Origin of the sequence: Rhodanobacter sp. A1T4 (genome assembly GCF_014207185.1) — a bacterium.
GTDB lineage: Bacteria > Pseudomonadota > Gammaproteobacteria > Xanthomonadales > Rhodanobacteraceae > Rhodanobacter.
Window position 1 is genome coordinate 230,687 of sequence record NZ_JACHCP010000008.1, and the last position, 47,441, is coordinate 278,127.

Below are 47,441 nucleotides of genomic sequence, written 5' to 3' on the forward strand. Positions count from 1 at the left end.
TTGAACGAAATATAGCTCTGGTCGGGCAAGACTATCTTTATCAAAAAGGAAGAGGATCTTGCGCGGAAGTGCTGAAATTATTGCGGGGAGCGAAATGATGAAGACCGATACGTAGCTTGTTTATTTAAATTTACGCGCATGAACCGGGCCGATTGCGATTCTCGCGGACGAGCATGCGCACTTGAATAGGGAGCCTGGCTCGTGACGATTGCAGCGAATTTCCCTTATCCACGGGCGAATCCCATCAAAGACTGGGCTCCCGACTCATGGCAGCGGCGCGTCGCTTTGCAACAGCCGCAGTACGAAGATATGAACGAGCTTTCTCGGGTAACCACCAAGCTGAGTCAGCTTCCGCCGCTGGTGACCTCAAATGAAGTGCTAGCCTTAAAGCATGCGTTGGCCGAAGCGCAGGAAGGACGAAGTTTTCTGCTACAGGGTGGCGATTGCGCGGAAGCATTTGCCGATTGCGTCAGCCCGATCATTTCCAACCGGTTAAAGTTACTGCTGCAAATGAGTCTGGTGCTGGTGCACGGGCTCAAGATGCCCGTGTTGCGGGTAGGGCGTTTTGCCGGGCAATATGCCAAGCCGCGTTCGACCGATAGCGAGACACGCGACGGCGTGACGCTACCGAGCTTCCGCGGCGATATGGTCAACGGATTGGCTTTTACGCCCGAGGCGCGCCTCGCTGATCCACGACGATTGACGCAGGCGCATGCGCATTCGGCCCTGACCATGAACTTTGTGCGTGCTCTGGTCGATGGCGGCTTTGCTGATTTACGTCATCCGGAATACTGGGAGCTAGCCTGGGTCGAACATGCGCCGCTGGCGGCCGAGTATCGCCATATGGTCGTGAATATCGGCGACTCGCTGCGCTTCATGGAAACGCTGGCGGGACCCATTGATGGTTGTGCACGCGTGGATTTCTTCACGTCCCACGAGGCTTTGCTATTGCACTACGAGCAGACCATGACCCGCCAGGTGCCGCGTCACCACGGCTGGTTCAATCTGTCCACGCACTTTCCTTGGATCGGCATGCGTACGGCGGCCCTAGACGGTGCTCATACCGAATATTTTCGCGGCATACGCAACCCGATCGCTGTGAAGGTTGGACCTTCGATGGAGCCTGACGCGCTGCTGCGGCTGATTGACGTACTCAATCCGGGCGACGAACCAGGACGTCTGACCCTTATTCATCGCATGGGCTATGCGCAAATTGCCAGCGGGTTGCCACCTCTGCTGCGCGCCGTGCAGAGTGCAGGAAGGCGCGTTCTTTGGGTGGCCGATCCGATGCACGGCAACACCGAAAGCACGTCGAATGGCTACAAAACGCGTCGCTTCGACAATATTCGTGGCGAGCTGGAACAAGCGTTCGACATCCATGCCGCGGAAGGAACCCGATTGGGCGGTGTGCACCTGGAGCTTACTGGCGAAGCAGTCACCGAATGCATCGGCGGTGCGCGCGATCTCAATGAAACCGACCTTGCCCGAGCATATAAATCGATGGTCGATCCGCGGCTCAACTACGAGCAATCATTGGAACTCGCGATGTTGATCGTACGCAAGTCGGGCCATTTGGATGCAGGAAACCTGTCGATGTCGCAGGCAAGTCATTTTATGGAATCACGTTCACCGATGACGACGGCATGATGGTCGGAGCGGTAAGCGCCGACGTCGCCATAGTCAGCGAAGAGCTACGCTAGATGGAAACGGAATGCATAGAAACGGCATATGTCGAGCGGCTAGAGCCTGGAGTAACGACGGCATTATTGCCAAGGTGGATCACCTTGTTGTTGGCGACTGCCTGCGGAATGATCGTCGCCAGCCTCTATTATGTTCAACCGTTGATTGGCCCCATTAGCGCGGCCTTGGGTCTGTCCCCGCAGTCGGCGGGACTAATCGTCACGATGACCCAAGTGGGTTATGGGGTGAGCCTGATTCTTGTCGTGCCGCTGGCTGACATCGTTGAAAATCGACGCCTGATCGTCATGGCTTTGATCGCCAGCACGTTTGCCTTGTTCGTTGCCGGCATCTCGCAGCACGCACCGATCTTTATGTTGGCAATGTTCTTTATCGGGTTGAGCGCTGTCGCGGCGCAGATCGTCATGCCTTACGCCTCACATCTTGTCGCGCCGGCCGCGCGTGGTCACGCGCTCGGAAAAGTGGTGAGCGGCCTTATGCTGGGGATTATGCTGTCGCGTCCCGCGGCGAGCTTCCTGACCCATCTCGGCTCATGGCGCACAGTGTTCTACCTGGCAGCTATCGGCATGGCGGTTCTGGCTGGTGTGCTGATCCTTTTGCTGCCAGCACGGCGCCCCGAGCCCGGCCTGACGTACGGTGCATTGCTCAGGTCGATGCTACGGCTTTTTATCCAGACGCCGCTGTTGCGACGACGCGCTTTCTATCACGCGTGCCTGTTCGGCGCCTTCAGCTTATTCTGGACGACCGTTCCACTATTGTTGGCTGGGCCGGAATTTGGATTGTCGCAAGCTGGCATTGCGTGGTTTGCATTGGCAGGTGTTGCCGGTGCGATTGCAGCGCCGATTGCGGGAAAGTTTGCCGACAAGGGGCTGAGTCGACTGCTTACAGGTTTCGCGATCTTGCTTGTGGCGCTCTCATTCTTGATGACGTATGGAAAGGGCGATTTTTCGACCCGGCTAGCAATGTTCGTGGTGGCCGCCATCGTGCTCGATTTTGGGGTATCGATGAATTTTGTGGTTGGCCAGCGGGCAATCTTCGCTTTGGCCCCAGAATACCGAGGCCGGCTCAATGGCATATATATCGCCATTTTTTTTATGGGTGGCGCCACGGGCTCTGCCGTCGGCGCGTGGACTTTCACGAAGTCTGGTTGGCTGTTTACTTCATGGATCGGATTTGCGCTGCCAGTGCTGGCGTTACTTTATTACTTCACTGAACATCGGGTGCTCATCAGACCCCAGGTGTCGGACTCGACCAGCCGAAAGCAGTAGGTAACCTGTTCTTCGGTAAATCGTGACTTCTTCATCGCTCCTCCTTTGAGCCTTCTGGGTCTGGAATGAAGCGACCGTAACTCTACTTTTTAGTGGTGTCGAAAAAGCGAGTCAAAGTTAATCTCTAGTAGATGAAGAACTCCTACCTAGGTAGCCGATGTCCGCCGGCCGATGGGTATCAGCGAAGCGACGCTCTACGTTAGGAAGAAGAAGTACGCGAATATGGGTGCAGCTGAACTGCAGCAGCTGCAAGAGAGAATAGCCGTCTCAAACGATTGGTCGAAGACCTGACCTTGGGCAAGCAGATCCTGTATGAGGTGATTCAAAAAAATGTGAGGCCAGCCCACAAGCGCGTCGCGTGCTCACCTGAAACCGCTCATAGATCCATCGAGCGACATTTTGAAGGCGGACTGGCCAATACGCGTCCCGCAAATGAGTAGCACTCGTCCGTTCCCTGTGACAGAGTGTTGAACACCGAGCAATGGCAGTTGCTGCGGCGGATAGAGCAACGTAGCAAACCGTCCACGCCCCTCCATCGGCATGATGAGCGTGCTTGATCGTAGCCAACCTGGGTGGATAATCCCCATGCAGCTTGCTGCTGGGTATCAAGATTGCCATGAAACAAAGCCTGCGCCGAAAGCGGCAGGGAATATGACCCGAAGATATTTCCAACACTAAGCGCACGGGACGTCCATAATTGGACACTTTGTGGGCTCGACCGGGTACGACTGCATGAGTCGTATCAAATGCTTCCAAGCGTCGACTCGGAGATGCGATAAAGAGACAGGCCTTTGCCGAGGGGACATCTACTCATACGGACGTCCTTCAACGATCGATTCCCGACCGATATACGTCACACAAGTTAATGTAAAACCCGCTGCTTTGAATATACGCCGGTAATCTTCTTCGGTCCGCTCTCGTCCTGTAAGCATAACCAGCATATTTATATCCATCCAACGCGCGGGATCCGCTTGGCCAGACGGTTTCAATACGGACTCAATAACCAAAAGTCGTCCGTGGCGAACAATTGCTTTGCGACAGTTACTCAAAATTCGCACTGACTCATCGTCGTCCCAGTCGTGCAGAATGCGTTTATATATATACGCATCCCCACCTTTGGGAACTGATACGAACATATCGGAGCATACTACTTCAATCCTAGATGGTAGATCTTCTGACTTAACCCTCTCCACAACAGAAGGTAAGTCGCATAACACTCCCTTTGACCGCGTGTTATTTTCCAAGATGCCACGCAGAAACGCCCCCGACCCGCCGCCCACGTCCACTATCTTCTCGAAGATGGAGAAATCGTAGGTGTCGAGGGCCGACTGCAAGCTAATCTTGCTGCCACCTTCCATGGCGATATGGAAGATCGCAGCTGCAGATGGGTTTTTCTCAAGGTAGTCGAACAAGCCCTCGCCATAGATCTTGTCGAAGGCGGGCTTCCCAGTTTTGACCGTCTCTAGCAGGTTGCCCCAAGGTTCCCAGAAAAAAGATTGCCCATAGAGCAAAGCCATACCTCGTATAGATTGTGAATGGTCGGACCGTAGATAGTCGCCACGTTCAGTAAGAGAATAATGCCCACTGCTATTCTCGAATAACAAGTCTAACGAGGAGAGAAAGCTCAACAGCCTACCCAGTGCATCCGCGTTAACTTCACAATCTATGGCTAGTTCATTTGCACTCTTTTCACCATTTGATAAAAAATCAAATATTCCAAGGCAAGACGCAACATAAATAGCCTGGCTAGCCATAAATCCCCATATCATCTGAATCAACTCAGGAAGTGGGGATGTCTTCGATCCTACATCTGGCGACATCACATTTATTCCAGCAACTTATGAAAGTTAAGAATCGTCATTCCGCACGTGTTTAATCGAACAACGAAACTTTACAAATTGTAAAACTGAAACATTTTTCAATACTTCTTATTCGTGAAAAGATACTCCACAATGATATGACCACCACGTGCAACGAAGTCAGCTAGTGCCAACTAGTCGCTGATCTCCAGACCGGCAAAACGCTGGAGGGTGGCGCGATCCAACAGCGAATACTCTATGACGTCATCGGACATACAATACTAACGGCCCAATCATCAACTCAATCGAATACGCGTCTCGGATCACTCAGTCGATCAGGCTTAGCACTGTGTTCTTCTCTGTCAAACAGGCTGATCATCAGTTGGCCTCCGGCATACGCAGAACACTCACGTTATAAAGACGCTCGATTTAGAGATGCCTATAGGCTTCCAGTAAGAAATTGCTATCACGTGACGTGCGTTTATGAGTACTAATACTTAAATAACGATCGTTACGTTAGACTAGATGACGATCGTTACTTAGTCAACGGGCGACTAGGATTTATGATTGAGGTCGAAGGTCTATGCTAAACGCCAGCGAATACTAGCAATCGAGTGGCGGGGTTATCTGACACCGAGCCTGCCTGAAAATACCCCATCGCGCTGGCGACCGAGCGATGCTCGGTCATTTGCCTGATCGTCGGCTACGACACGAAACCGGTTGAGGCAGTAGAGGAGGAGAACAGTAAGCTCAAGCAACTGGTTGCGGACCTGAGTCTAGTTCTACGGTACCTGAGACGGCGGGCCATTTCCCGGTTTCGAGCTTTGTTTACTGCAGTGCATTCACCAGAAGAGGGATGTGAGCATGTCGAAGTTGAATAGGGCAATCAACGTGGCGCTGACCACATTGGCACTATCGGGCGCAGCGAACGGGCAGACTAAGAAGGAGGTGCGTTCCATCGACGATCTCCCGCAGTTTTCCTATCCGATAAAAGGCACGGTCGCGGACGTGCTTTCATCGCCGCCGGCTTCGTTCGAAGCCACCGTGTCACAGATGCGCGTCGACATCGATCGCGTGCTCAATGATTACGATATCCACGACAGCGCCACGCTGCGTGGTTTGCTGCAGGCAAAGCTTGGCGCACAGATCGCCTCGGGTAAGGAAGACAAGGCGGCATTGGCGACGATTGAGCAACTGCGATCACACCAAGACAAAGAAGAAGCTCGCCTTATCGCGGGCCTGGCGCCATGTGAGCCATTTGCGTAGGAATTCTGCCGTGGGCGCCGAGGTTTTACTGCCGAGAACACACAGCTGGTAGGGAAGTTGGCGGGAACGTCCACGAGACGGCGCCTTGGGTGCATCACCAATTTCGCATAATGTATATTATGTCCAATTGCGAAATGGGCACGCAAAACCGGCATGCACGATCTAGAGTTTACGGCTTTGCGCAACAGCGTCCGGGGTGACCGTTCCCTGCTTGTTCCCGAAGTGTGAGATGACATAGTTCGCCAAAGCCGCTACCTCCGTATCGGAGTAAGCATGGCCGAATGCCGGCATGAAGACATCGTGCCCATCGAGACGCATCCTGGAACCATGCAATATGACCTGGGTGACATTGCCACCGCTGATGTCATTCACCCCACGCGTACCCAGCAACGAGGCGTACGGTGTCTCCTGGCCTTGGCCGTTCCATTGGTGGCAGCTTGCGCAGGCGCTTTCGAAGAGTTTTAGTCCCGCGCTGTTTGCATCTGTGCTGTCTCCGCCTGGGGCTGTGTCGCTGGAGGCCAGCGCAGGTGCCGCTTTCACATCGATCGTGATCGGGTCCTTCCCTTCCCGTGCGGGAACGTTGCGCAGATAGGTCACCAGGGCAGCCGTGTCTTCGGGCTTCAGGTACTGAAGGCTGTTATCAACAGCCTCGCCCATCGGTCCGGAGGCGGATCCACGCCCATCCGCGTGTCCAGTGGATAGATAGCTAGCGATCTCGGCGTCAGTCCACGCGCCTATACCGTGTGTCGCATCCGATGTGATGTTGTAGGCATGCCAGCCCTGCAATAGCTCACCAGACAGTTCTTTGCCGTGCTCCAGACCGAAGCCCACGTTTCGTGGCGTGTGGCATTCCGCACAATGCCCCAGCGCGCCTGCAAGATAGGCACCGCTATTCCATTGCGGTGATTTCGCCGCATCGGCGACGAAGCGCTGGCTTTTGAAGAACGCTGCATTCCAGAAGCCCATGGCCCAGCGCTGGTTGAAGGGAAAACCGAGATCATTGGGTTTGTCCGACTGCGAAATCTTCGGCAGGCTGAAGAGGTAGGCCTTTATGGCGAGGACATCGCTGCGGCTCAGCTGCGTGTACGAGGTATAGGGGAACGCCGGGTACAGCCGTTTGCCATCCTTGCGCACGCCTTCGCGTACCGCGTGAACGAAATCATCATCGCTCCAGCTGCCGATGCCGGTTTGCGTGTCGGCTGTGATGTTTGACGAATAAATTGTGCCGAACGGCAGGCGGAACGCGACACCACCGGCAAACGGCTTGCCCGAATCAGGAACGGTGTGACAGGCGGTGCAGTCGGCAGCCTTGGCGAGATATTCGCCGCGCACTAGCACGTCGGCGGTGGCAGGAGCGCCGGCGATTGCCGGCGCCGTGCCGTCGGAGCTGTCAGTGCGATTCAGCGCAAAATACGCCACACTGCCGAGAACCAGCACGAGGACAACGATGATGAGGAAGCGTTTCACGCGTCGCTCCTCCCCTGGTCGGCGGCGGTTGCAGATACCACACGCTTGAGTGCGTTGGCATCCTGCACGAGAAGATTACGGTCCACCGGAAGTTTGTAGAGGCGCACGCCCGTTGCAGCGAAGATCGCGTTGGCCAGGGCGGGCGCCGCGATCGCGGTACCGACTTCGCCCAGGCCACCGGGCGCTTCGTTATTTTCGATGCGATGGACTTCGATCAATGGCGTTTCGTTGATCCGCAGGTTTCGATAGTCGTTGAAATTGCTCTGCTCGATGGCGCCATCCTTGATCGTGATCTCGCTGTAAAGCGCGGCACTGAGACCAAACAGAAGTCCCCCCTGGATCTGTGCCTCGATGGAGCTGGGATTGACCCCGATGCCACAGTCCAATGCGACCACGGCACGACGCAGACGTACTTCACCCTGCGGAGTGACCTCAGCCTCGACGATGGCACACACCCGGCTCCCAAACGGTTCACCTAACGCGATGCCGCGGGCAACTCGTGCAGGTAGTGGCTGAGCGCCCCACCCGATTTTCTCGGCGGCCAGGTTGAGTACGGCCAAGGTCCGCGGATTTTTCTGCAACAAGGCACGTCGATATTCCAGCGGATCCTTGCCGGCGTGATGTGCGAGCTCGTCCATGAAGCTTTCGACGACGAACAGGTTATGCGTTGATCCCACGCCCCGCCACCATCCGACGATCAGGCCAGGAGGCATGTCGTGGCGAATCCACTCGACCTTGAGGTTCGGGATTTCGTAAGGCACTTCCACGACGCATTCGACCGCATCGCTGTCGAGGCCATCCTTGCCCATGGCCATCGGCGCCCAACGCCCCAGCACGGTGCCGCCGCTGGTGCGATAGCCATACCAGGCTGGTCGGCCATTCGCGTCGAGTACGGCTGAGATGCGATCGTGGTACATCGGACGCACGCGATCGTGACGAATGTCCTCCTCACGCGTCCAGACGACCTTGAGCGGATACGACACCTGCTTGGCCAGGGCCAGTGCCTGCTCGACCGAATCCGTTTCCAGGCGTCGTCCGAAGCCACCGCCGAGATACTGGTTGTGCACGATGATCTTGTCTTTGGACAGGCCCGTGATCTTTGCCGCCGCGTCGAGAACGCGTGCAGGCACCTGGGTGCCCACCCAGATTTCGCACTTGTCGGAAGTCACGAAGATGGTGGCGTTGAGCGGCTCCATGGTGGCGTGGGCGAGCATGGGTAGTTGATAGACCGACTCGACCGTTTTCCCATCGGCTGGCCGGCTACCGACCTCGCGAGCAACGATCGACTTGCCATTGAGCGCACTCTCCGCGAGTGCGTCGCGAAGCTGCTGGGTGGTGAGGTTGGCGTTCTCGCCGCGGTCCCATTTGATCAGCAGTGCCTCGAGTCCCTGCTTTGCGGCCCAGAAATGGTCGCCGACCACGGCGACCGCATCGGCGATGCGGATCACGTCGACGACGCCTGGCATCGCACGGGCGGCCTTGTCGTCGACCGAAGCGAGCTTGCCGTCGAAGGTAGGGCACGCCTTGACGACGGCGATCTTCATGCCGGGCACACGCACGTCCAGGCCGAACTGGGTGGCACCCTTGATCTTGTCGGCGGAATCCACACGCCGCAGCGGTTTGCCGATCAGCTTGAAATCCTTGGGGTCAGTGAGCTGCACCTTGTCCGGCATCGGCAACTGGCCTGCCGCCGAGGCCACCGCGCCGAAGCCAACGCTGCGGCCGGATGGGATGTGGTGAACCATGCCCCGGTCCACCGTGCATGTCGACGGGTCGACATGCCACTGCGTCGCCGCGGCAGTCACCAGCAGTGTCCGTGCCACGGCACCGGCTTCGCGCAGCACCTGCCAGGTGCCGCGTGTGCTGGTGGAGCCGCCGGTAATCTGGCCACCCAGGAGCGGCATGCCATACAGGTCATCGCTGGGCGGTGAATGCTCGACGCTGATCTGATCCAGGCCCACGCCCAGTTCCTCGGCGAGCAACATGCTTGAACCGGTATAGATCGCCTGCCCCATTTCCACCGTCGGCATGACCAGCCGCACGGTGCCATCGGTGCCAATGCGGATGAAGGCATTCGGCGCGAAGGCCGGATTGCCGTCCGCCAGGGCGGCGGCGGCATCGCCCGGTTGCCGGCGCGCATTGATCGCAGCGGATGCTATGCCGCTGCCGCCCAGCCATAGAAAGGCGATCGCCAGACCACCCGACTGGATGGCATGCCGGCGATTCAGATCGATCTGGTCAGTTGTCTGAGGTCTGCCTGTTTTCAGCTTCATGACGCGGCTCCCTCGGGCGACGTGACGATCGTCTGCAGAATTTCGAGCTTGCCCGTTGCCGCCTGCTTGATGGCCGCCCGGATTCGCACGTAAGTACCGCAGCGGCAGATGTTGCCCGACATGGCTGCATCGATCTCCGCGTCGCTGGGGTTGGGTGATCGTTTGAGCAGGGCTGCCGCCGACATGATCTGCCCAGACTGGCAGTAGCCGCACTGCACGACATCCACATCCAGCCACGCCTGCTGGACCTTCTGCCCGCTGGGCGTATCGCCGATGGCCTCGATAGTGGTGATGGCCTTACTGCCTATCGACCCCACGGGGAGCACACATGCACGAACCGGCTGACCGTCCAGATGCACCGTGCATGCCCCGCATTGCGCGATGCCGCAGCCGAATTTGGTTCCCATCAGGCCGATGACGTCGCGCAGAACCCAGAGCAACGGCATATCCGCAGGAACATCGACCGAATGCGACTCGCCGTTAACGGACAAGGACAGCATAGGTACCTCCGCACTGCGTTGAGAATCCGGGAAACGAGGCTTGGGCGCCAAGTATCAAACAGCGGGTGGGATTCGCTCCCAGACGGGTGTTGAAAACGCCATTTCAGCAACACATTCGTGAGAATCTCGTATACCAGAAGACCCCTGCTCGCGATAGCGCGGTGGGCGCACTTACTGACGAATGTCGCGCTAGACTGAAATCCGCAAGCGGGCAGCCCGATAGCGGGTTGCGGACATATTATTCTGGTCCAGCCAGATTAACGGTCCGCAGCCTTCCGCAGGTTTTGCTGCTTACCCTTCCCAAGCTGGCGACATGATCGATGAATTCGGCGCACGAGCTGAACACCCTGATCGATGCACTACGCAAGCTGCGCTGCGATACGCTGCCCAGGGCGGCACTGGCAACACTGACCCGCACGCGCGGCTCCACCTTTCGCCGTCCCGGCACACGCATGCTTGTGTTGGGTGACGGAAACGTGGTCTGTGAACTGTCCGGCGGCTGCCCGCAACGCGATATCGTGGCGCGTGCGCAGGAAGTCATCGCCAGCACCCTTCCCCGCCTGATCCAATACAACGCGGATTCGGGCCTCGATGTACTGCTGGAGATGGGTTGCGGCGGTGAGCTTGAGGTATTGATCGAGCCGCTGGCGACAGCAAATGCGCTCGGTTTTATCGATGCCCTGGCGCAATGCCTCGGTGAGCGACGCTGCGCTTGGCTCGCCACCTTGTTCGCTGTCGACGGGATGGTGGCGATGCCCCAGCGGATGTTGTGGTGCGAACGCGATGTCTTGCATGACGATATCGCCGATCCGGCACTGACCCGTTCGATCATCGACGCCGTCACGCCGACGACAGGTAAACGCACCACCACGCTGCGCCTGCCATCAGCACGAGGCACGGTCGATGTACTGGTGGAACCGGTAGAACCACCGCACGCGCTGGTCGTCATCGGCAGCAGTGCCGCCGCACGCGCGCTGTTGCCCCTGGCCAGGGCCTTGGGTTGGCAGACAACCCTGGTCGATCACGATCCGGCGCGCCTGCAGGCGACGCAACTGCCGGCCGGATTGCATGCCGTTTGTGCAACGCCAGCCAGCTTGTGCAGTGCGTTGCCGCTCGACGCGCAAAGCTCGGTAGTGGTGATGACGCACAACCTAGAACAGGACATCGCCTATCTGGCTGCGTTACAGGGCGCGCCGGTGTCCTATCTCGGCGCACTCGGATCGCGTGAACGCGTGGGACGAATGCGCGACCACCCCGCGCTTGCCGGGCTGCACGTGCATGCGCCCGCGGGGCTGGACATCGGCTCGGAAACACCAGAGGAAATCGCATTGGCGATCGCCGCCGAAATCATGGCCGTCATCAACAAACGTGATGGTGGTCGGCTGCGCGACAACGAAGGCGCGATTCACGGATGAGCCACCGCGTAGAAAACCCGGCATCGCCCGTCATCCTGCTGCTTGCAGCAGGCGAAAGTCTGCGTTTTGGCGACATCAAGCAACTGGTCGAGATCCAGGGTGAACCGATGGTGCGCCGTGCCGCGCGGAGCGCGCTGGAGCAAGACATCCCTGTCGTCGTGGTGACGGGTGCCTATGCTGAACAAGTCGAGGCCGTACTCGACGACTTGCTGTTGCGGTTGATCCGATTCGACGGCTGGGTCGAGGGCATGGGCAGCTCGCTCGCCGCTGGCGTTCGTTACCTGGATGTCGAATATCCGCAAGCTTCTGCGCTACTCCTGTGTCTGGCCGATCAACCGCTCCTGGACCCGGCGTTGCTAGAGCATATGCTCCAGCGACATGCGCTGACACCGGAGCGCCTGCTCGTTAGCGAGCAGAACGGCATATCGGGTCCGCCGGTGCTGTTTCCTCGGGATTGCTTTGCGGCACTGATGTCATGCTCCGGCCCGCGCGGTGCACATGACTTGATCGAGCGGGAAGCCGTGCGCGTCGAGCGATTTGCCTCGCTCGGCAGCATCGACGTCGACACCCCGCTGGACCTGCAGCACGTGCGCGACCAGTTGACGAGAAACCGTTCTCGCTGACGTCAGCAACAGTCACTTCACGGGCACCATCGACGGCATCGTCAGCACCTCGGCGCTGGAATTGGGTGTGGACATCAGCAGCCTTGATATCACGTTTGCCGTTTGTAGGCGAAAATCGTATCGAGCGAAATTGGACGCTAACGCTCACGAAGCTCACCGCGCTTACCGTGGAAACAACACGAGCCAAGCTGTACCGATCTTCGCTTCTTAAAGTCTCAAAAACAATTTGTAATTGCGTCGGACCTGTATGGAACGCACAGATCTTCGTCGCTGTTCTCGGGGCATCAAATTATATCTATGCCGAAGCGCACCGGTCGCAGAGTCTCGCGGATTGGATCAATGCCCATATGGCGGAGACGTCGACTTCGACCTGCTCGTAGCGACTGTTGCCGGTCATCACGAGCACGACGTCCCTACCAATGAGATCGTTCTGCTCGACCTACGCGCATAAGTTATCTCAGCAGCATCCAGTTTGCGTTGACTGTGATTGTTCCAGTGCCCTGACTGAAGTCATTGGGCCGCCACTGACTCGTATACACGATGGGGCCCAAGTCGATGGCGGCGTTCTGTAACAGAATGTCGGATGTTCCATCCGCGTCGAAATCCCCCGCCACGATGACCTGGCCCGTGGACGGCAGCTGACGTCGTAGGAAGATCTGCCCCAGCTCAATACGGCCGGATAGCTCGTTCTGGAAGTCGGGCGAGAAAACCGTCATGCCCAGATCGCCGGTGATGGGTTTGTACCAGACGATATTCGCATAGCCCAATCCCCGCGAATCGCCGACACCCGCTATGACCCAGCTGGAATCAAAAGTACCGGAGACATGACCCCAGTGCTGGTCGTAATAGCTCGTCGAATTCGCAAAGAGCTCGGACGGCTTGAAGTCCGCGCTCCGCTGCATATCGCCGACTCCAAAACTGAGGATCTCCACATCGCCTTCAGGATTGCGCAGCAGGATGTCCGAATAACCATTTTGATCGAAGTCTCCGATCCACGCTGTGTTCCAGTCTGATGTCTTCCCCGGACGAACAGCTTCGACGTCGAGAATTCGATCGCCGTCCATCAGCAATACCGTTCCGGTTTGCGTCGTGAAGTTCCAGATGAGAATGTCGGAGCGGCCATCATTGTTGAAATCACCGACCCCAATGACTCGATCATCCGCTTTCAACGTATACCCAATGGGAGAGTAATACGCCCTTGAGGGCAACTCCTGCAGATGGACGGGATCCTTCCAGACTCCCAATTCCCCATCGTGGGAGAACAGAACGCTGGCGTAGCCGTCCCCATAAAAGTCACCGATGGCCTCCTCCTTGAACTCAGCTGTCAGTTCCGGTTGGTGCAGGGATACGGATTCATATTGAAGCGAGGGAGCAGCCGTCGGCTCAACGATTTCTGTCAGGAACTCCGTCGAGTTCTGGGTATTTCTCCACAACGGATCATAGGTGACGTTTCCATTCAGACTCATCGTGCGGTTGGCATTGAAGGTCACTGCCGGATGCTCGGGAAGTGCGGTGCCGGCAACGACAACGTTCTCGAAGCGTAGATGTGAAAGCTGATGTTGCTGATCGTAACTCTGCAGCAGGTTCGGGAGTTTTTGCGCGTCCACGACCTGAATGTTTCTGAATAGCAGATCATCGATTCCAGCGAGATCACCATTCTCTTTCGAAAAGGGGCCCGGCCGCACGGCCAAACTGAAGAGCCGGAAGTTGGCGTTTTCCACGCGCAGGTCATCGAACAGATAGTGCCGGAGCGTTCCCTTGCCACCCTGGTGAGCCGAGAAGATCGCCCCTTCCATGCTTTCATAAGCATATTCGGTGCGGATCACATCCGAATTCTCGACGAGTACGTCATGAACGTTGATGTTGAGGTTGCCGCCCATGGTATCGGAGATCTCGAATGGGGCCGAATATTTTAGCTGCCAGATCGTGCAGCCACTGATTAGCAGGTTCGAAGAGTTCAAATGGATGGCGCTGTCGCCTACTTTGAAGAAACTGTTGCGAAGGATGCTGCCGCGATCGTCCGAGCCGTAGGCAGCTGCCACGCCATCGGTGTTGCCGTGCCACGCGATGATCTTCACGTTGTCGATAACGTTGCGCGTGGCGGTATTGTCCTTGCCATCGCTAAAAGTCTTGTTATAGCCGCCGAGCGCGATGTTATAGATCGGGGACTGAATCAGCGTAATGCCCTCGACGTATCCTAAAGTTTCATTCGGAGCCGAGATCATGGCTGGACAGTTCGGAACGCACGCGCTCTTCTGAAGATTCTCCCCCGAGAGGATGCCTCTTCCGCGAATCGCCCAGTTAGATGCGCCATCTGCAACCTGGAAGAATCCTTTGACGTACGCACCGCCCGCCACATAGACCACCTCGCCAGACTGGATCACGTAAGGACTCGTTCCAAGGTCATGCACCCCGGGTCCGAAATAGTGGACGCCAGGTTTACTCGGTGGCGGCACATTCGCTTCAGGCGGGTTGGCGAAAATGAGAAGGGGGTTGGTCAAATCGACGTTTGACTCCGTGCAGGTTGAGCCGGAGGTACAAAAATCCACGGCGTATTGCCCTGGATGGTTAATCGTAAAGCGAATCGTTGATCCGTCGACGGTGACCGGGATCTGGTCATGGCTCGGAAGCACGCGAGCTGAGGTAAAGGGCTGCTGGTTCGTGATGGAGATGGTGACCGAATCGCCAAATGAGAAACTCGTCCAGGCAGTCGATTGCTCCTCCGTGGAAGAGGTTGGTTGACCGTTCAGTTGGCCATTCGTGAAGCCGGGATTCGGCGTCTGATATACGAACGAGTCGTATGAATGATCATTCTGAATGACCTGCACCGAGTACTGCGGCGAGGGGGAAATATCCGAAGGCCCCGGATAGACCGTTACGGATTCCACTTGAACCGGGACATTTGAATTCTGCCCCCAGGCAATCGTCACTGTTGCGAGGGACAATAAGCCGAGGAGACCGCAGAAACTTGTTCGTACCGAATTCCAAACCATAAAGCCTCCTCCAGTTCTCGCAACTGACTTTCCTACTTACATCTCGCCATTGATAATCAACGGGTCGGTGTCGGCTCGATCACTACTCGGCCACTTTCCGTTAGAGCACCACAACGATAGACATCGAACGGCGGATCACCGATCCAGGAATAATAGATAAGTGCCGTGAGACGCCTCTCATGGATCAGTTGACCAAAGTCCCCCATCATTTCCTGTACGAGTAAGTTGCGCGAATGCTCATCTGAAGGGCAGCCTTTATTTGCATTCGAAAATCCCCACTCCGTAATCCAGCAAGGCTTGCCATTCGGCGAACCGACGGGAGAGCAGACAGGCATAACCAACCCTTGCAAGCTTCGCAAACGATGGATTGCGGAGACCTTGTTACCAGGACCATCACCCCAAGGATAGGTGTGAAGGTTGTAGGCATCAACGAGCTTGTCCAACCCGTTTGCTCGGAAAAACGCTATCGTCGCGCCAACGCTGACCCCGTCATATTTCTTCGGCGTCGGCCACGGTCCTTCTTGCACGATATCGACAAGACTGGTCGGAAGCAGTGGCGTCTTTCGATTAAGTTTCGAACGATCCCGTGCCTGCTTTAGCGCAGCCAATGCTTTGAGATATTGCAGGTAACCCTTCGCGACTTGCTGTCCTTCCGGATCATGATAAAGATCGTTCAGGCCAAGGACTCTTCCCTCTCCCGGCAAGCTGAAGTCGGGGTTGTTGCCAGCCATATTGATCTCATTTTCAAATTCGATCCCGGCAAGAACGATTCCGTCGGCGTCGAGCTTATCCATCACCGTCTGGAAATACTGTCCGGATAGTTCGGGGCTCAAAGATGAAAATGGAGACCCCGCCCATATCCCCGGAAATTCACGTGGGCGGTAGGGGCGTATTGGAGCGTTGGGCGCGTATTTCCCATGCAGGATCAAGACAGTCGCAATGCCTTGAGCATCAGCTCTCCTGATGAAATCGATGCTTTTGTCGAGGTCCTGCTCATACATACCAAAGCGAATGACGTGGATGCCAGCGGTCTTCAGATTAACGAGGGCTGCATTTTGATCCGCTATGCCGAACTGCAACGGGTGAACGAAGTTGACACCGCGAATGACGTTCTGCGCATACACCGCTCCACCGAAGAGGGAAAGAACCAGAAGAAAGCCCAGAACTGTGAGCAAGCGACATTGCTTCGTTACGGACATGAATTTCTCCGGAAATAATCAGAGACCGTGTGTTTCAGGACGCATGTGACAGACCAAGCTCGCTGCCTGTCAGCGGTCGCTGGACTTGAGTGCGGTGATGCGCAGCGATTGGACAACCATGCCGTGACCTTCGGGATGGTTCGGCACGGGACCGTTTGCCCAGTCAGCGAGCGCGGCGGAGAACCAGACATTCGCCGGACCTTTGATAGTGCCGTTGGTTTTCAGGGCTGCAATAGGTTCTCCGTCGACTTCGAAGATTAGCTCTCTCGGCGTCCACAAAACGCCGTAATCATGGAAGCCATAAGAAAGGTTATCGGTGAACTTCGCGCCGAATCCAACGCCCGCATGTTTTTCACTCTTGCTCGTGGGCCAGTATTGCAGTCCGAGGTGGCTGCAATTGGGATATTCGACTTCACCCACATCAATCTCATAGTGATCTTGAGTGGTCAGCCAGAAAGCGTTGTTCATGCCCTTGATGTCAGCGATTTTCATCCTGGCCTCAAAGAAGCCGTAGGGATACTGCGCCTTGGTAAATATTGAACCGGTAGACCAGCGGGCACGACAATCGGTCGCGACCAAAGTTTTGAATCTCGCCCCGACGTTCGATGCCTCCACGTTACCGGGTCGGCGGCACGATTTGAGGGCCGCCAGATCGTCTGTTTGAGCCGTCCAATCCGACTGAAGCTCGTCAGGTTTTGAGAATGTCGTTGCAAAGATCGGCGACATAGAAAGATAGTCCGCTATGAGTGCGCGATCTGCCGCCGTAACCGGTCGCCTCGTACCGAACGTTTGGTCCGGGGACCCGAACGTAACGGGTCCGGCAAGACTTGTTGCCAGAGCAAACGAACTCATCAGGGTGCTAGCAACAGTCGCGAGAAGGACGCGAACCAACGTCTGCGTGAGAAGGTTGATTTTCGGCATTTTCCTTCCTTAGCTAATTTCAGTAGGCGCGTATCGGATGGCTAATCAGTTCAAGCCCGTTGCATATTTCGCAGAAATCTCAGATTAACTTATTCGGCATTGCACTTTTATGTCTGCCGATCGCGAGTAATAAATACGGCGCGATATAAAAACGCCGCCTAAACATGGCGGCGTCAGAACTGCAGGGTCGCTAAGATCAACAGATCAGCGAACGGCTAGATACTGGGGCGGCGCTTCATGCTGAGGGTGGGATACTTCCAAGCGGGGTGTCACCAACAACTCCACAGCTCGCCTTCTTGATCAGTAGCGTCATCGAGTCTCACACGAGCGAGCGTCCTTCTCGATAGCGGACGGCCTCGTTGAATTTCCGAGGCCGTCCGTCATCATCTGGTGCATATCAGATCGCTGAGGACATGCTACCAACCAATGCCGAATGACATGTGCTCTGGCTTTTGCGTTGTGATGGTCGTGCTTTGGTTGTTGTTGTCGTCATACGAGAAGCCGTATGCCAGCCCTCCGACCGAGTGTTGGTGCCAGAACTGCGAGTAGAAGTTCGCCGGCGAGGACGAGTAGTAGGCCGACGCGTTCGCCCAGTTCGCGGGTGCGAGCAACACGCCACGGTTTGTCGCCGCACAGATCTGGTTTTCCAACTGCAGCTGTATGGCGTTCTCGTCCTGGAGTTGCGGGGTATTTCCCGCAACGCCATTGGCCATGGTCCCGGCACATTCCAGGATGTCCTGCGTGGACGGCTGTTGGACAACAAACGTCTCGCCAGCGTTGGCCGCAGCCGGATTGACCTCCCTAAAGGTAATGGTCGTTCCGGAGGTCATGCCGGTGAATTGGCGGCCGTTGAGGGTCGCAGTCAGAGGCGTGGCGCTGTACTGAGCCCACGCGCTTGCGATGAAATTATCAAAATAGTTTCCGTTGGTGCCACCAGCATTGAAGGTGGTTTCTGCGGGCGAGAGAATGCGCAGGTTGGTCGGCGCAGGCGTGTTGAACGCTACCGGCGTTTGGCTGACGTATTCCTGATCGAGGTTGGCGATCGACTCGTTGATGCCTACCTGCATGTGGTACGTCTCGTTGGCCCCCCACACATCCAGCAACAGAGGCAAGCCGAACTGATTGACCTGGGTGGTATTGATAAAGATGCCGCCAGTCGCAGCGTAGTTAAACTCGTACCAATCGTAGTGGACGTTGATATTGGGATCGGTGGTATTGAGCGGGTTGGGTCCGGCGTATCCATTGTTGCCACCGTTTGCGCCGGCCACGATCGACATATAAAGCGGGCTACCCTCCGAAATATAGATACGTCCCGAAGTCAGCGGCGGCAGCGTGAGTTGATGGCTCTGGGCAAGCGTGAACGCGTAGTTGGGATATGTCTGTCCGTTCGGCGCGACAAGTGCGTTTGAAGCCGTGTTGTCCGATACGTTGGCTGGTGTGACAGTGCCGTTGTAGTTAACCCATGAGAGCGCACCGGTGACCGGATCATTACCGAGGATCTCGACATAGATCTGGCTGTCTGCCCATGCGCCGTTGGTGTTGTTATTGAGGTCGGTGACAATGAAGCCGGGATCGACCGTGTAGCTGGGCGAAACGTTGACGCTCAGCGTTGCCGCCGAAGATGTCGTAGACCCTGCGGCGTTGCTGACCGCGACCGTGAAACTGCTGGTGTTATCGGCGGCCGTGGTTCCCGGCGTGGTGTAGCTTGCGCTGGTTGCCCCTGTAATGGCCGCACCATTCTTGTACCACTGATAAGCCAGTGAGCCGCCGTTGGCGGCAACGGAGAAGGTAGCCGTCCGCCCGATCGTGACGGTTTGACTTGTTGGCGCCGTGGTAATGGCAGGTGCCGTTACCGTCGACGTCGCCGATGTCGTCGTGATGGCAGTGTTGGAAGCTGGCGACGTGCCGGCCGCGTCAACTGCCTCGACGGTGTAGGTGTACGAGGTCGAGGCCGTCAGGCCACTATCGACGTAAGTGGTCCCTGCCCCGCCATTCGCGATGGCGACACCATTGCGAGTGACCGTATACGTCACCCCTGGCGTCGCTGATGCTGTCCAGCTCAGATTGACCGCGCTCGAGGACGCCGCTGTTGCCGTCAGGTTCGAAGGCGCGAGTGGAATGGCGATCGTGGTAGCGCTGGCTTGCGCGGTTGGGGCCGACGTGCCTGAAGCATTGGACGCCTCGACCACATAGTAGTCGGTCACATTCGTCGCAAGGCCCGTATCCGAATAGTTGGTACCGGTTGCCGTAGCAATTTGATTTACGCTGGAAGGCGTAAAGCCGGACGTCGTGCTGCGGAAGACGTCGTAGACCACGCCAGGCGCTGACGAGGCCGTCCAGCTCAAGTTGATCTGACTGGCGGAAACGGATGTCGCGGTCAGGTTGCTCGGCGAGCCGATGGGGGCCGAGATCACTTCGACGCCGTTGACCACGGCATTATCGGTGATCGCGGTGAACTGAAGCACGATCTGCCCTTGCGCATTGGCAGTCGCCGTAAAGGGCTCGGCGATCGCTATGTCCTGTCCCCCAGCGGTCGCGAGGACGTCGAAGTTGCTCAACACCTGCGTGCCGTTGATGCTGACATCAAACACGCGCTGTCCCGGCTTGGTCCAGTAGAACTCGTCGAAGTGCAGACGTACTACGTAACTGGCGCCGGCGGTCAGGCCGGGAAGCGTATAGCTGAAGTTGTTGCCGACACGCTGGTTCTGGTAGACCGACTGCGGCGCAGGATTCGTCACCCCAGAGATATTGATCGTCGCGCCTGTACCGGATGCTGCTCCGCCGTTGAAGTCTTCATCGGCGACGTAAGTACCCGCTGCAGGACCGCCTGCGCTGATCGCAAGCACATCCGAGCCACACCCGGAAGCGCCGCAGTTGACATCGAACGTGGTTGCCGTGGCTGTGTTGGACGCCATCGAGGTACCCGCCGAATCGATCGCCTTGACCGTATAGGAGTACGTGGTGGTGGATGCAAGACTGCTATCGTTATAGGTCGTTGCGGTCAGGCCAGTGGCCACTGCGGTTCCGTTGCGGAACACCGTATACGTCACTCCCGAAGTCGTCGGGGCCGTCCAGCTCAGGTTGATCTGGCTGGAGGAAGCCACTGTTGCCGCCAGATTCGACGGTGCGTTGGGTGGCGTATTCGTCGCAGTTGGCGTTTCAACTTCGATGCCGTTGATCTCGGCATTGTCTTTGACCGAGACGAACTGAAGGACGACTTGCCCTTGCGCATTGGCCGTCGCGGCAAACTGCTCGACGATCGCAATGTCCTGCCCACCCGCGGCTGCGAAGATATCGAAGTTGGTCAGCACCTGTGTGCCATTGATGCTGACGTTGAAGACACGCTGCCCTGCTTGCGTCCAGTAGAACTCGTCAAAGTGCAGGCGCACCACGTAGTTGGTTCCTGGCGTCAGACCAGGAAGCGTATAGGTGAAGTTGCCGAAGCGTTGATTCTGGTAGACCGACTGCGGAGCGGGATTGGTCACCCCGTTGATGTTGATCGTCGCATTGGTGCCCGATGCCGTGCCGCCTACGAAATCTTCATCGGCGGCAAAGCTGCCTGCCGTAGGGCCACCCGCACTGATCGCAATGGCATCCGAACTGCTGCAGTTCGTCGTGCAGGTTGAGACGGGCGTCGTCACCGTGGCAGTGTTGGAGGCCGGTGAGGCACCTGCCCCATCAGTGGCTTCGACGATGTAGTAATAGGTAGCGGCAGCAGCCACGCCGGTATCTGAATAGGTGGTTCCGGACGTCGTAGCAATCTGGTTCGCGCTGGACGGTGTGAACCCGGCAGCGCTGCTGCGATAGACGGTGTAGCTGACAGTGCAACTACTTCCCGCCGTACTCGCGCCCCACGTCAGGCTCACCTGGCTGGAAGCGCTTGCGCCTGCAGCGAGTGTGCCCGGCGTGCTGGGAACAGCATTGCAGTTGTTCTGTTGTACGGCGAGTGTGGCCGCGCTACTCGCGGTTGTGCCAAACACGTCGCCGACAGCCACGCTGAAGACCGCGCCATTGTTGGCCGTCGTGGTAGCCGGTGTCGTGTAGCTGGATGACGTTGCCCCGGTAATGGCCGTTCCGTTTTCAGACCATTGGTAGGTCAAGCTGCCGAGGCCGGTCGCCGTCACGCTGAAGGTTGCCGGCTGTCCCACAGCTACGGCCACGCTAGCTGGTTGCGCCGTAATGACAGGCACTGTCCCGGCGTCGGTGCCGGAGACACACAGCGTTGCGCCAGGATAGTTATCGGTAACCTGGTAGGCCGACGTGCCGTCGAAGCTCACCACCGCGGTTTTCGTGGAATCATTCGGATCGACCGTTGACGTCCACGTACTCCAGGTTCCTGAAAAGGCCGTGGTGTTGTTATTGACGCCGCCGATGCTTAGCGCTTCCGATTGTGTGGGCAGACGCATATTGATGCCCGCGCAAGCGTTCTGCGCATTCACGCCGGTGAACTGCGAACCGGGCTCCGTATCTGTCATCACGGTGCGCGTCCAGGTCAAGCCCGTCAGATTATCCGTCACCAGGCCGGTGTTCGACGCGTTGACGGTATATCGATCCGTGGCGCTGCAACATTGCGGCACGTTGTAGACCTGGAACTCATAGACCGAGTAGCCATACTGCGTCGCGCGCTGTATCCCGTTCAAGCGGATATAACGCCCAGTGACCGTCGGGAAGTTGAGCGTTTCCGTTCCGCCCACGCCAGCGTTGTTGGTGTAGGCCACGTTCCAGGTCGGATTGGTCGCAGGGTCGGCGTTGGTATAGAGGATTTGATACTGGGTCGCATAGGCGTTTTCCCAATTGATGATTACCGTATTGAAGGACTGCGCCGAGCCAAGGTCGACCTGCAGCCACGAGGGATCGACGCCGGGAACCGCTGGCGTCGGTGGTGCGCCGGCGACCGCCGATCCCCATCGCGTGGAAAGATTGCCGTCGACGGCATTCTCCGGCCCCAGGCATCCCGTGCCTGTGTACGGTGGCGTTGTCGTTCCGTCGGTGCACGCGTTCTGCGTACTGCTTGAAGTCGCGGCCGCGTTCAAGGCCACGTTGACGCCGGGCGGCGCGAGCGTGATTTGTGCTGCGTTGCTGGTAGCAGGCGCGCCGGCCGCATTGTTCACCGTAACCGTATACGCGCCGACATTCGCAGCACTCACCGCCGGAATCGTATAAGTCAGCGTATTCGACTGTTGCGTTCCGCTGGTGAGAATGGTGGCGGTGCCTCCCGCAGGCGTGAACTGCCATTGATAAGCGAACGGCGCAGACCCGGCCACGACAGCCGTAAATTGAACGGGCTCGTTGACAGGCGCGATGGTGCTGGCCGGTTGCGTGGCAATGGACACCGGTGTTGCAGCATCGACCGTCACTACTGCGGTAGAGGATTGAACCGAGCCGAGTGCGTTCGTGACCACCGCATAGAAACTTGTGCTTCCAGCCGCTGTAAAGACAGGCGTGGTGTACGACGCTTGATTAGCGCCGGCAATGACGCCTGAGCCAACTTGATACCACTGATAGGTGAGTGTCGGCGAACCCGTCGCCGCCACTGTCAGGGTGGCCGATTCGCCATCCACCACAGACTGGGAAGCCGGCTGCGTGGTGATGACAACGTTGGCCGGCGCATCGACGCTCAGAGTGACTGGCGTTGATGTCACGGTACCGAAGCTGCTGGCAACCGTCACCGTAAAGGTGTCGCCGTTATTTGCGGCGGTCGTCGCAGGCGTGGTGTACGTGGCGCTGGTTGCGCCGGCGATCGGGCCGCTCGAGTCAGACCATTGATAGATCAGTGTGCCCGAGCCTGAAGCTACAACGCTGAAGGTGGCCGGAAAGCCCGACGTGGTTGCCTCGCTTACTGGAGGAACGATAATGGCCGGAAGCTGCGATTGCGAAAGAGCCGGCGGTGCTACCGAGGTCAATGTAACACTGCCGCTAACGAGACCAGGCGCACTCGCCGTCACGGTCACGGTTCCGGGCGCAAATGTGCTGCGCAGGGCGATCTTCTGCAATCCGCCTTCGAAGTTCAGTTCCGGATCGCCAGGCGAGTGGAAGAAGGCATAGGGCACGCCTTGAATCACATTGCTGTTCGCCTTGGAAAACGCGTCCTGGTAGTAATTGGTCCACGACGGATCGGCAACCAGCTGCTGCGTGCCGCCCATATAGGTGGCAGGTCCGGTAACGGAGAACGTGACGTTGTCCGCTGCCGTCGGCACAAGGTTGCCGGCGGCGTCCTCCACCTGTGCAACCACAAAGGCGGCATCCGAACCATTGGCGGTCCACTGAAAACTTGTGCCATCCGGTTTGGTCACTTCAGGAACAACGCTGAGAACAATCTGGTTCTCTGCTCCCGCTGTCGTACGCGTATCGCTCACGCCCGAAACCGGGTTGCCATTCGCATCCAGGCATTGCGCTGTGACCGTGCCAGGAGCCCAGTTCACCATCCAGTGAACCTGCCCTGGCATGACCGTGGTGTTCTGGGTCAGATTCGTGCTGGAATTGACGCTCCATGGATTGGGCGTCTGATCCTGAAGCAGCGTGCCCGTGACCGGATCGTTGGGAACGCCGTTGATGAGCAGGCGCACCGACGGACAGTTGCTGAAGGCATTCTCCTGGAGCGGAGTCCCTGCGGTGTACTCGTAGGCACGGTTCCAGTGGTGTGCGAGGTGAACGACTGGATTGACCGAATACGGCATCCAGTTGGCCTGATAGATGTAGTAGAGCAATCGGGGAAAACGATTCGCATCGGTCGATGAGTAACCCAACGAGCGCACGAAGCTCACCATGTTGGGCTGAGTCTGATATTCGGCCCAAAGGCTGTCCTCGCCAGGAGACTCGGCGAAATACCATTGCGCCATGCCAAAGGCATTGGCTGCCCTTCCCCGCCGCCAATCATCAAGATACGGCGCCGCAAACGCGAGTTCATAGTCATAGGCCAGGCCGCGACCGGTGCCCATGTTGTCCCAATACTCGGCGCCAAAGGCTGGATTGTTCGGGTTCTGCTGCTTGTTTCCGACCTCGCAACCGGCGCCGTCGCACTCATCGATGAAACCGTATGAGGAACTGTACGTGCGATCGGCGCTCATGCGCGGATTGACGCTATCCCATGTCGTCTCGATGGTCCCAAGCTCACCGGCAAGCACCGGATTCATGCCGCCGTTATCTCTCTCCCAATCGAGAATGGACGGATGGCTGCGATCGCGGATGATCATGTCACGATGCACTTCCTGCTTTAGCTGCAGGTCGTCAGCTGTCGGATTGGAACTGGCATTCCAGTAGCCCTCGCCATCGCCGCTAGGCTGGTCGATCATGATGCCGTAGGCATCCGCGGCTTCCACCATCTCTTCACTGCTGGTCGAGTGGCCGGGTCGCCAAATGTTGCCTCCTTGCGCTGCGATCTGCGCCATGTCACGCCACCACTGTTCGTCGGGAACCGAAGAGCCCAGCGCCGGATAGTCGTAACGGCTCGACCCTCCCCACAGATAGACAGCATGGCCATTGAAGTAAGGAAAGTTCGCATCCCACGTAATCGTGCGAATGCCCAGCGTGTCCTGAGTCGAATCGACCACGACTCCGTTCACGCTGACAATGTGATAGACCTTGTATAGGTATGGCGATCCGCACGATACCGGCGGCGTTCCACACGTCGCGTTGTTCGGATACCAAAGCGTTGGATTGGGCACTGTAATCGACTGATCGAACATCGGCGTCGCGCCGGAGGGAAACGTGCTTGGCGTCATCGCCGGCACGGCTTGCGTAATCGGTGGTGCAGTGACAACCACATTGCCCTTTGCGTCGACGATCTGTGTCGTTAGCGTGACTTGCTGTGTCGTAGTCGTCTCATTGAGTACATTGGTTTGTACCTCGACGACCGCCGAGGTGGCTGTGGCAGTGCCTTGCGCAGCCGGAACCTCCGATACTGTTCCGACGTAGGTACCCCAGGTCTTCTGATTCGAATAAACGTTTGGCGGAATATGCACCGGGTTGGTGACGTATAGCTTCACATTGCGGAACAATCCCGCCATGGCCTGGCCGAAACGGAACGCACCCGAAAAGTTCGGCGTCTCAAACCATGAAGCACCGCGTGAGACATCGATGGCAATGACATTGTCGGTACTGCCATCCGCTTTGATGTACGGCGTCAGGTCGACGACCACCGGGATGAAACCCAGCACATGGGTGGCCTGCGCATCGGCAGCTACCGCGCTGACACCGGGCAACAACGTACCGTTTATAAAGACCTGGATACCGGTGTGCGATCCTTCAATGTTCAACAGGAATTTCTGACCTGCATACTTCGGATCCACTTTGAAGTGCAGACGGTACCAGTTGTAGTTTCCCGTCAGGGACCCCTGACCGCCGCCAGAGTCCTGGTTGATGAAGGTACGCGAGATATTGGCATCGTAGGGCAAGCCCACTTGAGTCCAGGTGGCGCCGGTATCGGAACTCTCGTTAAAGCCAGACGTTGAGTATGACGTCGAATTATTGGTGTTCTCGAACCACCAGGAATTCTGCGGGGCATTCGATGTCGAGCTTGCGTCTCCAATGTACTGTGGAATGCCCGCGGCGAGATTGATCGTGTCGCGTTGCGAGCTTGGCAGTGTCGGTTCTACTTGTTGACCATCAGCGTGACGGGCACTCGCCAATGCCAGCAGCGCAAGAAGCATCACAGAGAGCGTCCGTAATCTGTCTGCCTTTATGAAGCCCTCGCAGATGGTTCCGACGCTATGGCATGCAAGACTGCATTTCGAAGCCAGGAATTCCCAACAAGCATGCAGTCTCACTAGTCTTCCCCCTGATACATCTATATAGAGTTTCGGAATTTAGAATTGCCATCAGCCAACCCATACCGACATACGGAATGAGTGGCATCCATCTCGTCACTGGGTACGCTAGCTGTTACTGCGTTTGTAAATGAGCTACTGAGATAGCCTCACGAAGGTCATCGACTAGATGGAGACCTTCGTCAGGTTGATTAATGCTCAAGCACCTTCAATTCAGAATCGCGTCAATGCCGGTCACACCTAAGCCGATCCTCAACGCGAGGATCGAGTGCTTTGGTTTCGTCGGGCATCCCCCTTTGCGTTGTCAAAGCTTGCGATTGCAACAGTCGCTACATGACATATGTCCACGACAGACTCGTGTCCCATAGACTGAAACCGATGCTGCCGGATGAGACGGCTTAATCATCCGTGCTGTTTACGATCACCGCAATACACAAAAGAAGGTTTTCCATCACACTTTCGTGTAAGCCTTCAAGTATCGCGATGCATTTCTCATTTAGACGTCTAAATTTGTTTCAATTTATCATCGATTTAACTATATCGACAACGCTAGCCATCGCGTGCTTTCTTACAGGAATCATGTTTATCCATCGCCAGCCCATGTCGGCCAAAGTGCGACCGCCTTATTTCGCTAGGTTTGCTTTCTGGAGCAGTGCAGCGAGATAAACAAGCGCCGTATAAGGTTCGATTGATGTGATTTTTTTACCGAGCGATATTTTTTAGTCATCCAATGTCCATCAAAAAATCTTCTTTGATGGCGAAATGTGCGTTGTAACAACATCGTTCGCACATTTCATGTGGATACTCGCGTCCATGCGGAAGGGAATCCCTATGAGCGTCCTCCTCGTCAGCGTTGACAGCAAATACGAGGCGCTCGGCATTCCTCCTTCAGTTAGCGGCAAATCCCATCGCACGCTGTGTGGAAGTCATCGCTTGAAGCGATGCCTTCCACACACAATTGCGCTTGCCCTTTGATGCCGGAAAGCAAACGCAAACCCGAGGAATAAGCAGTAAAACGCAGCACTTCCAGGACTGGAAAACGAATGAGCCCGCCCTACATGGCGGCTCATTGTCCGCGTCTGACATGTCCCCACACAGGAGATAAGCATGGGTATTTCACGTCGCTCTTTTTTGAAAGGTAGTGCGTTGGCAGCCTCGCTCGGCGCAGTCGGCTCGTTATCAGTCACACGCGCCGCAGCGCAAGCCTTGTCGGCATCAGCGGCACATCAGAGCAAGAAAAATGCAGTCAGCGGTCCCGGCGACGTCGTCGGCAAAGTCACCGTGGGTTATCAGGGTTGGTTTGCGTGTATTGGCGACGGCGCACCGATCGACTGCTGGTGGCATTGGTCGCAAAACGAGTCTGCCGAGCCCTCGCCTTCCAATTCGGGGATCAAGGCGTGGCCGGATATGAGCGCGTATGCAAAAAGCTACCCCACCGGGTTCGCCGCGCTCAACGGTGGTGGTTCCGCCAACCTTTACTCCAGCTACGACCAAAGCACGGTCAACCTGCATTTTCGGTGGATGCAGGAAAACAATATCGACACCGCCGCCTTGCAACGTTTCAATCCCTACTCTAGCGAGGGGCCCACGCGCGACGCTGTCGCTGCCAATGTACGCACGGCGGCGGAAGCCTACGACCGCAAGTTTTACATCATGTATGACGTGTCAGGCTGGACCGACATGCAAACGCAGATCAAGCAAGACTGGACATCGAAGATGTCGGCGCTGACGGCATCGTCGGCCTACGCGATGCAGAACGGCAAGCCTGTGGTTTGTATCTGGGGATTCGGCTTTGATGATGACAACCATCCCTTCGATGCGGCGACGTGCTCTGATGTCATCACTTGGTTCCAGAACCAAGGCGTCTATCTCATCGGCGGCGTACCGACGAGTTGGCGAACCGGCGGTTCCGTGCGTCCCGACTTCCTGCCGGTATTTCACTCGTTCAATATGCTTTCGCCATGGATGATCGGTGCCATCGGCACGATCGACCAAGCCAACGCGTTTGCCGTGGAGACCAGTGCCGCCGACAAGGCCGATTGCGATGCGAACGGCGTGGATTATCAACCGTGCATTTTACCGGGCGATGTGTCGGTACAGCAGCGTGCTCACGGCAACATGATGTGGGCTCAGTTCTACAATCTGGCCAGTATCGGCGTCGCGGGTTTCTACATCTCGATGTTCGACGAATTCAACGAAGGCAACCAGATCGTCAGTACGGCCGCAACGCAGGCGGATGTCCCCGCCAACTCAGGCTTCCAATCCCTGGATGAAGACGGCACGCCGTGCTCGTCCGACTACTACATGCGCCTTACGACGGACGGTGGCCGCATGCTGAAAGGTGATCTACCGCTGAGCTTTGTGCGCCATACAGCACCGGTGATCGGTAGCAACGTGGGTGTGGCGACGGTCGCAAGCCTGCTGGCACAGGTCAACAATCGTTACGTCACGGCGGAAGATGACGGTACGCAGTCACTCATTGCCAATCGTACGGCGATCGGACAGTGGGAACAGTTCGATCTGATCGATGTCGGTAACGGGAATGGCGACGTCGCCCTGCTCTCTCACGCCAACGGTAAATACGTCACAGCCGAAAACGCCGGCGCGGAACCCTTGATCGCCAATCGCACCGCCATCGGACAGTGGGAAACCTTCCATATCGTCGTACAACCAAACACAGGCGGTGCGGTCGCCCTGCTTGCGCGTGCCAATGGACTCTATGTGACCGCAACCCAGGCTGGACAGGGCCCGCTGATTGCAGGCGCAACTCAGGTTGGCGGATGGGAGTTGTTCAACCTGATCCTTTCATAGGTCGCTCGATACGCCACGAGGGAGCCGAATAACCCACATCCCAAGAAATTTTTCATCTCTTCCCCTTGTGTGAACATGAGAAGCCGTATGAGAAATACGCCCGTGTGGTGTTGGCCTATCCGATATAAGCGGTCAATGCAGCATGTTCTCGACCTGAAGTAGCATCCACGTACTCGTTCCTGGCAGGGTTTCGGGTAGATAGTGCGATGGCAACGACTGCCACGACTGGACGATGACATCCTCAGGCGCGGTCGCCGGGTTGGAAGCCAGCGTCCTGAGCTGATCAAGTCCAGCGCGTGTCCAGGAGACGTCGTCCGTGTAATCAGGATCGCCGCCGATGATGATGCCGAAGCGAATACCTCGCGCACGCATCCCTGCCTTCAACGGGGCGATGCCTGGCCGCCAGTTCTTTGAACGCCAGGCGATGTCGACGTGGAAAAAGGCAAGGTTGCTTCCGGTTGTGGAACGAAACAGGTCAGCGAAGGCGAGGTAGTCTTTTACGAGCTGCCTGGGGTCGAAGTTTTGGTTGCTGGTGATCGGCTCGATCTCGCCAATCTGAGCCTGCGCGAAATACCGATGAATCACGGTAACGCTCGCCGCGACCTCGTGCACCAGTTCCTCGACCGTGTCTTTGCACGCTTGGCCTTGCTTATCGGGCCAGTACCGCTCATGACCGAAGAACACCACTTCATCCATGGCGACGTAGTCGATCCGTCCGCCGAAACGCTGGATGCGCTTCATGGTGTTATTTAATAAGTCCTGTGGCATATAGCCCTCGCCCTTACCGCAGCCGCGATCATTCCGCAGCATCCCCATCTCGATCGCAAGTGTTATGCCTCGCCGATGGAGGTCCGTGATCAGCGTCTTGAGATCAGCATCGCTGGAACGCGACGCAAACTGCATAGAAATCTTGAAAGCGACGACCCGCGACGAGGCTAGCTGCCATGGCGCATCGGGTTTGAACAGCTCCATAAAATCCGTTGGCCCAGACTTGGGCCCAGACTTTTGCCAGTCAACCAGCACCACCGGATCTACGCCACCAAACCAAAACTTTGTGGAGGTGGTCTGAGCCATAACTGAAACGCTCAACATCAGCACCGCAATGTTGAAACAAGAAACCAGGATCTTTGCGCTCGATGTCATGAAAACTTCTTATGGGCTAAAAATAAGTGCGGCGGAGCATTCTCTGCGCTGTCTTAGGATTACTGCCCTGGTTCTAACCGGCGAGTTTGATACCAATGCAGGAATGAAGTCAGAGTATCTGGATCAGATTCAGGCAGATTTCGCGAGGGATGCGGCGTCCAATTGGCGATCTCTACGATGTCGAACGGCAACTTCGACTTCTGCACGGATAGTGCATTCTGCTTGCGTGCAGCGATCGAATCCTGATCTGAAGCGCCGGGTCCGGTGCCGTCGATGATGATGCCCGCGTGGACTTTGTTTCTATGGAGGACTGCCGTGCTCGGTGCAACCCAGCTCATCCATGGCAAGCGCCAGTCCGCATCGAACACGACGGCGTCGAGTGGTGTTCCGGTAGCCAGCCGATAAGCGTCAAGCCACTGCTGGAAATCGGCGTTCCATTGTTGCGGGCTGGTGATGTTGGGGGCTTCCACGTCGACCACTTTGACGTTGGGATAGAACTGCCGGATCTCCGCGATACTGGCAGCGACCCGGCGCGCCGTCTCTTCAATGGAATACCGGCAGGCATTCTTCTTGTCGTAGTAATGGGCAAAGGTCAGTGGCTCGTCCATCGAAACATAATGGACATCGATCCCAAGGCTCTTCAGTCTCTTGAAGGTGATGGCGTTGCGTTTGGGCCGGTTCATCCCCTCGACTCCAAAGCCGCATTCTCCAGGAACGGGATTCTCATTGTCGACCTGAGCTGCGCCAATGCCAACGGCAAAAGCCATGTGATGCCGAGTCGAGAATGCGTTGATGGTGCGAAGCGTTGCTTCCGGCCCGGCAACGGAGCCGAGAAATGGAGAGATGAGAAAAACATCCGCCTGGACGCCCCATGCCGGCGACGGGTCAAACAGATGTGGAAAATCCTGATTGATCGGAGGCTTCGTGCCACGTTGCAAATTGTCGGGTGGAGCAAACCAAACCTGTTGAGCAAGCGCCATGATTGGCGACAACGAGACGAATAACGAGAACATGGGTATGAAGCGACGCATCAAAATGACTCCTGGGAGCGGGGGATGGTTGAGCTGTCCGCACTACAAACAATGCGCAATTGACTTCGTTTTCTGCGACCTTTCATGCGGATCTTCACCGCCGAGCCAGATAGCGACAGGCTGGGCGTGAACTAGACCGACGGAAGTCAGCAACGCAGCAAGTGCAAAGGCGATCGAGCTTAGACGTCCATGAATGAGATTCTTCACTAGCTCACGTGACCTCTTTAAGCCGATTCAGACCTTGGTTAGTTAAATTATTTAGGGAAGGAGTAGGACCTTGTAAATAGATTTTGGGTGACCTGCTACTTTTTTGATTTGCTGGAATTTTGTGGAAGGCATGAACTTGATGGCAACTCGAATAATCCTCCGTAGCCATGCGCTTCACACCCTGCCCTTGCCGTAAGCAGCAGTCGAGGCACCCGGCATCGCATCAGCCCGAGTGATGATCCGACCGGTCGTGTCGCAGCCGTGCACGCCCTATCCGACTGAGCCCCAGGCTCTACCGTTGGCGTGGGAAATATGAAATGAGAACGTCCCCCGTGCCGGGACGGTAGAACACGAGATGATCCAGCTTTCCACTGTGATCGTAGTCGAAAGCAAAAGCTCGATCATGAGGGGACTTAAGATCGTATCCCTTCACTCCGATTCCCTCAGATATTGGGGTAAAGGTTCCGCCCGAGTTCTTGAGAATCGACAGCAGGCCGGTACCAGGGCGGTATAGAAGCAAATAATCCAACTTGCCGCTCTGACCATAATCGAAGGCGAAGGCCCGATCATTCGTGGACTTGAGGTCGTAGCCTCCGATGCCGCTGCTTGTATATACCGGGGTGAGCGCCTCGCCGGAGTTCTTCAAAATCGAGAAGGTCCCGGTGCCAGGCTGGTAGAGCACGAGATAATCCAACTTGCCGCTGTGGTCGTAGTCAAAAGCAAAAGCCTGATCGGTGAAAGGCTGAGGACCGTTGTCATCGATCTGGCCGCTTGCAACATGCTGCGTATATACCGGAGTCAAGCTTCCGCCGGAGTTCTTCAAGATCGTAATGATCTCCAAACCAGGCCGGTAGAGCACCAGATGATCCAGTTTGCCACTGTGATCGTAGTCAAAGGCAAAGACCTGGTCGGCGGTGGACAGTTGATCGTGAGCTCTACTCCAGAGAGCTGTATCGCTTTGCGCGTGCTTGTACACCGGCGTAAAGGTGCCTCTGCCGTTATTTTTCACAATCCACAGAATCTCGGTACCCGGCCGATAGATCACCAGATGATCCAACTTGCCGCTGTGATCGTAGTCGAAAGCAAAGACCCGATCATGCGGGGACTTGAGGTCGTAGCCCCCTATCCCATCGCCTTCGTATACCGGACCGAAGGTTCCACCCGAGTTCTCCACAATCCATATACGCCCGACACCAGGCCGGAAGAGCACAAGATGATCCAATTTGCCGTTGTGATCATAGTCAAAGGCAAAGACCTGATCGTTTGGGGACTTGAGGTCGTAACCTCCAATGCCTATAGCGGCTGATTCATTTGGCTTGGTCGTCGTCCTATAGACATAGGCACCTCTCTTTGGAAGGTTCTGGCCAGATGAGAGATGTCGTTTTTCGGTCTCCCCTTGTCCAACAAGGAAACCGGCGACTATCACGAGAACCAGAATAAGCACCCAGTAATACCCATACTTCTTCTGCCGACCGGGTCGAAGAGTCATTGCAGGCCGTACGAAGTCAGGGACCGACTCGTCCCCTACAGGCGCACTTTCCTTACTCTCCAGTTCCGACTGCTTGGCGTTCTGTTTGCTCGCCGAATGTTCATGCCGAACCACAACCGTTGGAGGCAGCAGGAGATCTTCTTCTACCGATGCAGTCTTGGGGATTCGACTGCCAGTCGTCGAAACTTGCGCTGTCACTTCGTCATGCAGTGGGCGCGATAGGGACTCCGACACAGTCGGCACAACGCTACCGACGTCTCGCTTGATCTCCTGTACAGGGGCAATGAAACGATAACCGCGTCTAGGCAGCGTTTCGACAAATCGTGGGTTCTCGGCTGAGTCTTCGAGAGCAGTACGGATCTTCTTAACGGCTGTGTTGAGCCCAAGGTCAAAATCCACCAAGGCATCTTCGGGCCAGAGTTGCTTTTGCAGTGCTTCTCGCGTCAGCAGTTGCCCCGGGTGTGCTATGAGTAGGGCCAGAACCTGGAACGGCTGCTCCTGCAAGCTGACTTTAACGCCTCTCTTGCGCAGCTCCCCTGCTTCAAGATCGACCTCATAGACGCCAAAGCGAATAGCTTGCGCCGTCCGCGCCTGACGAATCTTCTGCTCCACAATCGCGGCCTCTTGCTGCGTTCAAAACTTACGCCAGACGATTCAACATAGCATTTTTTTGCATCGGATCTGTAGTGAAAACCCAGCTAGTTCGTTCTCGATGCGCACCGTGGCTTTTTTCCTGGCCGCAAGCTTGATCTTCGCGTCCGCAGTCAGGCCATCCAATTTTGGCGCGCAACGCTGCTTCACGTTGGGTGGCCACCTGTAGGGTCTGGTCTGCTGAGCCACAAGCAGTGCGGCGGGAAGACCGTCCATCCGAGTAAGTTGCTGCTCCATGGTTTTAGCGCGCGCGCAGTGTTCGTTGGCCAAGTGCCCTGCTAAAACCACGGCCGTTTCCAACCACGTGAGCACGGTCGCAGTTTCCCGCTCCTGCCCTTCCAACCTCCTCGGAAAAAGCAATCACGCGAATCAGGAATTTCCCGATGTGAGCGTTGCCACGCTGCCGCGATAGTGCGCGCCATGGACGGACGCTTTGCGCAGGGACGTGGGCAAGCTTTGGAACTCTCACGAGGGGCTTTACTCAGCCTTGTTCAACCACGATGAATTACTAAAGGATACGTGCCATGACCACCAGGGTTAAAAGACTCATCATCTTCGGAGACAGTCTTTCTGATATCGGCGTCAAGCGGAAGACCGTTGCCGGGCAATTCGCTTCGCTCTTTGGATTGATGCGTACCAACCAGGTCAATCGATATAGCGACAACCGGAACTGGACCGACTTTATCTGGGAATGGGCTGGTGGCCAGCCACTGATCCGCGTCGACAAGACGACGTCCGAGGCCGCCGCGGCTTTTCATTTGAAATGGAGCCAAAGCAGCAACAACGAGGCATTGGACGATGATCCACTTTATTACGCGAATTACGCAGAAGGGGGCGCGATGGGAGGGTCGGATCGTTGGGGTGCTGGCCTGGGAACCTTCAAGGAACAATTCGAACGCTACAGCAACGACCTGAAGGCACACGACCCGACGCCTGGCGTTGGGCTCTATCTGATCTGGTTCGGCTTGAACGACCTGGTGACAAATGGGCGTGATCCGGCAGACATGAAAGCGGTCGCGCGCCAGCTGAGCGAGATCTGCCAGCAGATCGTCGCGATCGACAGTAACGCTGCGTTCCTGTTCGGTAACCTACCAAATCCTCAAACCGCGGTGCGCTACCTCGGGCAGGAAGCGACCGATAAAGTGCTTGGCTTTACGGAAGGGTCCTTGAATTTTGGCCATGAACTTGCCAAAGAGATCAATGCGAATTTCCCCAGAAATCCGGCAGCCATCGTCGACGTGTACACGCCGATGGATCACGTCTGTAGGAACCTGAGTTCCTACGGACTCACCCAGGAAAAACAGCCGACGGGGATCGAGGTCCGCTACGGTGCACCACCGAGGAACCAGTTGGCAGCGTTCTGCACAACGACCAGCGATGGCGCTCATCCTACCGAAGAGGTGTACAAGCTGATCGCGCAGATCTGGGCGGATGCGATAAAGCAGCATTTCGAGTTGGCAGCGCTTCGCCAAAATCAAGACGCGCACTTCGTGGTGAAAGGATCGCAGTGATCACGCAAACTCTGGGCTTGTAGAGTCATCGATGTAGTCGACGGATCGTCTTCGTGATCTTCAAGTCCATGTCGACGGGAATCTTTGTTTATTTCTGGCGCTCCGCTCAATCGCCAGGAATAAACAAAGAGGATCTCCCATGATCGAAATTGAATACGCTCATAGGCAAACAAGTTTTTGGTTAAACGCGTCCGTGTTTCCCGACGGCTGATGTCGCGTCTCCGATGGCCAAGGCAAGGTCCCTCTGCGAATAGGGCTTTTTGAGTCTTGGCAACTCTAATTCAAAATCGCTCGGCAATTCTGCGTAGCCGCTGGCAATGATGATTGGCAGCTCGGGACGAATCGTTCTAGCGTGTTTTGCAAACTGGGAGCCGGTCATCATGGGCATCGCATGATCGCTTATGACTAAGTCGAAATGTTGTCCTGACTGAAGTGTTTTAAGCGCTTGCTCAGCTGAATTTGATTGCGCGACGTGATGTCCGAGCTCTTCGAGCTGCGCACACATAGTCGCAAGTACGAGCGTGTCGTCATCGATGGCCAAGATGTCGAGTGATCTGGATATCGACGCATTTGTAGTAGGAGACGCCTGCTCTCCTTCAAGAATTTTCGTTGCAGAATTTAATGCCACCGGCAGCCATATTTCAATTTGCGTCCCCTCGCCTCTTTTGCTCTGGACAATCAAACGTCCTCCGGATTGCTCAGCAAGTCCATGGACCATGGATAAGCCGAGCCCCGTTCCTTTTCCAACACCCTTGGTGGTGAAGAAAGGTTCGGTCGCACGGGCTAACGTTGTCTCATCCATGCCCTCCCCCTTGTCGGCAACCATCAGTTTGATGAACTCGCCCCTGGGCAGCTTCGTGAAGTGGCTTAGATCGACCGTTTCCTGCAGGGCTGAGATCGTTATCGGGCCGCCGCCAGGCATAGCGTCACGCGCATTCACCAGCAGGTTCATCAAGGCGAGTTCTAGCTGGTTGTGATCCACGAAGACCGGCTTTAGGACCAAGGGGAAAGTAGTCGTGATGGTGATATGGGAACCCAGGGATCGTTGCAGCATGTCTGACATGCCGTGCACGAGTTCAATCAGGTTCACTGATACCGGGCGAAGCTCCTGTCTTCTGGCAAAAGAAAGCATGCGCTGGGTTAGTGCCGCACCACGAAGTGCGCCGGCCTTGGCATGCCCTATGAGGGTATGAATTTTAGGGTCATCTGGAACGCGGCTGCTAAGGAGTTCAAGACTCGCCGTAATCGCCATCAGGAGATTGTTGAAATCGTGGGCAACGCCGCCGGTCAATTGGCCTATGGACTCGAGCTTTTGGGACTGAAACAGGGCTTCACGAGCACGATCAAGTTCCTCTGCAGCCTTGCGCTGCTCGGTGACGTCGCGCGTAACCTTGGCAAAGCCGGCCAGCTTGCCTTGCTCGTCTAAAATACGGTCGACAAGGACGTGCGCCCAGAACCGGCTACCGTCCTTGCGCACTCGCCACCCCTCACTCTCGACTCGACCTTCAGACGAGGCAAGTCGGAGATTTTTTTGCGGCTCACCATTTCCACGGTCTTCTTCCGTGTAAAAGCACGAGAAATGCTCGCCTATGATTTCGTCCGGCGTGTAACCTTTGATTCGTTCAGCCCCCGTATTCCAGCTTGAGACATGACCCGTCGTATCCAGCATGTAAATCGCGTAATCCGTCACGCCTTGAATAAGCATCTTGAATTGCGCCTGATTGTCACGCAGGGTTTCCTCCGCTGACCTCCGCTCGGTCAGATCACGCGTGACTTTGGCGAATCCAAGGAGTTTTCCGGCATCGTCCTTAATAGGGTCGATCAGAACATGCGCCCAAAAACGGGATCCATCCTTGCGTACTCGCCATCCTTCGCTTTCAAATCGGCCATCCACTAACGCACGTTCGAGAGCCAAGGCCGGTACACCTGCGGCCCGGTCTTCTTCCGTGTAAAACCGTTCGAAGTGCTTACCAATGATCTCCGCTGCTTTGTAGCCTTTGAAACGTTCCGCCCCGAGATTCCAGCTGACCACATGTCCGCTCGCGTCGAGCATGTAGATGGCGTAATCGACGATGGACTCGACGAGCAGACGATAGTTACTTTCGAGCGTGATGGTCATAAGTCGACTCAATGCTTCGGGATGGAGCGTCCGCGCAATTCCGAGTCACTCTGATGTGGAACTGGCTGACGATCGGATATTTCTCATACGCGATAACTGCTCTGGCCACAGCCATCAGCACCGTCAGGCATAGCTGGCGGTGGTGACGGCTGTGCGTCTTGGCTACTCGTTCGCTTTCAGGATTTTCTCGATATCTTCCAAGGTCGAGTTGGTGAGTGTCTTTGCCAGTTCGCCAGTGATGCGTTTGGTTGTCTCGGCATGTAGCTGCGGCCGGACCTCGCCCAACGTCTTGGGGTCGGCAATCAAGAACAGATGCTCGAACTCTTGCTTTAATGCGGCGGCATTGAGGCGATGTACAAGCTGCTTGGCAAAGGTTGCCTCATCGTTCTGCTCGGGGCTTTCCTCGGGAGGGCGATGGCCCGAGGGACCTTGTCCTTGTTCGTCCGTGACTTCGAACTTCATGATGTCTTCCTGCATCAGGCGAAGCGCGTCTCCTTTGCCGACATTGTGAAACAAGCGGGCATGAGTGCCATCGGCGACGATGACCCACGTACCAGTGGGAATCTTGTGCATCAGCTTCTCCTTCATTGGCAACGCACCAAAAGCGTTGCACCGCTCTCGTGACCTTAGCTACCGTTGCGTGACAGCTTTGGTAACGAATCATTCCTTTGAACAGGTGTTGATCGCGAGCGATCTTTATCGCTGCTTCAATACCCCATGGAGGGTAAGACCAAATATCTCTTGGCCGCCCTTTCGCTATCCCTTGCACAAAAAGCGGTAAACCTCAGTCGCAGCCCCATCGACCATGATCAACTGCGTCTGTTCTCTTGCATGTTCAAGTCGATTTTTCGGTTGTCTGCGCCACCTTGGCTTGTGCTTCACTGACCGCTTGAGCGACCTTTTCGGCCACGCCGCGAGTGTCCCAGTAGACCTGCCCTTCGTAGGTCTTTCCGTCTCTCAACGAGATTCGATCGCCTCCAGGACGGGGCGCTTGCCAAGGTGGCATCCGCTGTGGCTGAAAGTGCGAACAGCGACATGCGCTTGGGGGTGGCTGCCGCCGCTTTCTTGGATGTCTGCGTCGAACCATCTTATCGCCGGCTTGTCATCGAGGACGCGCCAGCCGTATTGGGCGCAGCGCGTTGCCGAGAGATCGAAGACGCTACTGTCTTCGGTGCGATGGTTGCTGCTCTGATGGCCCGGCACAAGGCAGGTCGATTTGAGGTTCCCGATCCGAAATTAGCTGGCTGGATGATCGCCAGCATGCTTTGCGAAGCGGCCCTTCAATTACCTGAGGCTAAGAACCCCAAGCAAATGAGAGCACATACGCTCGCGATCGTTGCCACAGTGTTGTCTGCGTTCGATCCTGGTGCCAACGGCAAGTAATTGTGTCGGAGCTCGAGATGTTACAAATCATCTACTGACCTTCCCGTTGGCGATAAAGCCTGCTGAGCGCAGGGACATCCGGGTGCCACGCCTAACGACAATGAACCGGTCGGCGCGAGGCCATAGCTTTGTTCGCTGGCGTTGGCTCAGGGAGCGCAGTCGCCATAGAAAGAAACCTGCTTTGCCGGGTAGTCGAGCAAGAGCTTCACTTTCATTGCTGCGAACGTCATGTTGCCAATGTTCGCCATGCGCGAGTCGGTCGAACCCTTGGTCGACATGATCACAACGGTTTCGCCAGCCGGCAACTGGAAGGGTCCCAGGCCGACCGGGACGTTCAAGGTGGCGGTATCACTGGTGAAAGTGCCGCGCGCACCAGCACCTTGGGCCTTGCCCGTGACTTTCAGCGCGCTACGTACGCCTTTCACATTCAACGCCGCTTGATACAGCGCGATGCCTCGGTTGGAGCCGGTGTCCAGCGTAATCGGCACCTTTGCATCGCCAAGATGGAAGTCCGGAATCACCGGTATCTGCTCATCGGCAAATGAATGTAGTGGTGTGCCGTAATGCTTTTTGCACTGCCGGACGAATGTTTCGGCCTCCTTCGCGCCGGAGAAGACCGTGACGGTGCTCGCCGGATAGTCGATAAGCACAACCTTGTCCTTCAGGAAGCTGTAACCCAGGACTGCATCGACAGTGCGTCCATAGGTTTTCGAAAGCGTTCCCATGTCCGCAGCCAGCGTCTCCACGTCACCGAAGGCGTGACCACCGATCTCGAGGTCCTTGATCGTTGCCGGGAATACAGTCGTCTTGCCCGTACCCTCACCGTCAGCCTGCCCGCTTGTCTTGCGATCCACCGGCAGTGCGAGCGCATCGGCGCGTTTAATGTCGATGACTGAAGGGTCGACGCCGGTATCCAGTAGAACGTAGAGCGGCACTCCCTTGACCATCACGTTCAAGGCAATGGCGTGTTTCGAGAAGTCGAAGGGAATCGTGACGTTTGCCTGACTTGCGTTGGCAGCGAATAGCACAGTCGTCAAGGCAACAGCCAGCAACGGACGCGAAGGATAAATCATGTGGCCGTTTCCCAAAGATCGATCACCTAGCCTACGCTTGGAACAAGCATCTGCGACACCGCTATTTGTCACCCTGACTTCCGGCACACACCGGTTCGGCACCAAAATTTCCGACGGAACACCAGATGCTGCTGCAATTCTTCGTGCGATGTCGCCATGTCGTGCTTGTCTTATCGAATGGGCAAAGCGCCACGGTTCTGAGCAGCACTTGCTCGTGGGTGATGCCCTTGGTCATGAATCAGAATCTTGGATTCGCCTCCCGCAGGCCCCGTTGAATTACTCACGATAAAGAAGGGTTATCGTGAGTCTTCCGGATGGCGGGTTTCGCCAGAATAACAGCGTAGTGGCTCAATACGATTTCCCGATCGCGGCGGCATCCTTCGGCAAGGACGAGTCATCCACGCGTCCGCTCGCCATAGCCACACCTCGTGCCTCCGGACCGAATGCCATCAAGAGAATCAACGCCACGGCAACCGAGGTCACTACCACCAACAACGCGTAACCATAATCCTGCCCATGTCGCTGCGCGATCTCCGCCTGCAGCACGGGATTGATCGCCGCCAGGAAATTGCCGAGCTGATAAACGACGCCCGGGAACGTGCCGCGAATTTCCGCCGGCGACAGTTCATTGAGATGCGCCGGCACCACGCCCCATGCACCCTGCACGCCGAACTGCATGACGAACGCTGCCGCACACAGCATGTATACATCCCTGCTGTGTGACCACGGATACACTGCCAGCAACGCAATCACACAGGCCAGCATGATTGCGCGGCGCCGACCGATCTTCTGGCTCAGCATGCCGAAGAACAATCCGCCCAGGATCGCCGCGACGTTGTAGACCAAGACGATATTCGTGAGCGTCGCGTGCGGCAGGCCGAGCTGCTTGCCGAGAAAGAGCTTGGGGTAGATGTCCTGCGTGCCGTGCGAGAAGAAATTGAAGGCCGTCATCATGGCGATCGCATAGACCGTCAGCTTTGCGTTCGCCTTCACGATCTGCAACAACGAAACCTTGGGCCGCTGCTTCATGGCCTCGAACGCCGGACTTTCGTGGATCTTGGCGTTGATGAAGAACACCAGCAATGCCGGCGCTGCTCCTACAAAGAACATGCCGCGCCAGCCGAGGTGCGAATAGAAAAATCCGAACAACAGCGTGGCCAGGAAATAGCCGGTCGGATAACCCGCCTGCAGCAAGCCGGAGACCCAACCACGCCAGCGACTCGGGATCGTCTCCATCACCAGTGAGCTGCCCACGCCCCACTCGCCGCCCATCGCGATGCCGAACAACGTGCGGATCACCAGGAACGACACGTACGACCACGCCAGGCCACTGACGAACTCGAACAGCGAGTAGAGAACAATCACCAGCATCAAGGTCGGCTTGCGTCCGTAACGGTCCGCCATGCGGCCGAACACGAAGGCGCCCACCGCACGCGAGGCAAGCGTCAAAGTGATCGCCAGCGTAATGCTGGTGATGCTTACACCAAACGTCTTGGCGACTTCATCAAACGTAAAAATCAGAATGAAGAAGTCGAACGCGTCCAGTGTCCAGCCCAGGAACGCGGCGATGACGGTGTTGCGCGCTCGCGCGATATCGGTGTCTTGTACAGAAGCCATTGAACTACCTGCCTGATTTCAAACAAAATGTTGTTGAACAAAATGCTGCCGAATAAAACCATCACCACGGCAACGTTCGGCATTAGAAAATAATGCGCACACCAATCGACGGATCGAATGAACCCGTTTGCAAATAGCCGCTACCCATGCCGTCATAAACCCTGGACCATTGCACGCCGCCGTACACGTCGAAGTGCTTGCCAAAGTGTTGATCGAGTACCAGCGACAAGGCGTTGTAATGCCCACTGCACTGCGCTGAGCTGCTATCCGAACATGAGACTTTCGCGTAGCTGCTCTGCATGGCGCGGTAATACGCACCGAACAGATCGAGCGAAGGCGTCAGTGCGTAGCGCATGCCCACCCATGCGATCTTAAGTATTTTTTGGCGCGGAAACGCATCGTTATTGGTGACGATGAAATAGCCGCCGATCGTCTGACTGCCGATCGGTAGCGGCGTGGACGGATTGACATAGCGAATGTGCTCGTAGGCGCCGAAGAACTTCGCTCTGCCCGCATCGTATTCGCCCAGGAAGGTATAAGACGTATTGTCCGATACGGTACCTGGCACCGTCTGGTCGACTGGCAGACCATAAGTGGACGAACCCGGCGTGGTCAGCGCTTCAACCTGCGCAGCAGTCAATGGCGTGCTCACCGAAATGGCATCGTTCTTGTGCGCCAACACAGCATCGACTGACCAGGGCCCCTGCGCTAGCCCCAGATCCACCTGATAAGCGGTACCTCTGGAGCTGGACAACTCTCTGGCGTTGCCGAACTGATACATCGCGCCGCCGTGAAACATCCCTTCCGAGAGCGTGTATTTCAGCGTGCCGTCGAGCAAGCGGTCCTCAGTATCGCCAGTGCCGGCGGTGGCGCCGAAGAAACCGACGTACGAAAACGCCAGCGAACAGCTCAACGGATCGTATTTGCACACCTCATCGTTGAGCAGCGTACTCTGGCGACCGAAGGTGAGCGTGCCGTAGCCAGGCGACTCGACACCAAGGAACGCCCTGCCGTTGAGCGTCTGGCCCGCACGCGTCGAATCGCCCCATGACTTCTGCTGCGCCAGGGGGACGCCATTGTTTACGGCCAGCGAGCGCGGGCCGTCGATCAGCGTACCCGACGCAGGCAGAAAGCCGGTGTCCAATTGGAACACCCCCCACCATCCTGCCCCCAAAGGCTCGCGACCTTTGATGCCGATGGTGGAAATGCTCATGCCATTGGAAGCCAGCGACGTGTTGGGATTGTTGCTGGCCTTGATCAGGAAGTTGTTGACGTTAGTGGCGGCGGCATCGCTGAACGAACTGCCATGGCTCTGATAGGCCACTCCGATATCGATGGTGCCGTACAGCGTGATGCCGTCCATCGTCAGACTGTCCGGCGTGCCGGATTCGGTAGCGGCCCATACCGGCGCGCATGCCAGCATCAGGGCAAGCGCCAATGTATTGATTTTGTACCGTGCTCTTTGCATATCGAACTCTCCCCAGGCTACGACGGCTGCCGACGGTCACGAGTATCGGCGCGCTATTCATCAACGTGTTCTTGGTTGTCCCCGGGGCGCAGCATGCCGCTGACTGGCATCGCGATGAATAACACCATGGGACTAATACTTTCCGGCTAGCCGCCGCACGCGCGGGGTTTCTGCCTTAGCATGTGCTCATGCATGCGACCGGCGACGTTGAACTTCTATGCCTGGGCATCACCCCAAAGCACTCAAAATCGGACTGCTCGCCGCGCTAGTCGCCGCCATCGCTGCCACCACCTGGGTGGCGGCCTGGTACGCGAGGCAACGCGCGCTGGAGCAGCTTTCCGTGCAGGCCTTGGATCAGTTGCAGATCCGCGCACTCGCTCTGCAACGCCTGGTGGATCGCTATCGCGTGCTGCCTACGGTGCTGGCGCTCGATCCCGAATTGCGTCACGCCCTGTCATCTCCTGCTTCCACGGCAGACATCGCCGTGCTCAATCGAAAGCTGACGCAGGCTAACGGCGCCACGCACGTCTCCACACTGACGCTGATCGATCGCCGAGGCGTCGCCATTGCGGCAAGCAACTGGGATACACCTTCCAGCAACGTGGGCCTCGATTACACGTTTCGCCCCTATTTCCAGGAAGCGATGCAGCAAGGCCGGGGCACGTTCTATGGCATCGGTATCTCCACCAACCTGCCCGGGTATTTCATTGCCGAAGCCCTGAGCGACGACCGAGGGCAACGCGTCGGTGTCATCGTGATCAAGATTCCACTCGATACGCTGGAACAGGAATGGGTGAGCAGCGGCGACACTGTGCTGTTGAGCGATGTGCACGGCGTCGTCTTTCTCAGCAATCAGAGGGCATGGATATATCGTCCGCTGCAGCCACTCGATCCGAGCGCCAGAGCGACGCTCGCGCAAACCCGCCAATACGGCAACAACCTGTTGCCACCTACGGCGGTTCGTCTATCAAGCGAGCTCGGATCGAATGGGCGGTTAGTGCAGGTCGATCGTCCCGGTATGCCGCATGAAGTGGTCTGGCAGTCCATGCAGCTTCCGACACAACAATGGACGCTGCACCTGCTGCGCGATGCGCACCCTGCGACGACTGCTGCCTATCGCGCTGGATTTTTCACGCTGAGCATCTGGCTCTTGCTTATCCTGCTTGCTCTGTTTGTGCAGCAACGTGTACGCACGGCACAGTTGCATAAACGCAGTCGGCACGATCTGGAGCGGTTGATTTCGCATTACGCCAGCGCCTTGCGCTCAGAGGAAGACAGCCTGGTGCATGCCGCGCTGCAAGCCATGGCTGGCCATCCTGAAATGTTGGATCGCCTGCCGCAAGGCGTCAGCGTGATCGATGCGCAACTTCGCCTCGTTGCGTGGAATGCTCGGTACACCGAGTTGCTCGGTTATCCGGAGACGCTGCTGAAGCCCGGCCAGCCGGTGGAAGAACTGTTCCGTTACAACGCCAAACGCGGCCTGCTCGGGCCCGGCGACCTGGAAGAAACTATCCAGCGTCGCTTGAATTATTTACGTCGTGGCAGCCCGCATATGGTCGAACGCGAACGCCCCGATGGCAGCCTGCTGGAGATACGCGGCAGGCCGCTGCCCGGTGGCGGCTTCGTCACCAGCTATGCGGACATCGCGCTCTATAGAGAAGCCGCGCGGGAACTGCGTACGCTGACCAATACACTCGAACACCGCATTGAGGAAAGCACGCAGGATCTGCGCTCCGCCAAGGCGGAGGCCGAACGGGCCAACCGCAATAAGACCCGTTATGTCGCAGCTGCCGTACACGATCTGCTACAGCCGTTGAACGCCGCGAGACTGTTTGCCGGCTCGTTGAAAAAAACAGACACGGAGACGGCGATGGTGGAACGCATCGAGCGTTCGCTTCAGGCGCTGGACAGTCAGCTGACGAGCATGCTCGACCTTGCCCGGCTGGATGCGGGCGCCATCACGCCGGATCTCAAAACGTTCGCGTTATCGCCGCTGCTGCAGGAGCTGGCTGGCCAGTTCGGCATCCTGACGCAGGCCAAGGGATTGCGCCTGTCGTTCGTCAACACCTCGGCATGGGTACGCAGCAATCCCGTGCTGTTGCAACGGACCGTGCAAAATTTCCTCTCCAATGCGCTGCATTACACGCCGCATGGACGCATCCTGCTCGGCTGTCGTCGCAACGGAAGCACGCTTCGCATCGAAGTATGGGATACCGGCATCGGCATACCGGAAGATCGGCGTGACATCATTTTCCAGGAATTCCGGCGCCTCGATACGACCGTCGACGCGGATGAGCGCAGCGCAGGCTTGGGGCTTTCCATCGTCGAACGCATTGCGAATCTGCTCGGCCATACGCTGCAGGTCCGTTCATGGCCGGGCCAAGGCAGCATGTTCGGCATTTCGGTCGAACTTGCGCAGCCAGCGCTCGCAACGCCCACGGATCACGATGACGGCAGCGACGATTCGCTGCTGAAAAACCGCACTATCTGGCTTATCCAGGAAAATGCTCACTTGCGACAGAAAGCAGCGGCGCTATTGCAAAGCTGGGAATGCAAAGTGTCGGAATGGACAAAAGCCGACGAAGCCCTGGCAACGGCAGAATCCTTGGCTGCACCGGATCTGATCCTGGTGGATGGACAATGGGAACCCATCCTCGCGTTGCTGCAGCTTGAGCAAGACGGTCACAGGCCGCCGATTATCGCTTTTCTCGGCAAGGATGAAGCTGGGCTTCGGAATGCGCTACTGCAAGCCGGTGTGCACACCACGAATCTGCCGCTGTCGCCAGCACGCCTGCGCGCCATGATGACGCAGTTGCTGCTTACCGAACCGGCGCGCGCATCATGAGGCGGCGTCGCCCTCTTCCAGATCGAGCGACTTCACCAGCACTGCCGCCTGCGTACGTGAACGGCATTCGAGCTTGGATAGCACGGCCGTCACGTGAATCTTCACGGTGTTTTCGGCCAAGCCAAGCCGATCGGCGATCTGCTTGTTGAGCAGCCCTTCCGCCATCAGCATCAGTACACGGAATTGCTGCGGCGTAAGCTTGGCAAAGCGTGCTGCCAGCGCCGCATCCTGCTCGCTACGTTCCGCGCGCGTCGATTCGAACCACAGTCCGCCCTCAAGCACGCGCTGCACAGCCTTGTTCAGATCCACCACCGGCGCGGCCTTGGGCACGAAGCCCGCCGCGCCGAACTGCTGCGCACGACGTACGGTGCGCGGCCGGTCGTAGGAAGAAATCACGATCACCGGCAAATCCGATCGCTCGGCACGCAGCCACAGCAGCGATGAAAAGCCGATGGCGCCGGGCATCGTCAAATCCAGCAGCACGAGATCGATCTCCGGCGTTATGGCGAGGCAGGATTCAAGCGTGCTCTGACTCGAAGCCTCCAATACGCTGCATCCGTCCATGGCGGCGTGCAACGCGTGCACGACCGCCGAGCGAAACATCGGATGATCGTCGGCGACGAGGATAGTGGTAGGTGTGTCGCTCATGCGCTCACGTCATTGGCAATGCAGCGACACTAGCTGGCAGAGCAAGCAGCGGCAAGATGTCTGCTCCCTCCCCTGCTTCGTGCAAAGAGCAGGCTTCGTGGGCATCAAGACAATGACACGCTCACTTCACTGCGGCATTTATCGTCGATTATCGGCATCTGAGTCTGGACGCACCCGAGATCGCACAGTGCGATCTGACCGAACGGCATAGTGCAGCTGGAGCGCCTGGCATAGACCGATTCCACAAAGGGTGCGAGCGCCGTTTCAAAGCGCCGTCTTGACTGCCCAAGAGGCGGTATGCCATGTTCACCGCCACTCGCACTACTGGCGCCTCGAGACGGATTACCGTCGTGAAATGCGAGTCTACCTATGCCGCGCGCCTGGGCACTTCCGCCAACAAGAGGATGTGCCCATGCCTGTCTGGTCTAATGTGTTTGCTTTTGCTCTGGTCGCCTTTGGCTTGGCGCTGACGCCAGGGCCGAACATGCTCTATCTGATCTCTCGATCAATCTCCCAAGGTCCTACAGCAGGCCTGATTTCCCTCGGTGGTGTCGCTCTGGGTTTTGTGTTCTACATGCTATGCGCGGCGTTTGGCGTGACCGCCTTGCTGCTGACGGTGCCTTACGCTTATGACACACTGAGACTGGGTGGTGCCGCGTATCTTCTGTACCTTGCATGGCAAGCAGTCAGGCCCGGTGGGCACTCGCCCTTCCAGGTGCGTGACCTGCCGCTGGATCGTCCCAGCAAGCTGTTTGCCATGGGCTTTCTTACTAATCTGTTGAACCCCAAGATCGCGGTTCTGTATCTGTCGCTGCTACCCCAATTCATCAGCCCGGGCCAAGGCGGCGTTCTGACGCAATCGCTCACTCTCGGATTTGTGCAGATCGGGATCAGCGTAGCCACGAATGCCTTGATATCCCTGACAGCCGGTTCTATCGCCGCGTTCTTCGCGCACCGTTCTGGCTGGTTATTAGTGCAACGCTGGCTGATGGGTACCGTACTGGTCGGTCTAGCCGCACGCATGGCCACACAAGCCAGGCGCTGAGCATTTTCTGGGTGTGGACTTCGTGCCCTCGCCGAAAGCGAGGGCACTACTGACGTGCAGTAGGCTGGGAATCGGCCGGCCGATCCTCGATCAGAACGCCAACGCGACCTGGGCTTTTACGCCGCGATCGTTTTCGTGGCTGGCGTGAGCATAGGTACCGTCGAGGCTGGCCGTCCAACCATGACGGAGTTCGGCCGACAGGCCCCCACTGAC

General features: G+C 57.0%; 28 protein-coding genes and 1 riboswitch (1 of these 29 cut by a window edge). Of the genes, 11 read left to right on the forward strand and 17 right to left on the reverse strand.

Annotated features, from left to right (window positions below):
- The 3 genes from HDE80_RS17105 to HDE80_RS17115 form a co-directional block, all read left to right on the forward strand.
- Window positions 1-4: the 3' end of a cation:proton antiporter gene (locus HDE80_RS17105; protein ID WP_345776473.1), read on the forward strand. Its footprint begins 1,208 nt before the window's first position; the window shows 4 of its 1,212 coding nt (coding positions 1,209-1,212); its start codon lies beyond the left edge, outside the window; its stop codon occupies window positions 2-4.
- 203 nt (window positions 5-207) lie between these two features.
- Window positions 208-1,647 (forward strand): 3-deoxy-7-phosphoheptulonate synthase class II, encoded by a 1,440-nt coding sequence (locus HDE80_RS17110; protein ID WP_184672974.1) that lies wholly within the window; start codon window positions 208-210, stop codon window positions 1,645-1,647.
- A 137-nt stretch (window positions 1,648-1,784) separates the two neighbouring features.
- Entirely contained in the window at window positions 1,785-2,966 is a 1,182-nt protein-coding gene (locus HDE80_RS17115) for an MFS transporter (RefSeq protein WP_221437675.1), read from the forward strand.
- A gap of 806 nt (window positions 2,967-3,772) precedes the next feature.
- On the opposite strand, the gene HDE80_RS17120 is transcribed toward HDE80_RS17115, so the two are convergent.
- Window positions 3,773-4,786, reverse strand: a complete 1,014-nt coding sequence (locus HDE80_RS17120; protein WP_184604410.1) for a methyltransferase — start codon at window positions 4,784-4,786, stop codon at window positions 3,773-3,775.
- A gap of 870 nt (window positions 4,787-5,656) precedes the next feature.
- Here HDE80_RS17120 and HDE80_RS17125 point away from each other — a divergent pair.
- Window positions 5,657-6,031: a hypothetical protein gene (locus tag HDE80_RS17125; protein WP_184672907.1), complete on the forward strand. Its 375-nt coding sequence runs from the start codon at window positions 5,657-5,659 to the stop codon at window positions 6,029-6,031.
- A gap of 162 nt (window positions 6,032-6,193) precedes the next feature.
- Here HDE80_RS17125 and HDE80_RS17130 read toward each other — a convergent pair whose 3' ends face one another.
- From HDE80_RS17130 to HDE80_RS17140, 3 genes are read right to left on the reverse strand one after another with little or no spacing between them, the layout of a single operon-like run.
- The gene (locus HDE80_RS17130; RefSeq protein WP_184672909.1) at window positions 6,194-7,498 is read right to left on the reverse strand and encodes a cytochrome c; all 1,305 of its coding nucleotides are present in this window, start codon (window positions 7,496-7,498) and stop codon (window positions 6,194-6,196) included.
- The gene (locus HDE80_RS17135) at window positions 7,495-9,771 is read right to left on the reverse strand and encodes a molybdopterin cofactor-binding domain-containing protein (protein ID WP_184672911.1); all 2,277 of its coding nucleotides are present in this window, start codon (window positions 9,769-9,771) and stop codon (window positions 7,495-7,497) included. The genes HDE80_RS17130 and HDE80_RS17135 overlap by 4 nt, the downstream gene beginning before the upstream one ends.
- On the reverse strand, window positions 9,768-10,271 hold the full coding sequence (locus tag HDE80_RS17140; protein WP_184605198.1) for a (2Fe-2S)-binding protein: 504 nt from the start codon (window positions 10,269-10,271) through the stop codon (window positions 9,768-9,770). The genes HDE80_RS17135 and HDE80_RS17140 overlap by 4 nt, the downstream gene beginning before the upstream one ends.
- A gap of 320 nt (window positions 10,272-10,591) precedes the next feature.
- Here HDE80_RS17140 and HDE80_RS17145 point away from each other — a divergent pair, with 320 nt between their 5' ends.
- Complete coding sequence (locus HDE80_RS17145) at window positions 10,592-11,686, forward strand: XdhC/CoxI family protein (RefSeq protein WP_184672914.1); 1,095 nt, start codon at window positions 10,592-10,594, stop codon at window positions 11,684-11,686.
- Entirely contained in the window at window positions 11,683-12,309 is a 627-nt protein-coding gene (locus tag HDE80_RS17150; RefSeq protein WP_184672916.1) for a nucleotidyltransferase family protein, read from the forward strand. The genes HDE80_RS17145 and HDE80_RS17150 overlap by 4 nt, the downstream gene beginning before the upstream one ends.
- Before the next feature lie 452 nt (window positions 12,310-12,761).
- On the opposite strand, the gene HDE80_RS17155 is transcribed toward HDE80_RS17150, so the two are convergent.
- The 4 genes from HDE80_RS17155 to HDE80_RS17170 form a co-directional block, all read right to left on the reverse strand.
- Window positions 12,762-15,302 (reverse strand): FG-GAP-like repeat-containing protein, encoded by a 2,541-nt coding sequence (locus HDE80_RS17155; RefSeq protein WP_184672918.1) that lies wholly within the window; start codon window positions 15,300-15,302, stop codon window positions 12,762-12,764.
- 56 nt (window positions 15,303-15,358) lie between these two features.
- Window positions 15,359-16,501 (reverse strand): hypothetical protein, encoded by a 1,143-nt coding sequence (locus HDE80_RS17160; protein WP_184672920.1) that lies wholly within the window; start codon window positions 16,499-16,501, stop codon window positions 15,359-15,361.
- Between the two features lie 69 nt (window positions 16,502-16,570).
- Window positions 16,571-17,422: a glycoside hydrolase family 16 protein gene (locus HDE80_RS17165; protein WP_184672922.1), complete on the reverse strand. Its 852-nt coding sequence runs from the start codon at window positions 17,420-17,422 to the stop codon at window positions 16,571-16,573.
- Between the two features lie 416 nt (window positions 17,423-17,838).
- Window positions 17,839-26,070, reverse strand: coding sequence for a beta-1,3-glucanase family protein (locus HDE80_RS17170; RefSeq protein ID WP_184672924.1), 8,232 nt, complete (start codon window positions 26,068-26,070; stop codon window positions 17,839-17,841).
- 1,224 nt (window positions 26,071-27,294) lie between these two features.
- Here HDE80_RS17170 and HDE80_RS17175 point away from each other — a divergent pair.
- Window positions 27,295-28,998: a twin-arginine translocation signal domain-containing protein gene (locus tag HDE80_RS17175; protein WP_184672926.1), complete on the forward strand. Its 1,704-nt coding sequence runs from the start codon at window positions 27,295-27,297 to the stop codon at window positions 28,996-28,998.
- Between the two features lie 132 nt (window positions 28,999-29,130).
- Here HDE80_RS17175 and HDE80_RS17180 read toward each other — a convergent pair whose 3' ends face one another.
- From HDE80_RS17180 to HDE80_RS17190, 3 genes are all read right to left on the reverse strand, one after another.
- On the reverse strand, window positions 29,131-30,141 hold the full coding sequence (locus tag HDE80_RS17180) for a hypothetical protein (RefSeq protein ID WP_184672928.1): 1,011 nt from the start codon (window positions 30,139-30,141) through the stop codon (window positions 29,131-29,133).
- A gap of 59 nt (window positions 30,142-30,200) precedes the next feature.
- On the reverse strand, window positions 30,201-31,172 hold the full coding sequence (locus HDE80_RS17185; protein WP_184672930.1) for a hypothetical protein: 972 nt from the start codon (window positions 31,170-31,172) through the stop codon (window positions 30,201-30,203).
- 499 nt (window positions 31,173-31,671) lie between these two features.
- Entirely contained in the window at window positions 31,672-33,480 is a 1,809-nt protein-coding gene (locus HDE80_RS17190; RefSeq protein WP_221437676.1) for a winged helix-turn-helix domain-containing protein, read from the reverse strand.
- A 563-nt stretch (window positions 33,481-34,043) separates the two neighbouring features.
- On the opposite strand from HDE80_RS17190, the gene HDE80_RS17195 reads away from it, so the two are divergent.
- A complete protein-coding gene (locus HDE80_RS17195) occupies window positions 34,044-35,030 on the forward strand; it encodes an SGNH/GDSL hydrolase family protein (protein ID WP_184672932.1) in 987 nt (328 codons plus the stop codon).
- 181 nt (window positions 35,031-35,211) lie between these two features.
- On the opposite strand, the gene HDE80_RS17200 is transcribed toward HDE80_RS17195, so the two are convergent.
- Both HDE80_RS17200 and HDE80_RS17205 read right to left on the reverse strand, forming a co-directional pair.
- Window positions 35,212-37,149 carry a PAS domain-containing sensor histidine kinase gene (locus tag HDE80_RS17200; protein WP_184672934.1) on the reverse strand — a complete coding sequence of 646 codons (1,938 nt, stop codon included), beginning with the start codon at window positions 37,147-37,149 and terminating at the stop codon, window positions 35,212-35,214.
- Between the two features lie 162 nt (window positions 37,150-37,311).
- Window positions 37,312-37,737, reverse strand: a complete 426-nt coding sequence (locus HDE80_RS17205) for a host attachment family protein (protein WP_343206018.1) — start codon at window positions 37,735-37,737, stop codon at window positions 37,312-37,314.
- Between the two features lie 423 nt (window positions 37,738-38,160).
- Between HDE80_RS17205 and HDE80_RS17210 the strand changes: the two genes are divergently transcribed.
- On the forward strand, window positions 38,161-38,532 hold the full coding sequence (locus tag HDE80_RS17210) for a hypothetical protein (RefSeq protein WP_184672936.1): 372 nt from the start codon (window positions 38,161-38,163) through the stop codon (window positions 38,530-38,532).
- Between the two features lie 146 nt (window positions 38,533-38,678).
- Here HDE80_RS17210 and HDE80_RS17215 read toward each other — a convergent pair whose 3' ends face one another.
- The 3 genes from HDE80_RS17215 to HDE80_RS17225 all read right to left on the reverse strand — a co-directional run bounded on the left by HDE80_RS17215 (window position 38,679) and on the right by HDE80_RS17225 (window position 42,690).
- Entirely contained in the window at window positions 38,679-39,605 is a 927-nt protein-coding gene (locus HDE80_RS17215; RefSeq protein WP_184605260.1) for a retropepsin-like aspartic protease, read from the reverse strand.
- 348 nt (window positions 39,606-39,953) lie between these two features.
- A complete protein-coding gene (locus tag HDE80_RS17220) occupies window positions 39,954-41,222 on the reverse strand; it encodes an MFS transporter (protein ID WP_184672938.1) in 1,269 nt (422 codons plus the stop codon).
- Window positions 41,223-41,304: 82 nt separating this feature from the next.
- On the reverse strand, window positions 41,305-42,690 hold the full coding sequence (locus HDE80_RS17225) for a porin (RefSeq protein ID WP_184672940.1): 1,386 nt from the start codon (window positions 42,688-42,690) through the stop codon (window positions 41,305-41,307).
- Window positions 42,691-42,907: 217 nt separating this feature from the next.
- Here HDE80_RS17225 and HDE80_RS17230 point away from each other — a divergent pair, with 217 nt between their 5' ends.
- Window positions 42,908-45,535, forward strand: a complete 2,628-nt coding sequence (locus HDE80_RS17230; RefSeq protein ID WP_184672942.1) for a PAS-domain containing protein — start codon at window positions 42,908-42,910, stop codon at window positions 45,533-45,535.
- Here HDE80_RS17230 and HDE80_RS17235 read toward each other — a convergent pair.
- The gene (locus HDE80_RS17235) at window positions 45,530-46,183 is read right to left on the reverse strand and encodes a response regulator transcription factor (protein ID WP_184672944.1); all 654 of its coding nucleotides are present in this window, start codon (window positions 46,181-46,183) and stop codon (window positions 45,530-45,532) included. The genes HDE80_RS17230 and HDE80_RS17235 overlap by 6 nt on opposite strands.
- Window positions 46,184-46,493: 310 nt before the next feature.
- A riboswitch (ZMP/ZTP riboswitch) is annotated at window positions 46,494-46,576 on the forward strand.
- 19 nt (window positions 46,577-46,595) lie between these two features.
- On the opposite strand from HDE80_RS17235, the gene HDE80_RS17240 reads away from it, so the two are divergent.
- Window positions 46,596-47,228, forward strand: a complete 633-nt coding sequence (locus HDE80_RS17240) for a LysE family translocator (protein ID WP_184672946.1) — start codon at window positions 46,596-46,598, stop codon at window positions 47,226-47,228.
- Window positions 47,229-47,441: the final 213 nt, after the last annotated feature.

What these genes read in the sequence shown, in the direction of transcription:
- HDE80_RS17135 (WP_184672911.1), bottom strand. Translation starts at nt 9,771, where the DNA reads ATGAAGCTGAAAACAGGCAGACCTCAGACAACTGACCAGATCGATCTG.
- HDE80_RS17215 (WP_184605260.1), bottom strand. Translation starts at nt 39,605, where the DNA reads ATGATTTATCCTTCGCGTCCGTTGCTGGCTGTTGCCTTGACGACTGTG.
- HDE80_RS17160 (WP_184672920.1), bottom strand. Translation starts at nt 16,501, where the DNA reads ATGTCCGTAACGAAGCAATGTCGCTTGCTCACAGTTCTGGGCTTTCTT.
- HDE80_RS17120 (WP_184604410.1), bottom strand. Translation starts at nt 4,786, where the DNA reads ATGTCGCCAGATGTAGGATCGAAGACATCCCCACTTCCTGAGTTGATT.
- HDE80_RS17230 (WP_184672942.1), top strand. Translation starts at nt 42,908, where the DNA reads ATGCCTGGGCATCACCCCAAAGCACTCAAAATCGGACTGCTCGCCGCG.
- HDE80_RS17180 (WP_184672928.1), bottom strand. Translation starts at nt 30,141, where the DNA reads ATGACATCGAGCGCAAAGATCCTGGTTTCTTGTTTCAACATTGCGGTG.
- HDE80_RS17140 (WP_184605198.1), bottom strand. Translation starts at nt 10,271, where the DNA reads ATGCTGTCCTTGTCCGTTAACGGCGAGTCGCATTCGGTCGATGTTCCT.
- HDE80_RS17220 (WP_184672938.1), bottom strand. Translation starts at nt 41,222, where the DNA reads ATGGCTTCTGTACAAGACACCGATATCGCGCGAGCGCGCAACACCGTC.
- HDE80_RS17170 (WP_184672924.1), bottom strand. Translation starts at nt 26,070, where the DNA reads ATGCTTCTTGCGCTGCTGGCATTGGCGAGTGCCCGTCACGCTGATGGT.
- HDE80_RS17225 (WP_184672940.1), bottom strand. Translation starts at nt 42,690, where the DNA reads ATGCAAAGAGCACGGTACAAAATCAATACATTGGCGCTTGCCCTGATG.
- HDE80_RS17235 (WP_184672944.1), bottom strand. Translation starts at nt 46,183, where the DNA reads ATGAGCGACACACCTACCACTATCCTCGTCGCCGACGATCATCCGATG.
- HDE80_RS17150 (WP_184672916.1), top strand. Translation starts at nt 11,683, where the DNA reads ATGAGCCACCGCGTAGAAAACCCGGCATCGCCCGTCATCCTGCTGCTT.
- HDE80_RS17195 (WP_184672932.1), top strand. Translation starts at nt 34,044, where the DNA reads ATGACCACCAGGGTTAAAAGACTCATCATCTTCGGAGACAGTCTTTCT.
- HDE80_RS17200 (WP_184672934.1), bottom strand. Translation starts at nt 37,149, where the DNA reads ATGACCATCACGCTCGAAAGTAACTATCGTCTGCTCGTCGAGTCCATC.
- HDE80_RS17175 (WP_184672926.1), top strand. Translation starts at nt 27,295, where the DNA reads ATGGGTATTTCACGTCGCTCTTTTTTGAAAGGTAGTGCGTTGGCAGCC.
- HDE80_RS17205 (WP_343206018.1), bottom strand. Translation starts at nt 37,737, where the DNA reads ATGAAGGAGAAGCTGATGCACAAGATTCCCACTGGTACGTGGGTCATC.
- HDE80_RS17145 (WP_184672914.1), top strand. Translation starts at nt 10,592, where the DNA reads ATGAATTCGGCGCACGAGCTGAACACCCTGATCGATGCACTACGCAAG.
- HDE80_RS17240 (WP_184672946.1), top strand. Translation starts at nt 46,596, where the DNA reads ATGCCTGTCTGGTCTAATGTGTTTGCTTTTGCTCTGGTCGCCTTTGGC.
- HDE80_RS17165 (WP_184672922.1), bottom strand. Translation starts at nt 17,422, where the DNA reads ATGCCGAAAATCAACCTTCTCACGCAGACGTTGGTTCGCGTCCTTCTC.
- HDE80_RS17155 (WP_184672918.1), bottom strand. Translation starts at nt 15,302, where the DNA reads ATGGTTTGGAATTCGGTACGAACAAGTTTCTGCGGTCTCCTCGGCTTA.
- HDE80_RS17185 (WP_184672930.1), bottom strand. Translation starts at nt 31,172, where the DNA reads ATGCGTCGCTTCATACCCATGTTCTCGTTATTCGTCTCGTTGTCGCCA.